56 protein-coding genes (1 of these 56 cut by a window edge) are annotated in these 55273 nt (G+C 63.1%); 35 read left to right on the top strand and 21 right to left on the bottom strand.

The genetic code is table 11. The features are described from left to right. Window positions 1-178: transposase (locus AC57B1_RS29465; RefSeq protein ID WP_496419776.1), on the top strand; the 178-nt coding region annotated here is incomplete at its 5' end. 94 nt (window positions 179-272) lie between these two features. Here the strand turns inward: AC57B1_RS29465 and AC57B1_RS29470 are convergent. Then, window positions 273-815, bottom strand: coding sequence for a hypothetical protein (locus AC57B1_RS29470; RefSeq protein ID WP_496419793.1), 543 nt, complete (start codon window positions 813-815; stop codon window positions 273-275). Between the two features lie 340 nt (window positions 816-1155). On the opposite strand from AC57B1_RS29470, the gene AC57B1_RS29475 reads away from it, so the two are divergent. Further along, window positions 1156-1440: a hypothetical protein gene (locus AC57B1_RS29475; RefSeq protein WP_091805353.1), complete on the top strand. Its 285-nt coding sequence runs from the start codon at window positions 1156-1158 to the stop codon at window positions 1438-1440. Then, entirely contained in the window at window positions 1440-1721 is a 282-nt protein-coding gene (locus AC57B1_RS29480; protein WP_496419448.1) for a DUF6723 family protein, read from the top strand. Before AC57B1_RS29475 ends, AC57B1_RS29480 begins: the two co-directional genes overlap by 1 nt. Before the next feature lie 168 nt (window positions 1722-1889). On the opposite strand, the gene AC57B1_RS29485 is transcribed toward AC57B1_RS29480, so the two are convergent. Next, on the bottom strand, window positions 1890-2096 hold the full coding sequence (locus AC57B1_RS29485) for a hypothetical protein (RefSeq protein ID WP_091805358.1): 207 nt from the start codon (window positions 2094-2096) through the stop codon (window positions 1890-1892). Between the two features lie 366 nt (window positions 2097-2462). Between AC57B1_RS29485 and AC57B1_RS29490 the strand changes: the two genes are divergently transcribed. After that, window positions 2463-3017 carry an NADPH-dependent FMN reductase gene (locus tag AC57B1_RS29490; RefSeq protein ID WP_496419449.1) on the top strand — a complete coding sequence of 185 codons (555 nt, stop codon included), beginning with the start codon at window positions 2463-2465 and terminating at the stop codon, window positions 3015-3017. Between the two features lie 97 nt (window positions 3018-3114). Here AC57B1_RS29490 and AC57B1_RS29495 read toward each other — a convergent pair whose 3' ends face one another. Beyond that, the gene (locus AC57B1_RS29495; protein WP_496419450.1) at window positions 3115-4125 is read right to left on the bottom strand and encodes a hypothetical protein; all 1011 of its coding nucleotides are present in this window, start codon (window positions 4123-4125) and stop codon (window positions 3115-3117) included. Between the two features lie 226 nt (window positions 4126-4351). Then, on the bottom strand, window positions 4352-6643 hold the full coding sequence (locus tag AC57B1_RS29500; protein WP_496419451.1) for a hybrid sensor histidine kinase/response regulator family protein: 2292 nt from the start codon (window positions 6641-6643) through the stop codon (window positions 4352-4354). A 709-nt stretch (window positions 6644-7352) separates the two neighbouring features. Here AC57B1_RS29500 and AC57B1_RS29505 point away from each other — a divergent pair. The 7 genes from AC57B1_RS29505 (at window position 7353) to AC57B1_RS29535 (ending at window position 14416) form a co-directional block, all read left to right on the top strand. After that, window positions 7353-7721: a response regulator gene (locus AC57B1_RS29505; RefSeq protein WP_408187339.1), complete on the top strand. Its 369-nt coding sequence runs from the start codon at window positions 7353-7355 to the stop codon at window positions 7719-7721. After that, the gene (locus tag AC57B1_RS29510) at window positions 7714-8337 is read left to right on the top strand and encodes a chemotaxis protein CheC (RefSeq protein WP_091805369.1); all 624 of its coding nucleotides are present in this window, start codon (window positions 7714-7716) and stop codon (window positions 8335-8337) included. Before AC57B1_RS29505 ends, AC57B1_RS29510 begins: the two co-directional genes overlap by 8 nt. Continuing rightward, complete coding sequence (locus tag AC57B1_RS29515; protein WP_091805372.1) at window positions 8334-9272, top strand: sensor domain-containing diguanylate cyclase; 939 nt, start codon at window positions 8334-8336, stop codon at window positions 9270-9272. The genes AC57B1_RS29510 and AC57B1_RS29515 overlap by 4 nt, the downstream gene beginning before the upstream one ends. 272 nt (window positions 9273-9544) lie before the next feature. Beyond that, complete coding sequence (gene hpnD, locus AC57B1_RS29520; protein ID WP_496419452.1) at window positions 9545-10393, top strand: presqualene diphosphate synthase HpnD; 849 nt, start codon at window positions 9545-9547, stop codon at window positions 10391-10393. 4 nt (window positions 10394-10397) lie between these two features. Further along, window positions 10398-11666, top strand: a complete 1269-nt coding sequence (hpnE, locus tag AC57B1_RS29525) for a hydroxysqualene dehydroxylase HpnE (protein ID WP_408187338.1) — start codon at window positions 10398-10400, stop codon at window positions 11664-11666. Continuing rightward, on the top strand, window positions 11663-13681 hold the full coding sequence (shc, locus tag AC57B1_RS29530) for a squalene--hopene cyclase (RefSeq protein ID WP_496419453.1): 2019 nt from the start codon (window positions 11663-11665) through the stop codon (window positions 13679-13681). Before hpnE ends, shc begins: the two co-directional genes overlap by 4 nt. 3 nt (window positions 13682-13684) lie before the next feature. Next, entirely contained in the window at window positions 13685-14416 is a 732-nt protein-coding gene (locus AC57B1_RS29535; protein ID WP_408352269.1) for a phosphorylase, read from the top strand. A 70-nt stretch (window positions 14417-14486) separates the two neighbouring features. Here AC57B1_RS29535 and AC57B1_RS29540 read toward each other — a convergent pair whose 3' ends face one another. Then, entirely contained in the window at window positions 14487-15503 is a 1017-nt protein-coding gene (locus AC57B1_RS29540; protein ID WP_496419454.1) for an MlaA family lipoprotein, read from the bottom strand. Window positions 15504-15505: 2 nt separating this feature from the next. Further along, window positions 15506-18121 carry a hopanoid transporter HpnN gene (hpnN, locus tag AC57B1_RS29545; RefSeq protein WP_496419455.1) on the bottom strand — a complete coding sequence of 872 codons (2616 nt, stop codon included), beginning with the start codon at window positions 18119-18121 and terminating at the stop codon, window positions 15506-15508. A 212-nt stretch (window positions 18122-18333) separates the two neighbouring features. Here hpnN and AC57B1_RS29550 point away from each other — a divergent pair, with 212 nt between their 5' ends. Next, window positions 18334-18939 (top strand): MlaC/ttg2D family ABC transporter substrate-binding protein, encoded by a 606-nt coding sequence (locus AC57B1_RS29550; RefSeq protein ID WP_408187333.1) that lies wholly within the window; start codon window positions 18334-18336, stop codon window positions 18937-18939. Window positions 18940-19088: 149 nt separating this feature from the next. On the opposite strand, the gene hpnH is transcribed toward AC57B1_RS29550, so the two are convergent. Together hpnH and ispH are read right to left on the bottom strand one after the other, a co-directional pair. Then, window positions 19089-20243 carry an adenosyl-hopene transferase HpnH gene (gene hpnH / locus AC57B1_RS29555; RefSeq protein ID WP_007178622.1) on the bottom strand — a complete coding sequence of 385 codons (1155 nt, stop codon included), beginning with the start codon at window positions 20241-20243 and terminating at the stop codon, window positions 19089-19091. Window positions 20244-20253: 10 nt separating this feature from the next. Next, a complete protein-coding gene (gene ispH, locus AC57B1_RS29560; RefSeq protein ID WP_091805398.1) occupies window positions 20254-21198 on the bottom strand; it encodes a 4-hydroxy-3-methylbut-2-enyl diphosphate reductase in 945 nt (314 codons plus the stop codon). A gap of 341 nt (window positions 21199-21539) precedes the next feature. On the opposite strand from ispH, the gene hpnC reads away from it, so the two are divergent. Continuing rightward, window positions 21540-22406: a squalene synthase HpnC gene (gene hpnC, locus AC57B1_RS29565; RefSeq protein WP_408352263.1), complete on the top strand. Its 867-nt coding sequence runs from the start codon at window positions 21540-21542 to the stop codon at window positions 22404-22406. Further along, a complete protein-coding gene (locus AC57B1_RS29570) occupies window positions 22406-23578 on the top strand; it encodes a glycosyltransferase (RefSeq protein ID WP_496419456.1) in 1173 nt (390 codons plus the stop codon). The genes hpnC and AC57B1_RS29570 overlap by 1 nt, the downstream gene beginning before the upstream one ends. Before the next feature lie 61 nt (window positions 23579-23639). On the opposite strand, the gene AC57B1_RS29575 is transcribed toward AC57B1_RS29570, so the two are convergent. Together AC57B1_RS29575 and hpnA are read right to left on the bottom strand one after the other, a co-directional pair. Beyond that, window positions 23640-24182: a hypothetical protein gene (locus AC57B1_RS29575; RefSeq protein ID WP_091805407.1), complete on the bottom strand. Its 543-nt coding sequence runs from the start codon at window positions 24180-24182 to the stop codon at window positions 23640-23642. A 136-nt stretch (window positions 24183-24318) separates the two neighbouring features. Then, window positions 24319-25329: a hopanoid-associated sugar epimerase gene (gene hpnA / locus AC57B1_RS29580; RefSeq protein ID WP_408352259.1), complete on the bottom strand. Its 1011-nt coding sequence runs from the start codon at window positions 25327-25329 to the stop codon at window positions 24319-24321. Between the two features lie 223 nt (window positions 25330-25552). On the opposite strand from hpnA, the gene AC57B1_RS29585 reads away from it, so the two are divergent. After that, a complete protein-coding gene (locus AC57B1_RS29585) occupies window positions 25553-25846 on the top strand; it encodes an acylphosphatase (RefSeq protein ID WP_007178616.1) in 294 nt (97 codons plus the stop codon). A 147-nt stretch (window positions 25847-25993) separates the two neighbouring features. Here the strand turns inward: AC57B1_RS29585 and egtD are convergent, their stop codons facing one another. Beyond that, complete coding sequence (gene egtD, locus AC57B1_RS29590; RefSeq protein WP_496419457.1) at window positions 25994-26974, bottom strand: L-histidine N(alpha)-methyltransferase; 981 nt, start codon at window positions 26972-26974, stop codon at window positions 25994-25996. Window positions 26975-27574: 600 nt separating this feature from the next. Between egtD and rarD the strand changes: the two genes are divergently transcribed. Continuing rightward, a complete protein-coding gene (gene rarD, locus AC57B1_RS29595) occupies window positions 27575-28471 on the top strand; it encodes an EamA family transporter RarD (RefSeq protein WP_408350882.1) in 897 nt (298 codons plus the stop codon). Between the two features lie 49 nt (window positions 28472-28520). Here the strand turns inward: rarD and AC57B1_RS29600 are convergent, their stop codons facing one another. Next, a complete protein-coding gene (locus AC57B1_RS29600; protein WP_408350879.1) occupies window positions 28521-29060 on the bottom strand; it encodes an Mpo1 family 2-hydroxy fatty acid dioxygenase in 540 nt (179 codons plus the stop codon). Between the two features lie 91 nt (window positions 29061-29151). Here AC57B1_RS29600 and AC57B1_RS29605 point away from each other — a divergent pair, with 91 nt between their 5' ends. Together AC57B1_RS29605 and AC57B1_RS29610 are read left to right on the top strand one after the other, a co-directional pair. Beyond that, complete coding sequence (locus AC57B1_RS29605; protein WP_496419458.1) at window positions 29152-29865, top strand: Crp/Fnr family transcriptional regulator; 714 nt, start codon at window positions 29152-29154, stop codon at window positions 29863-29865. A 254-nt stretch (window positions 29866-30119) separates the two neighbouring features. Further along, window positions 30120-30674: a transglycosylase SLT domain-containing protein gene (locus AC57B1_RS29610; RefSeq protein ID WP_091809037.1), complete on the top strand. Its 555-nt coding sequence runs from the start codon at window positions 30120-30122 to the stop codon at window positions 30672-30674. Between the two features lie 44 nt (window positions 30675-30718). Here the strand turns inward: AC57B1_RS29610 and AC57B1_RS29615 are convergent, their stop codons facing one another. The 3 genes from AC57B1_RS29615 to AC57B1_RS29625 form a co-directional block, all read right to left on the bottom strand. Further along, window positions 30719-31603 (bottom strand): 4-hydroxy-tetrahydrodipicolinate synthase family protein, encoded by an 885-nt coding sequence (locus AC57B1_RS29615; protein ID WP_496419459.1) that lies wholly within the window; start codon window positions 31601-31603, stop codon window positions 30719-30721. 2 nt (window positions 31604-31605) lie between these two features. After that, window positions 31606-31947 (bottom strand): hypothetical protein, encoded by a 342-nt coding sequence (locus AC57B1_RS29620; RefSeq protein ID WP_496419460.1) that lies wholly within the window; start codon window positions 31945-31947, stop codon window positions 31606-31608. Window positions 31948-32206: 259 nt separating this feature from the next. Continuing rightward, complete coding sequence (locus AC57B1_RS29625; RefSeq protein WP_408350867.1) at window positions 32207-32587, bottom strand: hypothetical protein; 381 nt, start codon at window positions 32585-32587, stop codon at window positions 32207-32209. Window positions 32588-32922: 335 nt separating this feature from the next. On the opposite strand from AC57B1_RS29625, the gene AC57B1_RS29630 reads away from it, so the two are divergent. Continuing rightward, complete coding sequence (locus tag AC57B1_RS29630; RefSeq protein WP_496419461.1) at window positions 32923-34662, top strand: class I SAM-dependent methyltransferase; 1740 nt, start codon at window positions 32923-32925, stop codon at window positions 34660-34662. 57 nt (window positions 34663-34719) lie between these two features. Here AC57B1_RS29630 and AC57B1_RS29635 read toward each other — a convergent pair whose 3' ends face one another. From AC57B1_RS29635 to AC57B1_RS29645, 3 genes are all read right to left on the bottom strand, one after another. Further along, complete coding sequence (locus AC57B1_RS29635; protein WP_408294748.1) at window positions 34720-34980, bottom strand: hypothetical protein; 261 nt, start codon at window positions 34978-34980, stop codon at window positions 34720-34722. Continuing rightward, entirely contained in the window at window positions 34973-35722 is a 750-nt protein-coding gene (locus AC57B1_RS29640; RefSeq protein ID WP_091805442.1) for a DNA/RNA non-specific endonuclease, read from the bottom strand. Before AC57B1_RS29640 ends, AC57B1_RS29635 begins: the two co-directional genes overlap by 8 nt. 371 nt (window positions 35723-36093) lie before the next feature. Then, complete coding sequence (locus tag AC57B1_RS29645; protein WP_091805444.1) at window positions 36094-36453, bottom strand: DUF3564 domain-containing protein; 360 nt, start codon at window positions 36451-36453, stop codon at window positions 36094-36096. A gap of 160 nt (window positions 36454-36613) precedes the next feature. On the opposite strand from AC57B1_RS29645, the gene AC57B1_RS29650 reads away from it, so the two are divergent. Then, window positions 36614-37306 (top strand): DUF4410 domain-containing protein, encoded by a 693-nt coding sequence (locus AC57B1_RS29650; RefSeq protein WP_496419462.1) that lies wholly within the window; start codon window positions 36614-36616, stop codon window positions 37304-37306. A gap of 52 nt (window positions 37307-37358) precedes the next feature. On the opposite strand, the gene AC57B1_RS29655 is transcribed toward AC57B1_RS29650, so the two are convergent. Beyond that, complete coding sequence (locus tag AC57B1_RS29655; RefSeq protein WP_496419463.1) at window positions 37359-39062, bottom strand: acid phosphatase; 1704 nt, start codon at window positions 39060-39062, stop codon at window positions 37359-37361. Window positions 39063-39161: 99 nt separating this feature from the next. Next, window positions 39162-39449 (bottom strand): hypothetical protein, encoded by a 288-nt coding sequence (locus AC57B1_RS29660; RefSeq protein ID WP_091805453.1) that lies wholly within the window; start codon window positions 39447-39449, stop codon window positions 39162-39164. A 303-nt stretch (window positions 39450-39752) separates the two neighbouring features. Here AC57B1_RS29660 and AC57B1_RS29665 point away from each other — a divergent pair, with 303 nt between their 5' ends. After that, window positions 39753-40727, top strand: coding sequence for an IclR family transcriptional regulator (locus AC57B1_RS29665; RefSeq protein ID WP_091805457.1), 975 nt, complete (start codon window positions 39753-39755; stop codon window positions 40725-40727). A gap of 79 nt (window positions 40728-40806) precedes the next feature. Here the strand turns inward: AC57B1_RS29665 and AC57B1_RS29670 are convergent, their stop codons facing one another. Then, window positions 40807-41880, bottom strand: a complete 1074-nt coding sequence (locus tag AC57B1_RS29670; protein ID WP_408294760.1) for a porin — start codon at window positions 41878-41880, stop codon at window positions 40807-40809. Between the two features lie 440 nt (window positions 41881-42320). Here AC57B1_RS29670 and AC57B1_RS29675 point away from each other — a divergent pair, with 440 nt between their 5' ends. The 14 genes in view from AC57B1_RS29675 to AC57B1_RS29740 are tightly spaced (at most 50 nt apart) and all read left to right on the top strand, a layout consistent with a single transcriptional unit that may run on beyond the window. Beyond that, window positions 42321-42635, top strand: a complete 315-nt coding sequence (locus AC57B1_RS29675) for a non-heme iron oxygenase ferredoxin subunit (protein ID WP_091805463.1) — start codon at window positions 42321-42323, stop codon at window positions 42633-42635. A 1-nt stretch (window position 42636) separates the two neighbouring features. Continuing rightward, entirely contained in the window at window positions 42637-42948 is a 312-nt protein-coding gene (locus AC57B1_RS29680) for a recombinase-like helix-turn-helix domain-containing protein (RefSeq protein WP_091805466.1), read from the top strand. A 49-nt stretch (window positions 42949-42997) separates the two neighbouring features. Continuing rightward, window positions 42998-44089, top strand: coding sequence for an aromatic ring-hydroxylating dioxygenase subunit alpha (locus AC57B1_RS29685; protein ID WP_496419464.1), 1092 nt, complete (start codon window positions 42998-43000; stop codon window positions 44087-44089). Beyond that, entirely contained in the window at window positions 44082-44849 is a 768-nt protein-coding gene (locus AC57B1_RS29690) for an SDR family oxidoreductase (RefSeq protein ID WP_496419465.1), read from the top strand. The genes AC57B1_RS29685 and AC57B1_RS29690 overlap by 8 nt, the downstream gene beginning before the upstream one ends. A gap of 26 nt (window positions 44850-44875) precedes the next feature. Then, a complete protein-coding gene (locus AC57B1_RS29695) occupies window positions 44876-45403 on the top strand; it encodes a cupin domain-containing protein (RefSeq protein ID WP_091805477.1) in 528 nt (175 codons plus the stop codon). Between the two features lie 50 nt (window positions 45404-45453). Further along, the gene (locus AC57B1_RS29700) at window positions 45454-46353 is read left to right on the top strand and encodes an alpha/beta fold hydrolase (protein WP_496419466.1); all 900 of its coding nucleotides are present in this window, start codon (window positions 45454-45456) and stop codon (window positions 46351-46353) included. Beyond that, entirely contained in the window at window positions 46354-47250 is an 897-nt protein-coding gene (locus AC57B1_RS29705; RefSeq protein WP_408350844.1) for an IclR family transcriptional regulator, read from the top strand. Then, the gene (locus AC57B1_RS29710) at window positions 47250-48047 is read left to right on the top strand and encodes an SDR family oxidoreductase (protein WP_496419467.1); all 798 of its coding nucleotides are present in this window, start codon (window positions 47250-47252) and stop codon (window positions 48045-48047) included. The genes AC57B1_RS29705 and AC57B1_RS29710 overlap by 1 nt, the downstream gene beginning before the upstream one ends. Beyond that, window positions 48040-49698, top strand: coding sequence for a thiamine pyrophosphate-binding protein (locus tag AC57B1_RS29715; RefSeq protein ID WP_496419468.1), 1659 nt, complete (start codon window positions 48040-48042; stop codon window positions 49696-49698). The genes AC57B1_RS29710 and AC57B1_RS29715 overlap by 8 nt, the downstream gene beginning before the upstream one ends. Continuing rightward, window positions 49691-50521 (top strand): aspartate dehydrogenase, encoded by an 831-nt coding sequence (locus AC57B1_RS29720; protein ID WP_408294779.1) that lies wholly within the window; start codon window positions 49691-49693, stop codon window positions 50519-50521. The genes AC57B1_RS29715 and AC57B1_RS29720 overlap by 8 nt, the downstream gene beginning before the upstream one ends. Window positions 50522-50561: 40 nt before the next feature. Then, on the top strand, window positions 50562-52052 hold the full coding sequence (locus AC57B1_RS29725; RefSeq protein WP_408350915.1) for an aldehyde dehydrogenase: 1491 nt from the start codon (window positions 50562-50564) through the stop codon (window positions 52050-52052). A gap of 16 nt (window positions 52053-52068) precedes the next feature. Then, on the top strand, window positions 52069-53031 hold the full coding sequence (locus AC57B1_RS29730) for a VOC family protein (protein ID WP_496419469.1): 963 nt from the start codon (window positions 52069-52071) through the stop codon (window positions 53029-53031). Beyond that, the gene (locus AC57B1_RS29735) at window positions 53028-54293 is read left to right on the top strand and encodes an NAD(P)/FAD-dependent oxidoreductase (RefSeq protein WP_496419470.1); all 1266 of its coding nucleotides are present in this window, start codon (window positions 53028-53030) and stop codon (window positions 54291-54293) included. The genes AC57B1_RS29730 and AC57B1_RS29735 overlap by 4 nt, the downstream gene beginning before the upstream one ends. A 25-nt stretch (window positions 54294-54318) precedes the next feature. After that, a protein-coding gene (locus tag AC57B1_RS29740; RefSeq protein WP_408294785.1) for an MFS transporter crosses the window boundary here: on the top strand, window positions 54319-55273 show its 5' portion. It continues 449 nt past the right edge of the window; the window shows 955 of its 1404 coding nt (coding positions 1-955); its start codon is at window positions 54319-54321; its stop codon lies off the right edge, out of view.

A 55273-nucleotide genomic window follows, 5' to 3' on the forward strand; every position in this document is an offset into this window, starting at 1 on the left:
GGGCTTCGTGCTGCTGCCCCGGCGGTGGGTGGTCGAGCGCAGCTTTGGCTGGCTCAACCGTTTCCGCCGTCTCGCACGTGATTATGAACGGCTGCCCGAAACCCTTGCAGGACTTCATTTCGTGGTCTTCGCAATGCTCATGCTCGTTCACGCAGTGCCAGTACTTCAAAGTGCCTAACACGCTCTAAGCGCACCTTTCCGTGGAACTCACCACGGAATTCTTCCGGATTATTTCATTATTCAAGAAATTGTCTTCCTGTCTTCGCTGTTTGTCAGCGGACGCTGAATCGATATTCTTCACTCCATCGATCGCACTTGATCGCGAACCAAACGCTGAAGAGGAGTCGTACCATGAAACGCATTTTTTCCGTCCTGATCGCTTCCGTTGCCCTGTTTGCTGCCGCTTCCGGCGCAGCGCACGCTGCCGCCCCGGCACAGTGCAACGGACCGGCTTCGTATTGCAACGTGTTTTTCGGCAACTGATCGGTCGAAATCCCGTAGCACGCGAGAAAGGGCGCCCACAGTGGCGCCCTTTGTTCGTCTGGATATCTCTGGACCCATACAGCGTGTAACAGCACCAGCAGCAGCACCAGCAGCAGCACCAGCAGCAGCACCAGCAGCAGCACCAGCACCAGCAGCAGCAGCACCAGCAGCAGCACCAGCAGCAGCACCAGCAGCAGCAGCAGCAGCAGCAGCAGCAGCAGCACCAGCAGCACCAGCAGCACCAGCAGCACCAGCAGCACCAGCAGCACCAGCAGCACCAGCAGCACCAGCAGCACCAGCAGCACCAGCAGCACCAGCAGCAGCACCAGCAAACAATACACGGCACTCCGAAGCAACACTTGGGCCTGGCGCGCAAATGCGTGTAACGCTCACCCTACTAACGTGTTACAGTGGGTCAACAGCTTGCAGTTCTCCTGCGCGTACTGCGCAGTCCCTGTCGCAAACGCCTCGCATCAGAGCGCCCCGATCAAAACGGGGTCCCCTTCCTCCTACATAGCTCTACGGTGTCGTCAACCCGGCCTGACTGAAACGGTCGTTTTTCGCGTGCATCGTCGATCAATATCACGTTTCGTGGATCTGCCGCGATCTGCGGGGCCTTGCGCCCGGCAAAGACGCCCCGTTCGACGAAAGCCCTCACCGGAGACGAGCACCATGAGCAATACGATCAGAAGTTACCGAGGTCTTGAGATTTATCCGCTGGTCTATGCGCATCAGCCTAGCGGTCTCGATGGCGCCCGCCACTACGACTCCGGCTTCGACGCCGCCGTACGAATCTGCCGACGCGGCACCGACGACACGATGACCAGCAGTCGCGTGTTCCGCGTGCCGAGCCGTTCGCCGTTCGGCGCGGCAGGCGACGCGCGTATTGCGTCGGCCAGTTACGCGGAGCAGGTCATCGACGGCATGGTTGCCGGTCAGTCGATTGCCGGCCTCTGATGCGCGCGCCAATGGCAAGTCAGATTTCCAGGCGCGCGCAGCGCGCGATTCTTCCGGCCCTTAATGGCCGCGCGAACTATCAGGTGACGGCGTCGTCGCGCCGTACCTCGAGCGGTACGGTGCCGACGCTGAAAGTGATCCGCTTGAGCGACGAGCGGGTGATTTACCCATTTCAGGGGCACGCTGACATGCCCTTTTTTGACGACGCCGACGCGGCGCAGTTGTTTGCCGAGACTTACGGTTGGCAACTGGTGGATGGCGACATCGCGGTCCCGGAGTAATTGCGTTTCACCCGATCGATCCGTATTAAAACGTCGCGCTGACTACTGCTTTGCAACTGCGCTGACGCGCCATTTCTCTGCGACGGCAATTTGCGGCGCAAAGGGAGCCGGCAAAATCATCGGCCCCGGCGCCACGCGTGGCGCCCGCTGATCAGCGGCTTGAGGCGATTAGATCTTCCCTCCGCCGTCCATTCCGCTACCGCGCCGCCATACTTCCTTGCCGCGTTCGGACAATTCACCGCTGCTGTGAAGGGCGTCCGCTTCCGTACCCTCGACGGCCATCTCGCCGCCCGGCTGTTCCTGTGCCTTCTGCTTGACTTTCTTGCGAGCAGCTACCGCTTCGTCGTGCGACTTTCCTGCGTAATTCAGACTCATGGCTCGACCCTCCAAAGAGTAAATTCGCTCATGTGCCGCGTGCGTTACCGGTCATTTGTGCCGGACATTGCGCGTTTCAGACTCGCGCGACGACCGCAAACAGCCGTTTGCCTCAAAAATTCCTAGACCGAAAGCGCGCTTGATTGACAAGGCAAAAGTACCACTTATCCACAAGGTTATTCAGTGAATCTGTGGATAACTTTTCGTGGACTAGGGTTATCCACCGGCAAAAACGCGGTTGTACCGCCCCCAATAGCCGTGGACAAGCATTTTGGCGTCCGCCGTCGCGGCCCACCCGGCTTTTGCCTATGATGGACAACTCGTACCCTTTGCGCCCACGGGCACCACACCAGAAGGAAGCGAATCATGGCCTATCACATTGCAGTCGTCGTCGGCAGTTTGCGCCGCGAATCGTTCAACCGGCAGTTGGCGCAGGCGGTGGTTTCGCTGGCGCCAGCCGACTTCACCTTCGAATTCATCGACATCGGCTCGTTGCCTCTCTACAGTCAGGACTACGACGCCGACTATCCCGAAGCCGGCAAGCAGTTGAAGCAGCGCGTGGAAGCCGCCAACGGACTGCTATTCGTCACTCCCGAGTACAACCGGTCCATCCCCGGCGTACTGAAGAACGCGCTCGATTGGGGTTCGCGTCCGTGGGGCACCAATTCCTGGGGCAACAAACCGGGCGCGGTAATCGGCACGTCGGTTGGCGCGACGGGCTCCGCGCTGGCGCAACAGCATTTGCGCAATGTGCTGGCGTATCTCGATGTCGCGACCTTGGGCCAACCCGAGGTGTTTATCAAGCATGACCCCGCTGTCATCAACGAAAAAGGCGAGATCCTGAACGACGGCACGCGTAAATTCCTGCAAACTTTCGTCGACCACTACGTTGCGTGGGTCAAGCTGCACGCGGCAGCGTGACGCGATCACGATGCTGACGATCGAAGCGATCGGATCACGCTGAATACGGGGGCAATGCGGTCAGCCCACCGCATTGCCGCTACGCGCGCTGCCACGTTCACACGTGGTGATGCCCCGTCACCCGCTCCCAGCCATGACGCACGGCCATCTTGAAGCGCTCCCATGTGCTGTCCGGCGAGGTCGTTTCCCAATGGCGTCGTGCTTCGGGCTCCACGTCGTCCCACGGCTGGTCGCGAAAACGCGCGTCTCTGCCGATTTCCGCGCCGTAGCGATAGGCGGGCACGTAGTCTTCATAACGGGCGTTTTCGGTCGCGTACTGCTCGTCGTAGTGCGCGCGAAAATCTTCCTCATCCTCCAGATATTCGTTCGGCATCTGGCCGCCTAAACCCGCTGTCGGTTGGCCCGCTTCCGAGACGACTTCAGACGGTTGCATAACCGCGCCGGAACCCGGCATCGACCCAGCGGCGACCGCGCTACGCCCCACGTCGCCGACCAACGGATCCCGTACCGGCTCGTTGACCGGATCGATCAACGGCCGCTCGCCGAGCGGCGGCGGCACGAACGGTTCTGCGTCCGTGCTGCCTGGCGGCACGGTGTACAGGGGATCAGCGGTCGTGGCAGGCCGGTCGGCTATACCCGCGGCTGGGGCCGACACATTCGGTGTACGCGGCGTGCCCGGCGTCATCGCGCCGATGCCGAGTTCATCGAGGACAGAATGCTCGCGCCCGGATTCCGTCTGCGTATCCCAATCCGGCGCGCGTTCGCCGATGTCGGCCGCGCCCAGTCTCGCGAACGTAGTGCGAGCCAGATCCGCATGCGCTTCGCTTGCCGCGTTGACGCATACCAGCACCGCGCCGCGGCGCACAGCCTCGGCGTAGCGCGCGGTCTCCGGTGCGCGTGGACCACTGGCGAAGAGGCTCGACAGAAAGCGCTCGATGTTCGCCAGCATGCCCGAACCAGCGACTTCGTCAGTTGCGGAGCCGACGGAGGGTTCCGGATTCGCCTGCAACTCGATGGTTTCGCGTGCAAAGCCGGTCTGAACAAGCGTGTCGCGGGCGGCTTCCGCTTGAGAATAGGTGTCGAATAAACCAATCACTGTGTGTTGCATGGCTTGTCTCCCGACGTGGTTAGGCGGAACGGACGACGCGCAAACGCACCGCCCTCCCTGCTTCGTTACGCCGCAACGATCATGCCGGGTCCAGGCGACGGAGCCGCGCGCCCTTTGCGGCCTACTCGCACGCGGTCGGCCACGCAAAAAAGCGCGACATCCGCTGCCGCGCTTTTACAACATCAGGTAAAGGTCAAATCTTGCCGATCGCCCGTCAGCGCGAGCCTTACTGCGCCGGATGCGCTGCCGGATCGGCGCCCGTTTGCGTCAGATCGTGCTGGATACCTTGCAGGAGTTTCTCCAGTAAACCGATATCGAAAGGCTTGGAGAGCACCCGCACGTTGACGTGGCGCGCGCGATCGAGCTCCTCCGCATAGCCGGTGACCAGAATAACGGGCAGTTTGGTGTCGAATGCGAGTACCGCCTCGGCCAGATCAATGCCGTTCATGGTGCCCGGCATATGGATGTCGGATAACACCAGATCGAACGGCAGCGGTTCGCCCGTGCGTGCTCGCCGTGCGTGGGCATCGTCGAACAGGCGTAGTGCGGTGTCGGCGTTGAAGACGCACGTGACCTGATGACCCATCATCTGCAGAAGGGCTTCGGTGCCCGCGGCCACTTCCTCGTTGTCCTCGACCAGCAAAATGCGCAGGCCCTGAGGCGTGCCGCTGACCTCCGCGCTGGCTTCAGGCGGCACCTCGGAATCCGGTGCCGCCGTGGCGCGTGGCAGATAGAGCCGCACCGAAGTGCCGGCGCCGACAGCGCTGTCGATCGCGGCGAGGCCGCCGGAACGCTCGCAGAACGCGAAAACCTGCGGTAAGCCGAGGCCCGTGCCCATGCCGTTCGGCTTGGTCGTGAAAAGCGGCTCAAAGGCGCGCGCGAGTACCTCAGGCGCCATCCCCGCCCCGGTGTCTTCGAGCGACAACTGTACGAAGTCGCCGGTGAGCGGAAAGCCATCGGCGGGACGGAAATGGATATTGGTGGCTCGCACCGTGAAGCGTCCGCCGCTCGGCATGGCGTCGCGCGCGTTCACGGCAATGTTGATGAGCGCGAGTTCCAGTTCCGCGACGTCGACGCACATGGGCCAGATTTCGACGCCGATATCGATAACCAGCGACACCTTCGCGCCGAGCGACGCGCGCAGCAACTCGCGACACGCCGGCAGCCAGCGTTCGAGTGACAGGGTCTCGTTACTTAACGGCTGCTTGCGCGCTACGCCGAGCAATTGACGGGTAAGCGACTGACCGCTCTTGAGCGCCCGTTCCATCGCCGACAATTCGCGGTCGAGTCCGGTGGCGCCGCGTCGCCGTGCAATCTGCACGTTGGCCGAGAGGATCATCAGCAGGTTGTTGAAATCGTGCGCGACGCTGCCGACCAGGGTGCCGAGCGCTTCCATCTTGCGCGACTGACGATACGTCGACTCGATCGAGCGGCGCATCGACGCTTCGGCCTGCCAGCGCTCCCACGCTTGCTCCTCGGCGCCAAGCCGGCGCAGCGACAACCAGATCACGCACCATAGAGCGATGGAGGGCGTGAACATCGACAGGATGAGCACGCCGAGGTGCCGATACCACGCGGCCCAGATCGCCGAAGCACGATACCCGCACACCACGTACACGGGATACGAACCAACGTGACGGAACGCCAGAATCAGATTTTCGCCGTCGACGTTCGAGTACATGCGTACGACGCCTGCGCGCCGTCCTTGCGCGAGGGCTTCGGCTAAAGGCGTTTGCGACGCCATGGCGGAAGGTTCGCGCGGCGCGCGTGGATAGTGCGCGAGCATCGCGCCATCCACGCGCACGAGGCTCATGGTCATCGCCGTGCCATTGCCGCTGCCGTTGCCACCGAGCAATTCGCGGTAGAACGCGTCGAAATAGCTAGGCCGCAGCGCGACGGAAACCACGCCGTCGAACGAGCCGTCCGCGCCGGTTCGTTCGACGCCCATGTTGAACACCTGTTCGCCGGCGACATGCCCGGTCATGACCTTTGAGACATGCTCGAGGCTTTTACCGTCGCGAATGCCCTTGAAATCCTCGCGCTCGCCGATCGATACGGCCGGCGACGGAAGATAGCGGCTGCTAACGAGCAAGGCGCCATCGCGCCCGAAAATCGACACGGCGGCCACCTGCGGATAGCCGCCGCCCATCACGCGCAATTTCTCGTGAATAGCCGCTTCGCGGGCGCGAATGCCGTTGTCGTCCAGGCCGCTGGTCAGATCGACGATGCGCGAGTTGAGCGTCTCATTCATGTCGAACACTTTCAGCGCGTGTTCTTCCGCGACGCGCACCGTGCGCAGGGTCATGTCGGTGGCTTCGGCCTCGCGCGTGCGCAGATCGCTGATTGCCATGGCCCCAACATACAGACATGGCAAAACGATTGCCGCGATCAGCAGTGCGATCAGCGTAATGCGTCGCACCTGGAAGTTTTGCTCCGGCACGGCGGGGAATAACGCCCCATCCTGCCGTCCCGGGGGAAGGCGGCTCGCGGATGACGGGTCGAACCGGTCTTGTGTCATGTCGATTGTACGAAGGTCTTTCGGAATGCGGAGGCCGGGAGTCGGCATCATACGAGAAGCATAGACTCAGCGCGGCGGTAGAAGTTACCGCAGCGGATGGGCCGCTTCGGACTCGGTATCCTCCGTATCGAGCCGCAACTCAATCGTCTGATTTTTGAAACAGCGACGAATTAGGAAGCGCAAACGTACACAAAAGGATAAAAACGATCGAATACGGTCGGAATCTATACATATATTTTCTTGAATTGTATTTCATGGGAAAATCTCTTTAATGAAAGTGAAATTGGCGAGTTGCTTTTCCGCGGTTTTACTTCGAGAATCGGCACCATGATAAAAATGCGTCCGCTACGTTCGGACGCATCTGCCGCGGGGCACCCAGCCGCACCATGCGTACCACGCGTGGCGGAAGGCGTTCGCGGAGTCACGCGCGCGGCAAAGACCAGCCCATCCACGCAGGCCGCGCAGATTCATCTACGGGGTAGGCTTCGAACATGCCGGTCATCGCCGTTGTCCACCGTGCGCGTACGCTTTCATGCGTGCCCACCGGTTCTGTCCATTACGCCTCGCCGGGCGCACCACCCGTTCGCCCGCATTCCGCACTTCAGCAAGCCTCAGCGCACTGTGCCGCTGGCCAACAGACGTCACGCTAAAGAACTCACCTCGCTTCGCCGTTAACGCGAAAGAGCTAATTCCGCTTTCCGACCCGCCCATGCCTTTGCCTATTGTGATCGCCGATGATTCGTTGCTTGCCCGCAAAGTGCTCACCAAGGCATTGCCGCCGGATTGGGAGGTCGACGTGTCTTACGCATCGAACGGGCGCGAAGCGCTCGATCTGTATCGCCAAGGCAAAGCGTCGGTGATGTTCCTCGACCTGACCATGCCGGACATGACCGGTTATCAGGTGCTTGAAGCATTGCAGCATGAGGATCTGAACACCTTCGTCATCGTCGTCTCCGCCGATGTTCAACCGGTGGCCCAGCAGCGCGTGCGCGCGCTCGGCGCTGCCGCGTTCATCGCCAAGCCCGTGACGCCCCAGGCGGTACTACCTATCCTCAAGGAGTACGGGTTGTATGTCTGAGCCAGTCCTCACCGAAGATCAGCGCGACGCGCTGCAAGAGGTCGCCAATCTGGCGATGGGCCAAGCCGCGACACGTCTTGCCCGGCTGCTCGATGCGTTTATCGAATTGTCGGTGCCGCGCGTGAAGGTGGTGGCGGTCGGCGAAGCGGCGCAGGCGATGCGGGAGATGACCGGGATCGAGGACACCGTGAGCGCGGTGCGCCAGGGCTTTCGCTCCGACATCAAGGGCGAGGCGTTGGTGATCTGCCGCAGCGACAGCATCGAGCAACTCTGTTCGCTCGTCAGCGATCCGTACTCGCGCTCGGCCTACGAGGCGGTGAGCCAGAAAGAACTGGTGTTCGACGTCGCGAATGTGCTGACCGGCGCATGCGTGTCGTGCATTCTCGACCAGCTCGGCCGCACGCCGGTGTTCTCCGCGCCGGGCCTGCTCGGCGAAGCCATGACGCTCGACGCGGTCTTCCAGCCGGGTGTGCTGCAGTGGGAGGTCGCGTTGCTGGTCGAAGTGAATTTCGCGCTCGAGGACCAGAGCTTTCGCGCCCACCTCGTGATGCTGATGGCCGAAGAATCCATTCGCCACATGAACGGAGCGCTCGACGCGCTGCTGTCGAGCCTATGAATGTGCCCGTGGACTCGTTGAGCGATCTGGTGGTCGAACGTGTCGGGTTCGGCATTTTCGTGCTGGATCGCGACATGAACGTGCTCATGTGGAACCGCTTCATGCAGGACCACAGCGGACTATTGCCGGAACAGGTGGTCGGCAAGTCGCTGTTCACGCATTTTCCGGAATTGCCGCGCGTGTGGTTGGCGCGCAAGATCGAGAGCGTCTTTCAGCTCGGCAGCTTTGCGTTCAGCTCGTGGGAGCAACGCCCTTATCTCTTCAAGTTCGACCACGACCGGCCAATCACCGGGGGCGTCGATTTCATGCAGCAGGACTGCACGTTCATGCCGCTCATGCGCGAGCGCGAAGTGGTGGCCGTGTGCGTGACCATTAGCGACGTGACGCACGTGAGCATCGTGCAGCGCGAACGCGAAGAAGCGGTCGCGAAGCTGCAGGAATATGCCGACCGCGACGGCCTGACGGGGATCGCCAACCGTCGGTTCTTCGAAACGCGCCTGCGCGACGAATACACGCGCTGGCAGCGCTACGGCGGCGATATGTCGGTGCTGCTGTTCGATCTCGACCACTTCAAGAAGATCAACGACCAGTTCGGCCACGGCGTCGGCGACACGGTGTTGCGCGTGATGGCGCAACGCGTCGCCGAGGTAGTGCGCGCGCAGGACACCTTCGGGCGCTTCGGCGGCGAGGAGTTCGCCTTGCTACTGCCGTGCACGCCGCTCGACGACGCGATGCGCGTGGCGGAAAAGATCCGCTGCACGATCGCCGACACGCCGGTCGAAGTGCAGGGCACGAGCGTGCCGGTGACGGCGAGCGTCGGCGGCGCGTCGGCGCGTGCGGGCGTGCCTTCGTACGACGTGCTCATCAACGAAGCCGACGCGGCGCTCTACAGCGCCAAGCGGCAAGGGCGCAATCGGTCGGTTGCCTTCGTCTGACGCCGCACGGCGGCGCTGTTCCGCCTCGCCAGAGGCGCCGCGCGGCCCTAGGGTAGGTCGCCGGGCGCGCCGCCTTGCCGGCTTCAGGCCCGCTTCCGACCCTGTATTCGCTGGCAGCACTGCGGCATCTTACAAAGATTGATATACTTTTCGCCGTTTCCGGCCTCCCAGCCGGGTGTTTCGCGCGTGTCCGCGCGCGCGTGCCGTCTGCCTTGCGGGCCGGCATAAACTTCTTGAACGCCTTTCAGCGGGCGCCTCCAGCGGAGATCGTCTTGGCTGTTTCCAATCTTGTCGTGGACGATACAGAAATCGACGCCGCTGCCGCCACGTCCGGCAGCTCGTTCTACCTCGCCATGCGCATTCTGCCGGCCGCGCAGCGCGACGCGATGTATCAGGTCTACGCTTTCTGCCGCGCTGTCGACGATATCGCCGACAGCGACATGCCGCGCGCCGAGCGCGCCGCCGCGCTCGAGCGCTGGCGTGCCGATATCGACGCGTGCTATGCCGGCGCGCCACGTGCTTCGTTGCGCGCGCTGACGCGGCACATTCATACGTTTCACCTGCAACGCGAAGATTTTCACGCCATGATCGACGGCATGGCGATGGACGCCGCCGCCGACATCTGCGCGCCCGATGAAGCCACGCTCGACCTCTATTGCGACCGCGTCGCGAGTGCGGCGGGCCGTCTATCGGTGAGGATATTCGGGATGGACGAAGAGCCGGGCCGAGTGCTTGCTCACCATCTGGGCCGCGCGCTTCAGCTCACCAACATCCTGCGCGATATCGACGAAGACGCCGGCATCAACCGCTGCTATCTGCCGCACGAATTGCTGGCGCGCGAAGGCATTGCGGTGACAAACCCCACGCAGATCGCCGACGACCCGTCGCTGCCGCGCGTGTGCGCAACGCTCGCCGAGCGGGCCAAGCAACACTTTGCCGCGTCCGACGCGATCATGGACCGCGAGCCGCGCAACCAGGTGCGCGCGCCGCGCATCATGTCGGGCGTGTATCGCGTCCTGCTCGAGCGGACGCTCGAGCGAGGCTTCGACATTCCGCGCACGAAGGTCCGCAAGCCGAAGCTCCGCATGCTGTGGATCGTCGCGCGTTACGCGCTCTTGTGAGCTGATGCAAAAGCTCGTACATGTGGTCGGCGCAGGCCTTGCCGGCCTCGCCGCCGCAGTGCAGCTGCAGCGGCGAGGCGCGCACGTCGTGCTGCATGAAGCGGCTGCCCAGGCGGGCGGCCGTTGCCGGACGTATTACGACTCCAAGCTAGGCGCGACGCTCGACAGCGGCAATCACATGGTCCTGTCGGGCAACGTCGCGACGCTCAACTACACGCGGGCGATCGGCGCCGCCGACGAACTGGCCGGCCCGGCGCAGCCCGAGTTTCCGTTCGTGGATCTGGCCACGCGGGCGCGCTGGACCGTGCGCCTCTCGCCGGGACGCTTGCCGTGGTGGATCTTCGACGCGAACGCGCGCGTGCCGAACACCGGGCCGGGCGACTACCTGGCGCTCGTACCGCTGCTGTTCGCCAAGCCCGGGCGCAGCGTCGCGCAGACCATGCGTTGCAGCGGCCCGTTGTGGGATCGCCTGCTGCGCCCGCTGTTTCACGCCATGCTGAACGTCGAGCCACGCGAAGCGTCGGCGGAACTGACCGGCGCCATGGTGCGGCAGACCGTGATGGCCGGCGGCCTTGCGTGCCGGCCGCTGGTCGCGCGCAACGGTCTTGGCAGCGCGTTCGTGGATCCGGCGTTGCGGCTGCTGCAGCATGGCGGCGCGGCAATCCGGCTGGGCTCGCGTCTGGAAGAAGTGGTTTTCGCCGCCGACAACCGCCGCGTACAAGCGCTGAAATTCGCCGGCGAAAGCATTGCGCTCGAAGCGAAGCACGCGGTGATTCTCGCGGTGCCGCCGGAGACCGCACGCGCGCTCGTACCCGGTTTGCGCGCGCCGACGCGCTTTGCGGCGAGCGTCAACGTGCATTTCGCGATCGATCCGCCGTTTGGTTTGCCGCTGGTCACCGGGCTGCTCAGCGGCACGGCCGAATGGCTGTTCGCTTTCGACGGCCGCCTGTCGGTGACCGTCAACGGCGCCGAGCAGCTGCTCGATACGCCGCATGAAGCACTCGCGGCCACCGTCTGGGCTGAAGTGGCTCAGGCGGCCAATTTGCCTGCCGCACCGATGCCGGCCTGGCAAGTGGTCGTGGAAAAACGCGCGACATTCGCCGCGCTGCCGGATCAGGAAACGCTGCGGCCCGGCACGCGCACTCGCTGGAACAACCTGATGCTCGCGGGCGACTGGACGGCCACCGGCCTGCCCGCGACGATTGAAGGCGCGATCCGCTCCGGCCAGAAGGCCGCGGATACGTTGCTGAATGAACCGATGGAACGCCGATGACCGATTTATCCCAAACCCAGCCGCTGGACGCCGTCCTGTCCGAAGTCGCCGACGCGCCCGCGCCGGCCGTTGCGGGCGAAGCGTCCGCCGCCTCGCTCGACGCCGCCATCTCGCGCGCAACGGACGCGATTCTCGCCGCGCAAAAGCCGGACGGCCACTGGGTCTACGAACTCGAAGCCGACGCGACGATTCCCGCCGAATACGTGCTGTTGGTCCACTATCTCGGCGAAACGCCGAACGTGGAGCTGGAGCAGAAGATCGCACGCTATCTGCGCCGCATCCAGTTGGCCGACGGCGGTTGGCCGCTCTTTACCGACGGCGCGCTCGACATCAGCGCGAGCGTCAAGGCGTACTTCGCACTGAAGATGATCGGCGACCCGGCGGATGCCGAGCACATGGTCCGCGCACGCGAGGCGATTCTCGCCCATGGCGGCGCCGAAGCCGTGAACGTCTTCACGCGGATTCTGCTTGCGCTGTTCGGCGTGGTGTCGTGGCGCGCCGTGCCGATGATGCCCGTGGAGATCATGCTGCTGCCCGTGTGGTTCCCGTTCCATCTGTCGAAGGTGTCGTACTGGGCGCGTACCGTGATCGTGCCGCTGCTCGTGCTCAACGCGAAGCGGCCGGTCGCGCGCAACCCGCGCCGCGTGCGCATCGACGAGCTGTTCCGCGGCGCGCCGGTCAACACCGGCCCGCGCGATCGGGCGCCGCATCAGCATGCCGGCTGGTTCCGGTTCTTCAGCGGCGTGGACGTGCTGCTGCGCGCGGTCGACGGCCTGTTCCCGAAAGCCACGCGCGAGCGCGCGGTGCGCCAGGCGGTGGCCTTCGTCGATGAACGCCTGAACGGCGAAGACGGGCTCGGCGCGATTTTCCCGGCCATGGCGAACTCGGTGATGATGTACGACGTGCTCGGTTATCCGGCCGATCACCCGAATCGCGCGATCGCTCGCCAATCGATCGACAAGCTGCTCGTCATCAAGGATGACGAAGCATATTGTCAGCCGTGTCTGTCGCCGGTATGGGACACCTCGCTCGCGGCGCACGCGCTGCTCGAAACCGGCGAGGCGCATGCCGAGCAGGCCGCCGAGCGCGGGCTCGCGTGGCTGCGTCCGCTGCAGATTCTCGACGTGCGCGGCGACTGGATTTCGCGTCGCCCGAATGTGCGGCCGGGCGGTTGGGCATTCCAGTACAACAACGACTACTACCCGGACGTCGACGACACGGCGGTGGTCGTCATGGCGATGCATCGCTCGGCGGGGATCACGCAATCCGGCGTCGATCGCGAAGCCATCGCGCGGGCGCGCGAATGGGTGGTCGGCATGCAGAGCAGCGACGGCGGCTGGGGTGCGTTCGAGCCGGAAAACACGCAGTACTACCTGAACAACATTCCGTTCTCCGATCACGGCGCCTTGCTCGATCCGCCCACCGCGGACGTCTCCGGCCGCTGTCTGTCGATGCTCGCTCAACTCGGCGAATTGCCGCAAAGCAGCGAGCCGGCGCAGCGCGCGTTCGCCTACATGTTGAAGGAGCAGGAATCGGATGGCAGCTGGTATGGCCGCTGGGGCTTGAACTACATCTACGGCACGTGGACCGCGCTGTGCTCGCTGAACGCAGCCGGCATGCCGCACGACGACCCGCGAATGAAGCGCGCCGCGCAATGGCTCCTGTCGATCCAGAACGAAGACGGCGGCTGGGGCGAGGGCGGTGAGAGCTACAAGCTCGACTACCACGGCTACGAGCGCGCGCCGAGCACGGCTTCGCAAACCGCGTGGGCTCTCATGGGCTTGATGGCGGCAGGCGAGGTCAATCACGAAGCGGTGGCGCGCGGCGTCGCGTATTTGCAGCGAGAACAGCGCGAGCATGGCTTGTGGGACGAAACGCGTTTCACCGCGACCGGTTTTCCGCGCGTCTTTTATCTGCGTTACCACGGCTACCGTAAGTTCTTCCCGTTGTGGGCGCTGGCGCGCTTCCGTCATCTGAAGCGCAACGGTCTCACGCGCGTCGCGGTCGGGATGTAACGGATGCCACTTTCGACCACTCCGTCAGCGGATGGCCGCCGCAGTCCTTTGCCGGTGATCGTGGTGACGGGCATGGCCTTCGAGGCGCGAATCGCTCGCGGCGAAGGCGTGGAAGTCGTCTATGCGGCGCGCGCCGATCTGCTGGAGCGTGCGTTGAGTGCGGCGGTCGCGCGCGGCTGTTCGGGCATTGTGAGTTTCGGTACGGCGGGCGGTTTGGCGCCGGATCTGGAGCCGGGCGCACTGATCGTCGCGGATGCTGTCGAGGGGCCGTTTGGGCGGCTCCAGACCGATCGTCCATGGGCGGACAGGCTCGCGGCCGCGCTGGCGGCCGGTCCGCGCGCGGCGCGTGTGCGCCGCGGCCTCATGGCGGCCGTCACCGCGCCTTTGGTGAGCGCGGGCGACAAGGACGTGCTGCATCGCACGAACGGCGCGCTGGCGGTGGATATGGAGTCGCATATTGCCGGCGCGAAAGCTGCCGCGCATGGTGTGCCGTTCGCCGTTTGCCGGGCGGTTGTCGATCCGGCGTGGCGCACGCTGCCATCCGCGGCCACTGCTGGCCTGCGCGATGACGGCAGCACCGCGCTCGCGCCGATTCTGCGGGAGTTGCTGCGACAGCCGTCGCAGCTCGGCGCACTGATCCAGGTTGCCATCGACGCGCGGGCGGCGCGCATTTCCCTGGTCGAGGCACGGCGCGCGATGAGCGAGGCCGGGGCGCTGCGGATGGCGATCGCCTGAAAGAGCCCCGTCAATTGGGTGCCGCGCGAGTGTCAGTCTAAATCGCGGCACCGTTCCGAACTTCCAGTCTCTATTGCGTCACCGGTGCCGACGCCGGCTGCGTGCTGCCGGCCGGCGGCGCGGCGGGCAGCGTCGGCGCGGCCGGGTCTGAAGCGCCGGTGGGTGCGGCGGAAGGTGCGCTCGGCGTGGAGCCTGCTGCGCCGCTCGCAGGCGTGTCGCCCGGATCGGAGTAGTTGGGCACGCCCGCCGGGGCGCCGGTAGCGGCGCCTGAGGCTGCGTTCGGCGCTTCCGCCGCGTCGCCCGGATCGGCGTAATTCGGCAGGGCACCTGCCGCCGGCGCGCCGGCTGCGGGCACCGACGAAGCGCCGGAATCCCCCTGATCGTCATAGTTCGGCAGCGGCGCGCCGTTGTCGCTCGTGCCACGCAGACGCGAACGGCGTTGCTGCGTATAGGCGTCGCGCACGAACGAGTACTTGTCCAGCGCGGCCTGTTGCAGCAGGTCCGACGCGCCCAGCAGGTCGGAACGCACGCTCACGAACTGCAGCAAGTACAGCGGATTGCGCACCGCCGGCTCCATGTAGTTCAGCGGGTTGAACTTCACGTCGACGATCAGCCCCATGCTGTCACGCACCGAGCTCGGGCCGAACAGCGGCAGGACCAGATACGGGCCCGACGGAATACCCCAGTGACCGAGCGTCAGCCCGAAATCCTGATGGTGCTTGGGCAGGCCGGCAGGCGTCGCCCAATCGAGCAGGCCACCCAGACCGAAGGTCGAGTTGAACGCGAAACGGACGATGTCCTCGGTCGCGTCGGTGATCTTCAACTGCAACAGCGCGTTCGCCGCGTTGGTCAGATCGCCCAGATTCGAGAAGAAGTTGCTCACCGCCGTGCGCAACGGCTGCGGCGTCACCTTCTGATACCCCTTCGCCACCGGAACGGCGACGTAGCGGTCCAAGCCATCGTTGAAACTGAATACCGCGCGGTTCACCGGTTCGAACGGGTCGCCGGGTTTGCGGTCGGGGCCGGTGGCGCAGCCTGAAATCAAACCGGTGGCGACGAGTGCCAGCGCGGCGTTACGCAGCTTCATGCTTATATTCCTTTTTGCTTCGCGCGACGTGCGCGCGGCTTACCCATCAGCACGGGTTGAAAAACCACTGCGCCGATTAACGTGCAGAACAACGAGAGCGCCAACAGGCGCCCCATGCTCGATGTACCCGGATGGTGCGACAGCCACAGGCTGCCGAATGCCGTTGCCGTGGTCGCCGCGCTGAATAGCACGGCGTGCGTCAGGCTCGACTGCAGGAGACTGGTTTGACCATGGCGCCACGCCATCACGAAGTAAATCTTGAATGCCACGCCGACCCCGAGCATCAGCGGCAGCGCGATGATATTCGCGAAGTTCAGCGGCATGCCGAATACCACGCACAGTTCGAGCGTCACGAGCGCAGAGACCAGCAGCGGCACCAGCGTGCGCAACATGTCGCTGACGCGCCGCAGTGCGATCCACAGCAGGATCGCAATCGACACGAGCGCGTACGCGGCGGCCTGCAGGAACGCCTTGATGATGGTGTCGGCCGAATGGAGGATCGAAATCGGCCCGCCGATCGCGCCTGGCTCCGCCTTCTTCACCGCATGGGCGAAGCGGGCGAGCATGGCGTCGTCGTTCGGATCGGTGCCGGGCTTCACCTTCGGTGAGATGTCGACGAGCGCGCGGCCGTCCTTGGATACCCAGCCTGCGGAGATTTCCTTGGGCAGGTTCTCGCGCGTGATTTCAGTTGGCTGCAGCAAGTTGGCCAATTGGCTCAGCGCGATGCGCAGCGTACCGGACATCGCGGTTTCGGCGCGGTCGCGCGTGGCGGCATCGGCGGCGGCCAGCTTCTGTAGTGTGGCCGATAGATGCTTGGCTTCGGCGGCGCCTGGGCCTGGGTGATCGTCGGCGGCGAGCGAGAGCTGGTTCGACGCGCGCTTGAGCGCGGCGACGCGCACCGCGTCCGTTGCCTGCTGCGCGGGCTGCTGCTGCAGCGCGGGCAACAGTTGCTGCGCGGCGCTCGCAATCAGCATCAGCTTCTGCTGCTGGTCGGCGGGAACGAAGGTGTCGAGCGTGTTGACGCGACCCACTTCCGGCAACGCGCGCAGACGCGTGGCCATGCGGTCGGCGTCGGCGAGCGAGGGCGCCAGCACATGCACGTTGTTGACCGCGGCTTCAGGAGAATCCTTCAGCGACAACAGCGTCGCCATCGACTCCGTGTGCGGATCCTTCAGATGAAGCGGATTGAAGTCGAAGCGCAAATGCGTGAGCAACGGTGTGGCGCCGATCACGACGATCAGCGTGCCGATCAGCACAGGCTTGCGATGGCGATCGAGGAAATCGTCGACGGGCGCGAGCTGCTTGAAGCCCGGCGAAGCGGCTTCACCCGGCGGATTGAAGAGCTTCAGCAGGGCCGGCAGCAGCGTCATGTTGGTGAAGTACGCGACGAACATGCCGACGCCCGCGATTTCGCCCAACTCGGACACGCCGCGGTAAGCCGTCGGCAGGAACGAGAAGAAGCTCAGCGCAACGGCCACCGCCGCGAGCGTGAGCGGCACGCCAATGCTGTGGGACGTATGCATGAGGGCGGCGGACAGGCGGTCGTCGCGATTGCGCTCCTCGCGATACTTGACGCCGAACTGCACACCGAAATCGACGCCGAGCCCGACGAACAGCACCATGAAGGCGACCGAAATCATATTGAGCGCGCCGACCATCAGCAGGCCGAGCGCCGCGGTAATGGCGAGCCCGACGAACAGCGTGATGAACACGGCAATGATCATGCGGCCCGAGCGCAGCGCCAGCCACAAAATGATCAGCACGACGATAAAGGTGCCGATGCCGTTGAGCACCGCGCCGTCCTGGACCGAAGCGAATTCTTCGTCAGCGAGCGGCTGTTCGCCGGTCAGACGAACCGTAGCGCCGTAGCGCGCGTCGAGGTGCAGCGCGGCGGCGGTGTCGCGGATCGACTTCGACGCCGTTGCGCCCGGCTCCAGCGCGTCGTAGTTCACGACCGGTTGCACCACCACGAAGGCGCGCGCCGGATCGGTGGCCGCGCTCTTGTCGACCAGCGCGCGCCACGAGAAGGCGGCCGGCTGGCCGGCCAGCACACGGTCGAGCGTGGTCGCGCTTTGCGTCAGCAGATGGCTCATGTCGCCGAGCTTTACCTGACCGATCTGAAGCGGCAGCAACAGGCTCGTGGTGAGCGTGCCGGCGAGGCCGGTCAGGCTCGGATCGTGCGCGAGGGCGTTGACCAGCGGGCGCGACTGGACGAGTTGCGAGGTGGTCGACATCACCTCGTCGGTTGACGGAAACAGCAGGCCGTTATGTTCGAAGAAAGCGCCGCCGGCCGGCTGCGAAACCGCCACGAACTCCTTGGAATCGGCCTTGAGCGCGGCGGTCAGAGCCTGCGCGGCGGCGTCGGCGAATTCCGGCGCGCGCGCTTCCACGACCACCAGCACGGTTTCGCCGCGATCGGGAAAGGCCTTGTCCATGGCGTGGTCGAGCGCCGACCATTCCTTGTCGGTCTCGATGAGACGGCTGATGTCCGTGTTGATCTTGAAGTTATGAGCAACGTAGAAGCCGCTCAAAACGGCGAGCACGAACGACACCGCGACGATCCGCAGTGGATGACGCACTGAATAGGCGACGAGACGGACAATAGATGACTTCAGCATGTAGGCGAACTTGGCCTTATCACGGGTGTTGTTTTTGACGAAAGTGCACAAGTATACAGAGCCGGAGCGATCAGGCTCGTGTTCGCTAGCAAGTACGGCTCCCGGCGGGTGCTTTGGGGCGGGAACGCAATGTCGGTATACTGGTCTATCCTGCTTACGCCGCGTGCTCGCGAGCCCGGCGGCGCTTTCTTCTTTCAGGTTCTGTCGAGCGTATGAAACGTTATCTGTCTGCTTTTCTGGCCGCGGCCGTTGTCTCCACCGCGGCCTATGCGCAAAGCGCACCCGATGCGGTAGTAAAAAGTGCCGTCGAGGGCACGGTGGCCGCAATGAAGGCTGACCCGCAAGCGCGCGGCGGCGACATGGGGAAGATCACCCAGCTCGTTCAGTCGCGCTTCCTGCCGGCCACCGACTTTCAACGCACCACGCGCATCGCGGTGGGCAAGGCGTGGAGCACCGCAACGCCCGAACAGCAAAAGCAACTCTACGAGCAGTTTACGCTGCTGCTCACGCGCACTTATGCTGCGTCGCTCTCGCAACTGCGTGATCAGGACGTGAAGTTCAATTTCTTGCCGATCACCGTGCCGGCGGGAGCCAAAGACGTCGTTGTGCAATCGCACGTGCTCAGCAATGGCGGCGACGACGCGATCGACTATCGCATGACCAAAGATCCCGCTGGCTGGAAGGTCTACGACATCAACATGATGGGCGCCTGGCTGATCCAGGTGTATCAGACGCAATTCGCCGATCAGATTGCCAAAGGCGGCATAGACGGGCTGATCAAGTTTCTGACCGCGCACAACGCGCGCAGCGCGGGGTAACGATTGACTGCCTCGTGAGGCATGACGCACGAGGTAAGAGGCACAAGGCAAGTGGTACGGGCGTAAAAAAAGCGCGGTGGCTATCAAACCACCGCGCTTTTTTTTGAATTCGCGATCACAGGTGGCGCGAAACTGCCGCCACCGGCCGCTTAGTGTGCTGCTGTAGCCGTCTGCACTTTCTTGCCCTTGCCGGACACCTTGATCTCTTCCAGCTTGATCTCGACATGGCGGGAGAAGACATACTCGGCCGGACGTTGCTTATCCAGAGGAATGTCCTTCGTGAAAGCGCCCGACGTCTTCGGTCCGCGCAGGCTGACCTTCAGCGCCTTCAGCGGATGCGCCACCGTATCCATCACGGCGGTCGCTTCGAAACCGCAGTGAACCATGCAGTCAGCGCACTTCTCGTAGTTGCCCGTGCCGTACTTTTCCCACTGCGTGGTTTCCATCAGTTCCTTGAAGGTCTTTACGTAACCTTCGCCGACCAGATAGCACGGCTTTTGCCAGCCGAACACGGTACGTGCCGGGTTGCCCCACGGCGTGCACTCGTACGTCTGATTGCCGGCCAGGAAGTCGAGGAACATGCCCGACTGGCTGAACGACCAGTTCTTGCCATTGTTGCCGCGCTTGAAAATCTCGCGGAACAGTTGCTTGGTCTTGTCGCGGTTCAGGAAGTGCTGCTGATCCGGCGCGCGCTCATACGCGTAACCCGGCGAGACGGTGATACCGTCCACGCCCATCGGGCCCAGCGTGTCGAAGAATGCGGCAACCCGTTCCGGCACGGCGTCGTTGAACAACGTGCAGTTGATGTTCACGCGGAAACCGCGGCGCTTTGCTTCCTTGATGGCGGCGACAGCCTTGTCGTACACGCCTTCCTGCGACACCGAGTGATCGTGCGCCTGCTGATCGCCGTCGAGGTGAACCGACCACACGAAGTACGGATTCGGCTCGTAGTCGTCCATCTTCTTTTCCATCAGCAGCGCGTTCGTGCACAGGTACACGAACTTCTTGCGCGCGATGATGCCCTTCACGATCTGCGGCATTTCCTTGTGCAACAGCGGTTCGCCGCCTGCGATCGACACCACCGGTGCGCCGCACTCGTCGACGGCGCCGAGGCATTCTTCCAGCGACAGACGCTGATTCAGGATGGGATCCGGATAGTCGATCTTGCCGCAGCCATTGCAGGCGAGGTTGCAGCGGAACAGGGGCTCCAGCATCAGGGCGAGCGGATAGCGTTTATTGCCGGAGAGATGCTGACGCATGATGTATGCGCCGACCCGGACTTTCTGTAGCAGCGGAATAGACAAAAGGTCCTCCTTAAACTTCGCGTGCGGCGAGTGGTTGCATCAGTTTCGATGGCAACTTGAATTCGACTTTCTCTTCACGGCCCGCCATCGTCGTGACATCGACAGGCCCCAATGCGCTCAGCGCATCGATTACGTTCTTCACCATCTCTTCCGGCGCCGAAGCACCGGCCGTGATGCCGACGGTCTGCACGTTCGCAAACCATTCCGGCTTCACTTCCGAACCGTCGGCGACGAGATAACTCGCCACGCCGCTTTCGCTGCCGATCTCGCGCAGCCGGTTCGAGTTCGAACTATTGGTTGCGCCCACCACCAGCAGCACCTCCACCTCTTTGCTCAACTCGCGCACCGCCGCCTGGCGGTTTTGGGTGGCATAGCAGATGTCGCGCGTATCGGGACCGACGATGTCGGAGAAACGGTTCATCAAGGCGTCGATGATGCCACGCGTATCGTCCACCGACAGCGTGGTTTGCGTGACATACGCGAGCGGCGTATCGAGCGGCAGGTCCAGCGTTTCGACCTCGGCCTCACTCTGCACCAGCAGCACTTTGCCCGGAATCTGGCCGATCGTGCCTTCCACTTCCGGATGACCGGCGTGGCCGATCAGAATCAGCGTGCGGCCGGCGCCGACATATTGGCGACCCTGCACATGCACTTTGGTGACCAGCGGGCAGGTTGCGTCGAGCACGTCGAGACCGCGCGCTTCGGCGTCACGCTCGACGGTTTGGGCAACGCCGTGGGCGCTGAAAATCGCCACGGCGCCTTGCGGCACTTCGTCGAGCTCTTCGACGAAGCGCGCGCCTTTCTGGCGAAGATTGTCGACCACGTGACGATTGTGAACGATCTCGTGGCGGACATACACGGGTGCGCCGTGTTGTTGTAACGCGCGATCGACGATCTCGATTGCACGTACAACGCCCGCACAAAAGCCGCGGGGTTGAGCAAGGATGACTCGCATAAGTTGGCGAACTCCGACTGACGCGGGTTCGAAGAAGTCGGTAAATCTGACTTTATCGCCGCGATCATCTAATTTAGTTGACGTCTTGAGCCCGGCGCTTGCCGGTACAGCAAAACCAAACGCGCATTCTAACGCTATCAGGCCGGCTTTGCTTTGGCGGCGCCCGGCCGGTGTTGGGCGGCCGCCGCAGCGGCGGACCCACGGTTGAAGCCGCAAGCCGGCACGTGCCAGTGCGAATGCGGCAATCATTACACGCTGCAGCGGTTTAACGGAACCCTTAAACTACGTAGTCCTGCGGCGCCCCGGCGCCCACATTACAAAAGGGTTTCGAGGCTCGCTGGATGGACGTCGATCAATACGAAGATATTCCGGTCGCGAGCGTGTTGCTGCCAAAAGCGCTGCGCACGCCTATCGGAATCATCTATCAGGTGGTCCGCACGGCGGGCGACATTGCCGACGAAGGCGACTGGAGCGCGGCCGAACGGCACGCCCGTCTCGCCGACTTCCGCGCCGGTCTCGACGCGGTCGCACAGCGGCGCGCGGCGCCGGTTCATCCACTGCTGTTCGGCAAGCTGGCCGGTGTTGTGGCGCAGTATAAACTACCGCTCGCGCCGTTCTACGATCTGCTCCACGCGTGCGCTCAGGACATCGACACCAACCGGTACGCCGACCGGGCCGCGCTGCTGGATTATTGCCGCCACTCGGCGAACCCGCTCGGGCATCTGATGTTGCATCTGATCGGCGCGGCCACGCCGGAAAATCTCGCCGACGCCGACGCGATCTGCACGGCGTCGCAATTGATCAGTTTCTGGCTCGACGTCTCCGCCGACTGGAAAAAGGACCGCGTGTATCTGCCGCTGGCGGACCTGCGGCGCTTCAACGTGAGCGAGGCGCACATCGCCAACGGGGTTGCCGATCAGGACTGGCGGGCGCTCATGGCACACGAAGTGTGTTTCGTCCGGGACATGCTGGTGCGCGGCGCGCCGCTCGCGTTGCGCATTCCCGGGCGTCTGGGAATCGAGTTATGCGGGGCCGTTCATGGCGGGCTGCGCTTTCTCGACAAAATCGAGACGGCGGGCTACGACGTGTTTCGCGAGCCGCCGGTGCTCAATACATTTGACTGGTGCGTTGTCGCGGCCCGCACTGTCGTGATGTGGCTGTCGCGGCGTGTCGGTGTGGCAGCGCGTTCAATCGAGGGTAATGTTTAATGGCGGTGGTTCTGTTTCTTCTTTCGTGTCTTTCCCTGCTGATCTGGTGTGTGTTGCTGTTCGCGCGCGGCGGTTTCTGGCGCGCGCGTCCCGCCGCGCCGCTCACCATCGCGCCGCGCGCTTCGTGGCCGGCGGTCGCCGCCGTGGTGCCGGCCCGCAATGAAGTCGACGTGATCGCCGAAGCGGTCACCACCCTGCTTCAGCAGGACTATCCGGGCGAATTCCACGTGATCGTCGTGGACGACCACAGCACCGACGGCACCGCCGACGCCGCTCGCGCGGCCGCGTTGCAGTTGCAGTGCCCGGATCGCCTGACCGTGCTGAGCGCGAAGCCGCTACCGTCGGGCTGGTCCGGCAAGGTGTGGGCGCAGTCGCAAGGCATCGAGGCGGTGCGCACGCTCGGCTTGCCCGCGGACTTTCTTTTGCTTACCGACGCCGATATCGGCCATCCCGCCGACGCGGTCGCGCAACTCGTCGCGCGTGCTGACGCGGAACAGCGCGACCTCGTCTCGCTGATGGTGCGCCTGCGCTGCGATTCGTTCTGGGAAAAGGCGCTGATTCCCGCTTTCGTCTTCTTCTTTGCTAAGCTGTACCCGTTCTCGTGGGTCAACAACCCGCGCAATCGTACGGCTGCGGCCGCGGGCGGCTGCATGCTGGTGCGCCGGAGCGCGTTGGAAGAAGCGGGCGGCATCGAGTCGATCCGCGCCGAGCTGATCGACGACTGCAGCCTCGCGGCGCGCATCAAGCATCGCGGCACGGGGCGTCATCCGATCCGGCTGGACGTGGCGGCGCGCAGCGTGTCGCTGCGTCCGTACGACAACTGGCGTGAGATCTGGAACATGATCGCGCGCACGGCCTTCACTCAACTGCATTACTCGCCGTTGCTGCTGGCAGGCACGCTGGTCGGCATGACGATCATTTACCTGGTGCCGCCGGTAGCCGCACTGGTCCTCGGCCCGACGGGCTGGCCCGCGTGGCTCGCATGGGCGGCCATGTGCTGCGCTTATGCGCCGATGCTCAGCTACTATCGCCGCTCGCCGCTGTGGGCGCCGTTTTTGCCGCTGGTCGCGTTGTTCTATGTCGGCGCGACGTTCGCGTCGGCGATGCGCTACTGGCGTGGCAAGGGTGGGCAGTGGAAGGCGCGTGTTCAGGCGCCGGTGCAGGAGCGCTGAAACAGCGGTCAGACACAGGTGGAATGCAAAAGCGGCGCTCTCGGGCGCCGCTTTTTTTGCATCAGCCTTTGGTGAGCATCATGTAGAGCTGGATCACCATGTCCGGCGAAAACGTGAACGGAACCCAGCCGTGCCCGGTATGGCGCATGACCAGCAGACGGTCGCCGTTCGACTGCTTCTGCACTGCCATGACCGGATTCTTCGTGGACACGAAGCGCCAGCCTGGCGGAATACCCGGCGGCGGTTCAGGCGTCATTGAAGCACGCGCGTTCGACAACTCCTCGATCAGTTGGCCGATCTGCTCCGCGCGCAGCGCGACCGTCTGGCCGCCGATCGTCATGGTGATCTCGTTCTGCGCGGGGCGATTGATTTCGAGCGTGGGCTGAACCTGCGGGGCCGGCGCCTTGTCTTCGACTACGGCCGCCTCAGTGTCGGCCGCAACCGCTTCAGCCCTGGATTCGGACGCGACCTGCTCCACCGGCGCCTGCGGCGCAGTGGTGTCTGCGGGTGTCTCGGGGATGTTTTCGGCCTGCGGGGCCACGACAGCCTGAATGAGCTGATCGACGCCCACTTCCAGCGCGCCGAGCTGTTCGTGAAGATTCATGCGAGGTTTCTCTGGTAAGACCCACGATTTTACCTGCTGCGCGTAGGCTTTTACCTTTCGCTAACACAGTGACGTTGTAACAAAATGCTTGCGGCCGCGCCGGATCCTCCGGTGCGGGCCGCGTGTTCGGGCAGTCTCAGGCCTTCAGATAGCCGGCTTGCCGGAACCAGTCGAGGGCATCGCTCAGACCCTCGCGATAGGGCCGGGCATGGTAGCCGAGTTCGCGCTCCGCTTTCGCCGATGTGAAATACATCTTGTTCTTCGACATTTTCAAGCCGTCGACGGTCACGAACGGTTCGCGTTTCGTGATCTTGGCGACTGCCTCAGCGCCCATGGCCAGCGGATAAAGCGGCCAGCGCGGCAGGCTGAGCGTCGGTGCTTTGCGGCCGGTCAGCGCCGCGATATCCGCGAGCATCTGTTGAAGGGGCAGATTTTCGCCGCCGAGAATATAGCGCTCGCCGATCTTGCCGCGTTCAAGCGCAAGGAAATGGCCGGCCGCGACATCGTCCACGTGGACGAGGTTAAGTCCTGTGTCGACGAACGCGGGAATCTTGCCGAGCGCCGCTTCCACGATGATGCGTCCGGTCGGCGTCGGTTTGACGTCGCGCGGACCGATCGGCGTGGACGGATTGACGATCACCGCGGGCAAACCGTCTTCGGCGATCATTCGTTCCACCGCGCGTTCGGCGAGCACCTTGCTGCGCTTGTAGACGCCGATAGCCTGGTCGGCTTTGAGCGGCGAGGTTTCATCGGCGGACTGGCCGGAACTGGTCACTTTCAGCGTCGCCACACTGCTCGTGTAGACAATCCGCTCGACGCCTTCCTTCAGCGCCGCGCGCATGGTCGCCTCGGTGCCTTCCAGGTTCGAGCGCTCGATCTCGCTCGGGTCCGGCGCCCATAGGCGATAGTCGGCGGCCACATGCAGCAGATAGCGCACGCCGCGCAGTGCGTTGCGCATCGACGCTTCGTCGCGCATGTCGCCCACCACGATTTCCGCGTCCAGCGACTCGACGTTCTGACGCGGACTGGTCGCGCGCACCAGCACGCGCACCTTGAAACCTTTCTGTTGCGCGATGCGCGCCACCGACGAGCCAACGAAGCCGGAGGCGCCGGTCACGAGCACGAGATCGCGATTCTGTTCGGTCATTCTGTTTCCATTTCCTGCGTGACAGTCGACGGATTGTACGTGGCGCGCGTGTTGCATGTCGCGCGAACGGCCTCAAACGGGTCGGCGGGACGCGCGCATTGCCGAGCAAGCTCGCCGCGACGCGACTAGAATGCCGGCTTGAAAGAACGTGTGCATCGGATCGGAGTCAGTGCTTTGCATGGCAGCTGAAGCGCTCACTCCGGTTGACAGAGGAGAAGACGGCATGGCCCCGGATCTGGATCAGCGGATCGAAACTTACTATGTACGCGTACGCGGCACCGTGCAGGGCGTCGGCTTTCGCCACGCGACCGTGCGGCAGGCCCACGCGCTTGGAATCAAAGGATGGGTGGCGAATCTCGACGACGGTTCCGTCGAAGCCATGTTGCAGGGCTCGGCCAACCAGGTCGACCGCATGTTGTCGTGGCTGCGTCACGGGCCGCCGGCGGCGCGCGTGACCGAAGTGAGCGGCGAAGAACGCTCCACCGAAAAGCGCTACGAGCGTTTCGAACAGCACTGAGCGGCGTTCCACGCAAAGCAAAAGGCGTCGCGCCATCATGCCGATGGCGCGACGCCTTGCCGTTTTTGCGCGGCTACTCAAGCCGCTCCGAGTCATTCGGCGGCGCCGCCACGGTCACCGCACGTTCGAGGCACGCTCACCCCACGTTCAACGCGCCACGAGCAGGCTCTCCGCAAAGCCCCATTCTTCTTCGACCCATTGATGGCTGCAGACGAAGCCGGCGTCGTCTGCAATCGCGGGCATTTCTCCCGCGCGATATTTGTGGCTGCTCTCGGTCCAGATCGTTTCGCCCGCTTTGAGCGATACCGTCAATTGCGCCGCGCCCACGTGCGCGGTGATATCGCGCTTCGCGCGCAGGTGCATTTCGATGCTGCGCGCGTCCGGGTTGAAGCGCGCGACGTGCTCGAATGCGTCGAGCGGAAAGTCACCGTCGAGTTCGCGATTGATCCGCGCCAGCAGGTTCAGATTGAACGATGCGGTCACACCGATCGAGTCGTCGTAGGCGGCGATCAATACGGGCGTCGGCTTGATCAGATCTGTACCGAGCAGCAACGCATCGCCGGGCGCGAGCATGTTGCGGATGTCGCGCAGGAAACGCGTCGCCGCGAGTCTGCCGAAATTACCGATCGTACTGCCAAGAAACAGTACGAGTAACCGTTCGTCCGCCGCGCGTTGCTTGCTCACTTCGGCGAGACCTGCCAGATAGTCCCGTTCATAGCCGACGATCGAAATACGCTCAATGTCGCCGAGTTCGCGCCTGCACAACTGCAATGCACTGCGCGAAATTTCAATCGGGCAGTAAGAAGTGGGGCGCTTTTTACACAGCGCTTCCAGAATGCGCCGTGTTTTACGGCCGCTTCCGCTGCCGAGTTCGGCGACGGTCACGTCGTGCGGCAAATGCGCAACGATGTCGGCCGCGTGCTTCGCGAGCAGACGTTCTTCGGCGCGGGTTACGCCGTATTCCGGCAACACGGTAATCACTTCGAACAGTGCGGAGCCCACTTCGTCGTACAGATATTTCGACGGCAACTCTTTCTGAGGCGTATGGGTGAGGCCTGCGCGAACGTCGGCGGCGAAGGCGGAGCGTAGGTCGGGTGATGCGTCGTGCGATAGGGCTGGCTGCGTCATGCTGTCTCCAGTAGTCACATTCGATGAATCACATGCGATGAGGGATGCTGTTGCCGGGGGCGGCGGCACGCGTGGTGAGACGCGAGTTCAGGCGTGCCGTGGAGGGGAAGGGCGGGCATGGTCCGTGAGACTGCCACTGCCGGCCCGGCTCATGGCTGCTGCGTATGCTGTCCCCGAAAGGACCTTCTGCGAGGCATTGCCAACGACGCTGCAACAACGTCGCAAGACTTCGTAGCAAGTTTCGCGCTTGAGCCGCTTTGCGCGGGATCGCGAGCGATGTTGCCGGTGAAAAAGCCCGGCTGTTCCAGCCGCGCGTGAAGTTATGTTCTAGTGCACCGACGCGCAATGCGCACGGAATAATTGCAGCCTGCCGACAGAAGCTGGCGGACCCGTGTACGGATACCCGTCTAGAATGCCGGCTTGCGTCGTATTAAAAGATAAAAAACGCAGTGCCTGTTTCGCGCTGCCCGCTTGTGAGACTTCAGTTCCAATGACAACGATAAACGCCGCGCGGCCGCATGCTGCGCTGCAATCCCAGCTATTCGCGCACACACGTTTATCTGCGGCGAGCGCCGAAGCGCCCACACGATGGAGCGCACGATGAACCAGTATGACCCAAAGCGCGGTATCGCGTTGTCGGTCTGCGCGTCAACCATGTTCGCATTACTCTCCGCTTACGCAACACTGCTCGCGCCGCTGAGCGGCCTCGATATTTTTGCGTGGCGTATTGTATGGACCGTGCCCGGCGCGCTATTGCTGGTCGCTTTGCGCAAGCGCCTACCGATTCTGCGGCAGCTTCTTTACCGCATGGTGACGGAGCCGGCACTCGGCGTGGCGATGATCGTGAGCGCGGCGTTGCTCGGCGCGCAATTGTGGGTGTTTCTATGGGCGCCGCTGCATGGCCGGATGCTCGAAGTGTCGCTCGGCTATTTCCTGTTGCCGCTGGTGATGGTGCTTGTTGGGCGCTTTCATTATCACGAGCGGCTGGACGGCTTGCAGTGGCTGGCGGTGGTGTGTGCAGCGGTTGGCGTCGGCCATGAACTGTGGGTGACGGGCGCCTTCTCGTGGCCGACCTTGCTGGTCGCGATAGGCTATCCGCCGTATTTCGTGTTGCGCCGCAAAATCAATCAGGACTCGCTTGCCATGTTCACCGTGGAGATGGCGCTGCTGTTGCCCGTGGCGGTCGTTCAGGTGTTGAGCAGCGCTTCGCTGACGTTGATCTCCGGAAGTCTCGCGATGTGGTCTCTCTTGTTGCCCGGTCTCGGCGCGCTGAGCACCATTGCGCTGGCTTCGTATCTGAAGGCGAGCCGCCTGTTGCCGGTCGCGTTGTTCGGCATTCTCGGCTATGTCGAACCGGTGCTGCTCGTGCTGGTCTCGATCACGTTGCTTGGCGAAACGCTCAGCGCCGCACAGTTGGCCACCTACGTTCCTATCTGGGTCGCGGTTGCGTTGACGGCATTGCATAGCGTGCGCCTCGTTCGCTTCGCGCCTGGCTGAGCCGGACGATCCGCATTGAACATGGGGTCGACGAACGAGGAGGCGCGCGCTAATGATGTGCCGCCGTACGGTCCGCATTGATGCGCGTCGGGCCGACTTGCGCCTCGATCGCTTCGCGTAGCGCGGGCCGCCAGCCGAAGCCGAACAACGCTTCCGCGAGAACGAACAGCGGTCCGATCAGCAGCCCGATCACATCGTCGACAAAGGCCGGCTTGCGATGCTCGTACGCGACATGGCCGATGAACTGAAACACCCAACCGACCAGAAAAAGCCCGACGCCGATCACGAGCCACGTCAGCGTGGATTGCGCCGCGCTCCACCGACCAAACGCGACGCACAGTGCGGACACGAGCGCCATCAGCAGGCCGAGCGGCACGTCGAGCACGAGGTAGTAGAGCGTTGCCGCGATGAACAATACCCATGCCGGCGATAACGTCAGCGGCAGCGCGCCGATCGCAAAAGCGGGCCGGCTCAACAACACTGCCAACGCAAGCACGATCATCGGAATGCCGATGAAATGCGTGGCGATGTTGCGCCGGTCACGATGGTAGGCCGCGTACTGCGTCAGCTGTTGTGTCAGCGTTCTCATGGATCCCGCTCCGTGGTTAAAGTCAGCATAATCGCGGGCAGCGGAATTTGAAACCATCGGGTAGCCGACAATCGGGCACGGAAGCCGTTCTATGACTGCGATTTTTCCATCGAATGAGCTGGTCGCGCTGCTCGAGCGCAGCGCGTGGTTTCGCTCGGCGCCGGCTCCCATGCGTGCGCAGTTGGTCGACGTAGGGCGTGTCGAGCACCTCGCCGGCGGTCAGCGGCTCTTTACTCGCGGCGATTCCGACGACGGCCTCTATTGCGTGCTCGATGGCCTCGTGAGAATTGGTGCGGCGAGTTCGGCGGGCAAGGAGGCCTTGCTTGCCGTTATCGAACCGGTGAACTGGTTTGGCGAGATCGCGTTGTTCGACAATCGGCCGCGAACCCACGATGCGTATGCCGAGCGCGATTCCGCGCTGTTTCATGTGCCACGCGCCGCGCTCGCCGCGCTGCTCGAACGCTCGCCCGCTTATTGGCATGTGTTCGGCTTGCTGTTGACACAAAAGCTGCGGCTTGCCTTCGACGCGATAGAAGAGGCCGCGTTGCTGCCCGCGGCGCAGCGCGTGGCGCGCCGTTTGTTATTGATGGCTGGCGGCTTCGGCGAACCCGGCGCATTGCGGCGCGTGCTCAAAGTCCCGCAAGAAGATCTCGCGATGATGCTGGCGCTGTCCCGGCAAACCATCAACCAGGTATTGAAGCAATTCGAAATGCAAGGCGCGCTGAAGCTCGGTTATGCGGAAATCGAAATTACCGACGTGCAGAAGCTGGGTGTTCTGGCGGAGCTGAATTTGCCTGCGGATTGACGGCTGAGCGTTTGTTCTCGCCTGCTCGCGCCCTGCGCGATAGACGACACGCCGACCAAGCGCCGACCAAGCGCCGACGCATTTTTATAAGCATTTTACGGCGCGCGCCTATTTCTATTGCGATTCGCTATATCCAGCCCGGTAAGGTCGAGGCATCCGGGTCAGGAAGCGAAAATATGCATGGGGTTAGCGCTCTGCAAGGTGTGTCACGACAACGAAAGGCCGACCGTTACGCGGTACGCGGCTTGACGAGCATGCTTGCAGCGATCGTCTTCACGTTGGCTAATGCCGCGCATGCCGCCGGCGCCGATACTGCTGCCGATGCGCAGCCGACTGCATCCGCTGCTCCGATCCTCGCGAGCGATGCCACGCTGGAAGCCAGCTTGCCGACTCTGGGCGATATCACCGCCATGTTGCGCGCACAGTTTCGTGTGGCGCCGACAGAGTCGTTGAAGATTGCCCGCGCAGTGCTCGCCGAAGCGGACCGCCACGCCATTTCCCCCATCCTGCTGCTTGCCGTGATGGCGGTCGAGTCGAGCTTCGATCGTTATGCGGTCAGCGTCGCGGGCGCGCGAGGACTCATGCAAATCCTGCCTGCGGCTCACCCGCAATTGATTGCAGGCGCGGCCGATCTATCCGATCCGGCCATCAACGTGCGGATCGGTTCGACCATCCTGCGCCGCTACCTTGACGAAAGCGGCGGTGATCTCGATGCCGCCTTGCTGCGCTACAGCGGCGGAGGCCGCGGCTATGCGCGGCGCGTGGTATTGCGTATGCAGCGTTTCGACGCAAGCCTGCGCCGCGAATGAACGACTCATTCGCGGCGCGGTGGAGAGATCGAACTGCGAACCGGCTAGTTCACCACGCCGGCAAATTCGGCGCGCAGATCCTGTAGCCGGTCGCGCGCGGTGCTCAGACGCTCGACAAGTTGCGCCGATGCACGCGAGATCGGCATGCGTGTTTCGTCGCTGAGCGAATGGTCGAAGGCGAGCATCGCTTTGATGGCGGACGGATTGGGCGCGGCGAACAGGAGCCGTAAGACCGGCAGCAAACTCGCGAACAGATTGCGCGCGTCCACGTCGCGCTCGGCCCGCAGCAGATCCTGAAACGCGACCAGCAGGTCGGCGCAGACATGCGCGCTCGCCAGAATGCCACCTGTTCCGCCGTGATGCAGACAGTCGTCCAAGGCTTCGTCGGTGCCGCACAGGACGTTGATCGGCAGCGTGCTCAATCTGCTGAAATGCTCTTCCACGCACTCCTTGATCGCGACGATGTTGCCGCACTCGATGAGTCGCGCGACGGTATCCGGCGCGATCGTCACGCCGGTCCGGTGCGGCACGTTGTACAGCACGATCGGGCGCTCGGTCGCGCCCGCGGCCTGCTCGAAGTGCCACTGCACGCCCGCTTGATCCGGGCACACGTAGGACGGCGCGGAGACCAGATAGCCCGCGCAATCCCAGCGCTCGTAGCGCTGAATATCGTGCAGGACGTCGCGCGTATTCGAGCCGCCGACGCCGATTAGCATCGGCAAACGGGAGCGGACTACTTCGCTTAAGGCCTGCAATACCGTCAGACGCTCGGCGTCCTGTAACAACGCGGCTTCGCCGGTGGTGCTCAACGCGACAATGCCGGCGATCCCGGTGCGCAAGTAGTAGTCTGCGAGGCGCTGCAATGCGTCGATATCGACTTCGCCGTTACGCAGCGGCGTGACGATGGGCAACCAGATACCTGAGAACATGATCAGCGCACCTTTGCGGCCGCGCTGCGGCGTTTCAAAGGTCCGATCATCGCGGCGGGAAGCGTCGAGATCAGCGTGTGCAGTGTGAAGTCGAGGTCGTCGAAGGCGATGTCGAGTTGTACGCGGATTTCCTCGCGCATTGCCTCAGTGGCGACGACGTAGACACCGAGCGGAGAATGAAGCAGGACGCGAAGTTGGGTGCCGGGCAGTTCGCCTGAACGGTGAGGCAGGGTCACCTGGAAGCGAACGCGAGCCGCGGGAAAGGGAATGACGTTGTTGCGTTGAACGCGTGCCTCGTCGAAGGGCTGCGCGGCGAAGCTATGAATTGTTTGCGTGAGAGCCATGTCATGCGGCGTTCGTCGACGCCATGGTTGATCAAGACAGTTCGAGATTAGACTTCCGCAGGTAAACGCAGTGCAAAAATTGAGGCGTCCGCTGAAAAAATCATGCGGGCGCTATGCCGGTTCGCTCGCCGTGCGAGCACTCGCAGCTCGAACGCGCATAAAAAAAGGCGAGTCATATGACTCGCCCTCCCTGAACGGCACAGTTCGGCTTCGATTACCTGCACATGCCTGGCCGGTGCGTGCCGAAACCGATCACGTGTTATTGCGTTTTTGTCGTGTCGGTTTTAGCGCCGTCGGCTTTTGCCGGGGCATTGCTGGCCTCTTTCGTGCTCTCCGTTTTAGTCTTCGCTGCGCTCGTGTCTGCTGCGGCTTTCTTGGTGGTCTTGTGGGCTTTCGCCGTGTGATGCGCGGAGGTCTTCTTCACATGCGCTTTGGGCGTGGCTTTGGCCGGCGCTTTCGTTGCCGCTGCGCCTTCATCTGTCGCGCCGGTTTGCACGGCGGTGCTCGCCTTCAGATTCGCCTGGCCGGCGGGTTGCGTTTGCGCGGGCTGCGCAGTTTGCGTGCTGGACGGTGCGGCCGTTTGAGCGAAAGCGGTCGACACGAGCAGAGCGGAAGCGAGAGCGGCGAAAAGCGTCTTCATGGTTTAACTCCTGGTTTAACCGGTTGATTCTTGTGTCGCGGCTGAAATGTTTCAGCGCTGCCGGTTTAACGTTGACGGGAGGACAGGAGTTGACGACGTTGTAGTGACAAAACGTAACCGCTGAAACATATTGGGGATCCCGAAGCAGTTACGGCCGTCCGGCTCGCACCTTGGCGGCAAGTTGGAAACGGGCGTGTTAGCACCCAGAGCCCTACCTGTATTGTGATATAGGAGTTTTTGCCAGCGGAATATCATCTGCTCTCCATGTCACAATCGGGCGGGCTGGCTATCGCTAGAGTGGCGTGATTTCTCATCTAACTCGTGCGAAACACCAGATGAACCAGTCACTCAAACTCGCGCTGCGGCGCGCGCGGGATCCGGCATTTCTGCATGGCTACTTCTCCGGCGTCGGCTTGAACATGGGCGGCGGGCGCGATTCTGATTTCGACTACGCAGGTCTTTTTCCCGGCATCGAACAACTAATCGCCTTGAACGTGAATGAGCGTGACGTTATCCATATGGACGACGCGCCGGCCGATGTATTTGATTTTGTTCATTCGGAGTGCCTTGGGCGTTTCGCCAATCCTCGGCAGGTACTCGCCAGGTGGCTCGAACTCATCAAGCCCGGCGGTTATCTGATTTTGACGTTGCCAGCCGATCCTCGCGTCGAAGAGAGAATATCGCCGACCCTGACGGATGTCGATCACGAACGCATCTTCACCCTGGATCGGCCTGACGCGGCGATCGCGGGTTCCGTGAATGTGCTCGAGCTGGTGAACGATGCTTCGGCCGTTTCATCGTGCGAACGCATTTTGCTGCTCCGCGAATTCGACGAGAATCGGCAAGAGGAGTCGGCCGACAGACAGCATCAAGCGGCCGCGTACGCGATAGAAATCGTGCTGCGCAAGCGCGATGTGCCTCGACTCTTCGACCTGGTCACTGCCATGCCGGGTGCGCAAACCGATTCAGCCATGCTCGACCTTTGCCACGCAACGCTAAGGCTGTATCCGTATCGATTCCAGACCTACTTCCACATCAACTTCGAACTGGTACGTCGAGGCTTTTGCGATCGACTGGAGGACCTGTGGGACGAAAGCGTCCGACGGCTCCCGAACGAACGCTTGCCTCGGCTCTTCAATGCGCTGATGCTGATTGCTCTGGGCAAACTTACCGAGGGTTTTCGTCGACGTGAGGCGCTGTTCGACGGCGCGGATTGGCGAGGCCGGACCACCGTGGCGCCGCCGGCTTACGCAAACTGGTGTGGCGAGTCGCTCGAAGGCAAATCGATCGTTATCTGGAGCGAATTCGGTCTGGGCGACGAGATTTTCTTTTTTCGGTTTGCGCGGATTTTTCGCGAGCGCCACGGGGCGGCGCGGGTGACGGTGGTGTGTCAGGCGCCGCTTGTCGAATTGTTCAGGGCTTCAGGCGAGGCCGCGGTGATCTGCTCCGTCGAAGATGCGCCACAACTGCCGCTTCATGACTATTGGGTCTATCCGCATGCGATTCCGGTGTGGGCGTCTCTTCACGTCGATCATTTGCCGGACGTGGTGCCGTATCTGCGGATGGGGGGCGAGCACACACCGATGGTCTTGCCGGGCAACCCGCGGGCGTTCAAAGTCGGCGTGATCTTCAAAGGTGCGCCGACGCACGAGAACGATGCTGCCAGATCGCTGCCGTCGCTCAGCTGTCTAGATCCACTCTTCGCGCTCGACGACGTGGAGTTCTACATCATGCAGAAAGGACAAGGCGAAGACGAAGCCGCCGACTACGCCGTGCGCTTGCGCAACGTGCATGATCTCGGACCTCGTCTTCGTTCATTTGGCGATACGGCAAAAATGATGGACGCGTTGGACCTGATCATTAGCGTGGACACATCGGCGGCCAATCTGGCGGGCGCGATGGGTCGGCCGCTGTGGCTAATGTTGCCCATGCTGGGCGACTGGAGATGGCACCTCGAACGGGAAGACAGTCCGTGGTTTCCCTCTGCCCGCCTGTTTCGGGAAAAAGGCAGAGGGTGGCCTGAGGTCGTGGAGCGAATTCGCCTGGCTTTGATCGAACTGCGGAACACACGATGATGGCCGCCCGCTCGCACGAAGAAAACGCATCACGCCGCACGCCGGCGCTTTACGTGACTAATTGAACGGGTTTTGCACGACGCCGGGTTTCGCATCCGGCTCGTCCTTGACCTTCGCGGGCAAATTGCTCTGTGCCTGCAAGCTGGTCACGATCGCATCCACCGCGTCTTTCAGTGCCAACGCCGCCTTCAATCCGCGCTGATCCTGCGTCAACTCCAGCGTGCCGTTCAGCACGATGCGCGTCGTGCCGTTGCTCACCGTTAGCGCATCGCCCTGAATGTTGAGCACGTCGTCGTCGTTCGAATAGGGTTTAAACACCTTTCAGTCCTCCCGGTCGTTGATCTTTCAGGCTTTCCGGAATGCCCGGAAAACGGATGCCCGATGCCGCTTCGAGTTCGTGAATCGTCTTGATGTCGTAACGGTTGGTGGAGACATTGTCCACCACTACGGCGAACGCCATTTGCCGCGAAGGCACATAGACCACCTTGAACAACTGCGTCGGCACGAACACGCGCGTCGGTCCGATGGTCTGCAACTGCTGGCCGTTGAAGATCGGGCCGGTGACGACATAGGTGTCGTCGTACTGCACGGCGATCTTGCGCACCGAGGTTTCAATGCGCGCCCACAAACGCTGATTGTTCTCGCGATTTTGCGGCACGATGTTGGCGAGCGAGAACGATTGTGCCATCGCCTCCTGATTCCAGCGATTGCCGGCCGGGCTCATGTGGCCACGATCGAATCCGCTGCGCTTATAGTCCGCCAGCGTGGCGCCTTCGCCATCCGGCAAGCGCGCGTCTTCGAAAAACTTGTTGGTGCGCACCATGTCTTTGGCGGCTTCGATATGGTCGCGCGTGAGATGCTCGGCGGACCACAACGGACCGTGCGTGATGCCCGAATGCAAAACCGCGAAATCGCTGTAGCAAAGCATGCGCGTTTTCGGGGCCATCTTCTGATTGCTCAGAACAGGCCATTGCGCATTCGGCGTGAATTGGGTGCAGGAGGGCGCTGCGCTGGCATGAGCGGCAACAGCGAACAGCAGACAGGCAAACCACTTCTTCATGTGTCAGTCAGTCGAGGGATGGGGGCGCAAGTATAGCGTTGCGAACCCGTCTCGCGCGACGTGAAATGGACGAACGGCGCAGAGAAGGACAACGCATTCACGCGCTCCGCGCCGCAATGAAAACGATGCCGGCATGAGGCGCGCACGAAGCGCCTCCACTGCGCGCCGCACAAAAAAAATGGGCCGCTTTGCAGCGACCCTAATGCGTGGATTTCCAACTCTACGCACGCAAACTTAAGACGGCCTTAAATCTGCTCGAGACGAAAGTTGCAAAAAGAGTCGGCGTGCGAACGCACGTGCGAATTCCTCCGTGCGCAAGCAAAATGCCGCGCACGCGGAAAGTTCGACCGATAAAAAATGAGTGCTGGAGCCTAATTGCCGAACACGCTGTTCTCGGCGCGGACCGTCTGACGGTCCACCGCTTGCAGACGCCAGAAACCGCTGGTCGGCGCGCGCGTGGGCAGTGCGGTCCATGCCGCGGCGCCTTGCGCGGCGCTCACGCGTTGCTTGCGGTCCACGTGCAAGCCGCGCAGCGTACACAGCGGCGCATCCGTGCTGGGCGCACAGAGAGTCGTCACGCCGTTGTCGTCGCGTAGCTCGCCCCACGGGGGGAGATCGATCCCTTGATGTGCTTCTCTCGACCACCGGTGTTCTTCGGTATCGAGCCATAGCACAGCGTAGTCGTGGTTAACGGTGGGATCGGAACCGTTGATGAGGATGGTCAGTCGCATGGCGGGTTCCGTACAAAGTGCGAAGTTGTGCTTTATCAGTCTACGCCGCAACGAGTGTTATGCAAGGCAAAACGTATGACGATCGGGCACGAAAAAACGGACGTGTAATGGGGACGGTTGTACGATAGCCGCGTCGTGTTGAATCTCGCGGAGGCGCGCCATGCCGCATCGATTTCTGCAATGCATGTTGATGGCGGGATGCCTGAGCGCGACGGCCGCCGTCAGCGCCGCGGCGGAAAGCGCGCCGTTCGCCGCGCCGGCGCCGATTGTCTATGTGGCCGACTTCGAGCTGGATGTCGCGAACGTAACGCCGGACAGCGGACCGGGCCAACGCGTGCGTCGGCTGCGCGGCTTGCTGCCGAGCGGACCGGGGCCGATGGGACAGGACACGAATCCGCAGGACCACGCCAAACACATTGTGGACGAAATGGCGGACGCGCTAACGGACGATCTGAAAAAGGCTGGCGTCGACGCACGTCGTAGTGCTCCGGGTCAGCCTTTGCCGACTGTTGGTTGGCAGGTGCGCGGCGTGTTTCTGAGCGTCGACGACGGCAATCGCCTCAGGCGTGCGATGGTGGGTTTGGGCGCCGGCCAGAACGACATCCAGGTGGCGGTGTCGTGCGACAGCCTCAGCGCGGCTGACTTGCCGCCGCTCTATCAGGCCGTCGACGAAGCCGACAGCAAAGGCATGCCGGGCGCGGCCATCAAACTGAATCCCTATGTGATCGCCGCCAAGTTTGTGATGGCGAGCGGCGACGAGAAAAAAACGATCAGGAAGACGGCTCAGCAGATTTCAGATGCTGTGACCGCCAAACTGCATGGCGCCGCGCAGCCGCAGTCGCAATCGCAGTGATTCGCTCTGAAACGCCTGCGGCGCGGCCCCAGGCGTTATCACTCCCCAACGTTCAAGCCAGATCCAGCGTACCCGTCAGATCCCCTAACGGCGCGAGTCCGTTGCTCGCGAATGCCCGATCGCGCGCCGCCACGCCGTCGAGCGGCGCGAGGCCATGCACGCGGCTGATCAGTCGAAGAATCGAATTGGTGTCGTACACCGTGTGGTCGACGTAACCCTTCTTCGCCAGCGGCGATATCACCAATGCGGGAATCCGCGAGCCCGGACCCCAGCGGTCGCCCTTCGGCGGCGAGACCGGATCCCACCAGCCGCCGTTCTCGTCGACGGTGACGACCACGACCGTATTGGCCCACTGCGGGCCGCGCCGAATATGCTCGATCACCGTCGCGATGTGACGGTCGCCCGATTGGACGTCTGCGTAGCCGGCGTGCATGTTCAGGTCGCCTTGCGGCTTGTAGAACGTGACGGCGGGCAATCGCCCCGCGTCGATATCCGCGATCAGACGGTTGGTCGACGCGTCATTGCCGAGACCGCCGTCGCGCAGATACCGGCGGCGCGCCGCCGTGCCCGGCGCGTAATTCGCGAAGTAGTTGAACGGCTGATGGTGATACTGGAAGTCGGGCACCGCGCCGGTATCCTGATGCTCCAGCGCGTACTGCCATGCACCGCTGTACCACGCCCAGTCGACACCTTTGTCCGTCAGCCGGTCGCCGATCGTCGCGTAATGCTGCGGCGGCAGCACGCGCGGATTCGACTGATCCGCGAAGGCCGGGTTGCCGCCTTCCGCCGGCCGAACGTTGCTCGGCTGATACGGCGGCGCCATGGTATTGACGGCGTAGCCGTCGGCGGTGAACGCGCCGTCGTTGACGAACTTCGGCGGGCCGTCGAGTGCGGAAGCGGGCGAGTCCTCCGCCTGCTTCAGCCGCGTGCCGGTCGGATCACTGCCTTCGACCACCGACACCATCTTGCTGGCCGGGCTGTTCTGAATGTCGGGATAGAACGGCGCCTGCGCCGAGATCAGAAAGATGTGGTTCAGCCACGAGCCGCCGAAGGCCGCCATAAAGAAGTTGTCGCACAGCGTGTACTGCTGCGCGAGGTTCCACAGACGCAGCGTGTCGGCCGAATTGCGGTAGTGCCCCATCACCAGACCGCCGGAATCGCCCCACGCAGCGAACTGGTTGTTGCGGCCGGCGTTGATTTGCATCTGATTCTGATAGAAGCGATGCACCAGGTCGCGCGTGATCACGCCGGTGGGCAGCGGCGCCCCGTGCGCGTCTGCGATATGGAACGGGCGGTTGTGCAGGTCGACGATATCCTTCTGGCCGATCATGTAGCGCTTGCCGTCCACTTCCTGCGCTTGTGGCACGAGGCCGCCCCAGATCGCCGGCAAGCGCGGTAGCGGCGTCTTGCCATCGCGGTCGAGTTGCAGATAGCGCTCGGCGCTCACCGCATCGAGAGGATGCTGGACGCCGGGGAAATTGCCGTACAGGTTCGCGAAGCTGCGGTTCTCCGCATAAATCACCACGATGTGCTTGACCTGATCGTGCAGCGCGGCGTCGAGGCGCAGGTCGGCGGCGCTGCGCGGTGCGCCGTTGCTCCACATGCTCTGGTCGGTTTTGCAGCCCGTAAGCGCCAGTCCGAGACCGACCGCCGCGAGGCCGGTCAGGACGCGGCGGCGGTCTGGGTCGTCGGGTGCGTCGGGGGTGTTGTCGGCGTTGCCGGCGTGCGGCGGCAGGGTGGAGTCGTGATCAGTCATCGCTGGGTTTCGAAGTGGCTGTGACGGGCGCTCAAGCTCCGCGCGGCGCCGCATGCGCGCGGCGTCGTTTGCAGATTCGAAGCGGGCGGAACAGGCAGGCTAAGGGAGCCGGCGCTTTACACGCCAGCTGTTATGCGTTGCGTCCACGGCAAGCAGAAGCCAATGCCGGACGTCGACGGGATGACGCTTTTGCGTGGCATAGCGGTCCACCAGCAATTCGAGTTCGTCGAGCGTTCGCCGATGGCAGGTGGCGTTGGCGCCGGAACCGTCGGCGAATTCGACGACGGCCGCCGCCGCCCGGGCCTGCTCGGGCAAGTGCGCGATGCGCACGGCGCAGCCCGGATAAAGGTGCGAGTCGGCAACCTGAATCTGAATGGAATCGGACATGGGTGCGGCCTCCGAACGCTTGAGCGGAGCGAATGCGCGGCAGTGAGGCTTCGCGCAGTGGACCGGTTCAAAGCATAGCACCGCGTTAAATCGTGGCGGTGCGGCAAAAGGCATGGTTAACCACGATTTTCGGGCGCGATCCCGAGTACGAGCTCGCGCATCACGAGCGCTTTGCGAGCGTCGACGATCGAACGGCTCGCGGCGAGGCCGTCACGCAAGAAATAATGAAGGCAGTGAAGGCGCGCGGCGGCACGCGCTATCATGCTGATCTGACCTTGATGAACAGTAGAAACGGCAGCCAAGATGGCAAAAGAAGAGCAGACAGGAGCGGGACGCAAGCACGCAAAGGCACGCGGCACGGCAGCCTCGATTTCGCACGACGACGTGTCGTCGCCGGCCCGGTTGGACGCCGCCGAATCCCCGGATGCCACCGACGAAGACAGCGCCGGCGGATCGACATATCTCGTGCCTGGCCTCGAACGCGGCCTGCGCATTCTTGCGGAATTCAGCGCGCGTGAGCCGGTACTCGGCGCACCGGAATTGTCCAAGCGTATCGGCATTCCGCGCACCACCACGTTCCGCCTATTGCAGACGCTCGAAGCGCTCGGCTTTCTGGAGCGCGTCAACGGTGACCGCTATTTCCGCCTGAGCGTTGCGGTATTGCGTCTCGGCTTCGAATATCTGAGTTCGCTCGAATTGACCGATGTCGGCACGCCGATTCTCGAACGCCTGCGCGACGCCACGGGTCTGAGCACGCATCTGCTGATCCGCGATCAGCGCGACGTGGTGTTCGTCGCCAAGGCACAAACCCATGCGCCCATGTTCAGTTCGGTGAAGGTCCATGTCGGCACGCGTTTGCCCGCTCATGCGACGGTGCACGGTCAGGTGTTGATGGGCGATCTGAGCTTCGAGGAGTTGCGCCAGTTGTACCCCGAGCCGGAGCTCGAGCGTTTCACCGAGCGCACACCGGCCACCGTGGAAGAACTGTATGGGAGAGTGCGCGAAAGCGCGGCGCTCGGTTATGCGTTGAGCGAAGCGTCGTTCGAGCGCGGTATTTCAGTGGTGAGCGCGCCGGTGCGCGACCAGAGCGGCAAGATCGTGGCCGCGCTGACCGTCACCATTCCGCGTTCGGATATCGGCGAAGCCGAAGAGCGCGAGCCGCTCATCATTGCGGTTTGCCAGGCGGCGCTCGAACTCTCCGAGCGGCTCAGCTATCGGCCGCGTCCGGATGATCCGACCGCGGCTCAGGCGCGCCGCAAGCCGGTGGCGGCGAGCTGATTGCGTTTGCGCATTCACTTCGCCATGAGTCCGGCTGCGTTCGCAGCCGGACTGCCTGCCTCACAGCCTCATCCAGCCATCAGAACGAGTGGTGAATGCCGGTCAGAATGATCGTCTGATTCCGGCCACTCGACACACCCGCCGTAAAGAACGCCGCATCCGTGTTGGAGCCCGCGCGTTCGTACAGCGCATTCACGTACAGCTGCGTCGACTTGGACAGCGCGTAGATATCGCCGATTTCGAATTGCGTCCAGCGGTGGCCCGCCAACGTCGTCGTCGCAGCCCCGCCGGCTACCGTGTTGAACGGCGTGAACTGATAGTTCGCGCCGACATCGTAGCTCTGATACGTGTCCGAATGCCCCGCCGATTCCAGCTTCACGCGCGTGTACAGACCGTGCACCAGCAGTTTGCCGAACTGGTATGACGCGCCCGCACCCATGTTTTCCACTTTGTCTGCGGTGTAATTGGCTGCGGCCACACCCTGGAAGTTGGTGATGCCCGTCGTGACGATCGACGGCGTGCGATTGTGCTCGTTCGCATACGTCGCGCCGGCCTTGAACGGACCGTTCGCATAGCTAAGCGCAAAGCTCAGTGTCTTGCCGGTCGAGAAGTTGGTCGTGTTGCCAAGACCCATCATTGCGCCGACCTGGAAGCCGTTGAAACTCGCCGAGCGGAATTTCACCGAATTGTCGAACGGCACCACGCCCGTGTCGGCCAGTTCGTCGATATTGCCTGGGTGGAACGCGTACCAGCTCGCAGCCAGATAAGCGGTGCTCAGCGGACCCAGCACGTCGAAGCTGAACGGCGTCTGATGACCGAGCGTCACCGTGCCGACCGTGTCGGAGCTCAAACCGACAAACGCCTGCCGATTGAACAGCACGCCGGATTTCGCGAACGCGCCGGTGTTCGTATAAAAGCCGTTTTCCAACTGGAAGACCGTCTTCAGCCCGCCGCCCAGATCTTCCACACCCTTCAGGCCCCAGCGGTCAGGCTGCATGTTGCCTTGTTCTTCCATCCATTTCGAATGGCCGCCTACATTGCTGACATACGCAATACCGGCATCCAGGCTGCCGTATAGCGTCACGCTGCTTTGCGCCCATGCGCCTGTCGTTGCGCAGATTGCCGTCAAGCCGGCCGCAATGATGTGCTTCACCGTTGGTTCTCCTGATCACGCGACGAAAGCTCTCGCCCGATTCGTCGCCCCTGATCCTTGCATTGGGGTTGAATGCAGTTCTGGGTTTATGCGCCAAAACTGTTACGCTTTATGTTCCACCTATGGGCGTCTGTATCGCCTATGGAAAAGTATAGTGAGTCTAGAAGTGGTCAAAATAAATTTTCGGACCCCGTACAAACCCGCATGCGGGCTGTGGGTCTCGTCTGAAAATATGGCTCGAACCTAAGCTCGCAAAGGCTCGCCGAGCGCCCGAGGCACTCGCGCCGGCTCGCGCAATATTGTGTTGCGCACGCCACACTCGGTGTTTTCCCCTACCAGTCCAGATTTTTATTTTTTCTCTTCGAAGCCGCTCCTATAATTATCCATACACGAACTGATGTTCCTTAGGTGGAACATGAGGCTTCAGGAGAAGGTGAGAAATGACTGAACAATGGCGCTGCGCCGGCCATGCCGGCGACCTGTCCGACGACGCTCCGCTCGAGTTCAAGCTCGACGGCACGGAAATCGGCATCTACAAGGTGGGCGATGCGCTGTACGCGCTGGAAAACGTCTGCCCCCATGCGTACGCGTTGCTGACGCAGGGCTTTATCGACGGCGACACCGTCGAGTGCCCGCTGCACGAAGCCGTGTTCCATATCCCGACCGGCAAATGCTTGAAAGAGCCCGGTGGCCGCGACCTGAAGATGTACTCGGTACGTCTCGCCGGCGAAGAAATCCAGATCAAGGTGGAATGACATGCGAGAGCAAATCGTGAACTTCAATCCGTTCCTGAAGCCGTGGCTGGCGCCGCAGCCGAACAACGTCGCAGGCAAGGGCGTGATCGAGAAGCCGGGCGAGAGCGAAAACTTCATCTGGCAAACGCGCAAGGCCGAGCCGACGCAGTACGAAAACGACTTTGGCGACGCGCTCGAAAAAGTTTTCGAAGCCGGCGCGATGGAGTTGCAGGAAGTGGTCGACGGCTTGAACCGCGTCGGCTTCCGCACGCCGGAAGGCAATACGTGGGACGCCGACCGCCTCGCCGCCGAATTCCGCCTGCTCGCCGAATAAGCGCGCTTTCCCGAACACGATTTATCGCATCCGTACCCGGAGTCTCTTCATGACGTCCCCCAATCCAACGCAAGGCGCGGCCGACCCGATCCAGTCGTATCTGAACAAAGGCCTGCGTAACTACTGGTATCCCGTTGCGCCGAGCTGGCAAGTCGGCGACGCGCCGGTCGGCATCACGCGCCTGGGCGACCAGATCGTCTTGTGGCGCGACAAGGAAGGCAAAGTCCGCGCGCTCGAAGACCGCTGCCCGCACCGCGGCGCGCGTCTGTCGCTCGGCTGGAACCTCGGTGGCAGCGTCGCGTGCTGGTATCACGGCATTGAAGTCGACGGCGGCGGCACGGTCACCAAAGTGCCGGCGGTGTCGAACTGCCCGCTGGAAGGCCAGAAGTGTGTGAAGTCGTATCCGGTCGAAGAGCATGCCGGTGCGATCTTTCTGTGGTTCGGCGATGAAGCGCATAAGGAACCCGCGCCGCTCGTGTTGCCGGAAGAACTGGTCGGCGAGGAATACGCAAGCTTCCTGTGCATGTCGCATTGGAAGTGCAATTACCAGTACGCGATCGACAACGTGATGGACCCGATGCACGGCGCGTATCTGCACGCGACCTCGCACTCGATGGCCGAAGGCGACAAGCAGGCCGACATGCGTGTGCGCAAGACCGAAACCGGACTGATGTTCGAAAAGGTCGGCCAGCGCGACGTGAACTTCGACTGGGTGGAACTCGGCGAAACCGGCACGCTGTGGATGCGCCTCGCGATTCCGTACAAGAAGAAGTTCGGCCCGGGCGGCAGCTTCGGGATTATCGGCTTCGCCGTGCCCGTCGACGAAGACAACTGCCAGGTCTACTTCTGGCGCACTCGCAAGGTGCAAGGCTGGCAGCGCGACGCATGGCGTTTCATGTATCGCAACCGTCTGGAAGGTCTGCATTGGGCCGTGCTCGAGCAAGACCGCTACGTGCTGGAAAGCATGGCACCGAATGCGCGCGATCACGAGTTTCTGTATCAGCACGATGTCGGCATGACGCGTGTGCGCCGCATGTTGCGTCAACGCGCCCAGCAGCATTTCGCCGATCTGGACGCGCATCGCGCGCAAGCGGCAAGCGCTGCGCCGGCCTCGGCAGAAGCGGGTCACAGCCATGCATAACGACGCGTCTGCAGCGCTCAACGGCCGGCGCGTCCTCGTGACGGGCGGCGCGCGTGGTCTCGGCGCGGCGTTCGTCCGCTCGTTGGTGCAAGCCGGCGCGAGCGTGGTGTTCGGTGACGTCTTGCATGAAGAGGGCCGCGCGCTCGCGGCGTCGCTCGCCGGGCAAGGTCATGCGGTTACCTATGTGCCGCTCGATCTCGCCGATCCCGCGAGCATCAAGGAATTCGCCGAGCAAGGCGCGGCGCAACTCGGCGGTATCGACGCACTGATCAACAACGCCGCCATCACCAACTCCGGCGGCAAGTTCGCCGACGAGTTGTCTGTCGAGACGTGGGACGCCGTGATGAACGTCAACGTGCGCGGCACCTGGTTGATGAGCACGGCAGCGCTGCCTTATCTGCGTGACTCGGGCCGCGGCAGCATCGTCAATATTGCCTCGGACACGGCGTTGTGGGGCGCGCCGAAGCTGCTCGCCTATGTCGCCAGCAAGGGCGCGGTGATTTCGATGACCCGCTCGCTCGCGCGCGAATTCGGCTCACACCAGGTCACGGTCAACGCAATTGCGCCGGGCCTGACCGAAGTCGAAGCCACCGCGTACGTGCCCGCCGAGCGTCACCAGTATTACCTGCAAGGCCGCGCGCTCACGCGCGCACAAGTGCCCGACGACGTCACCGGGCCGGTGCTGTTCCTGTTGTCCGATGCCGCGCGCTTCGTGACCGGCCAATTGCTGCCGGTCAATGGCGGCTTCGTGATGAATTGATCTAGTCGAATCGAAAGGAGAAAGAGATGGCGGACGCCGATATCGAACGCAAATCGTGGGAACAACCCGCGGACGCGAGCTTTGCCCAATGGCTGGACAGCCGCGTCGCGCGCCTGGAAACGCGTCGCTATGACTGGGACGCACTGAAGTTCCAGGCCGACTACGACCCGAAGTATCGCCGCGCGCAAATGCGCTATGTCGGCACGGGCGGCACGGGTGTCGCGAAAGACATGAATACGGTGCCCGCCGGCGGCTTCACATTCTCGACCATGGTGATCCCGGCCGGCAACATCGGCCCGAGCCATATTCATATGGATGTCGAAGAAATTTTCTTCGTGCTGCGCGGCAAGATGAAGGTGATCTGCGAGAAAGACGGTCAAACGTGGGAAGCCGTGCTGGGCGAACGCGATCTGATTTCGGTGCCGCCGGGCGTGTATCGCACGGAAATCAACATTGGTGAAGAAGACGCGTTGATGTGCGTGATGCTCGGTTCGCCGAAGCCGATTACGCCGACGTATCCGCCGGATTCGCCGCTGGCCAAGCTCAAGCGCTAATCGAGCGCCAAGCCGCCGCCTCAAGTTCGACAACACCCCCGAAGGAAATCATGTCCGCAGTCCCGTCCCCTGCCGCTGATAGCGCCGCTCAGCACGCTACGCTCGAAGCGCGCCTTGCGCGCTTCCCGGCGCAGCAGATCTGGCTGGCGTCGCAACGCGCGGTGAGCTATCGCGAAGTGGATAGCGCCGACAGCAGCGCGCTGCCGCTCGTGCTGCTGCACGGTATCGGTTCGGGCGCGGCGTCGTGGGTGCAGCAGTTCGAAGTTCTCGGCGGCACGCGTCGCGTGCTGGCGTGGGACGCGCCGGGTTATGGCGCTTCCACGCCGGTTGCGGCCGAATCGCCAGCAGCGGCGGATTACGCGAGCGTGCTGAACGATTGGCTCGACGCGCTCGGCATCGAACGTTGCGTGCTGCTCGGCCATTCGCTCGGCGCGATTATCGCCGGGGCGTTTGCCGTGACGCATCCGCAGCGCGTGGCCGGCTTGCTGCTGTTGTCGCCAGCCGGTGGTTATGGCGCGGCATCCGCGGATGTCCGCAACACGAAGCGCGACCAGCGTCTCGCCATGCTGAACGAACTTGGCCCGCAAGGTCTCGCCGAACAACGCAGCACCAATATGTTGTCTGCTCACGCAAGCGACGAAGCTCGCGCATGGGTGCGCTGGAACATGTCGCGCGTCATTCCGCACGGCTACGCGCAGGCCACGCATCTGCTTGCCAACGCCGATCTCGCGAGTGATCTCGCGCGCCATAAAGGCCGCATCAACGTGGCCGTGGGCGCCGACGACACCATTACGACGCCCGAAGCCTGCGAGCGCATCGCGCTGGCCGCGGGCACCAAGTTGCAGGTCGTGCCTCGCGCGGGGCACGCCGGCTATATCGAAGCACCTGCCGCGTACACCGCGATCATCGACACGTTCTGTCGCACGAGCGACGGACAACGGAGCCAATGAATGACGCCCGACACCATTAGCGCCGAGCGCGACGCGGACGAAGACCGCAACGACACCGGCAACGAGACGACTGGCGACACCGCCTACCGTGTGCCGGGTCTCGAACGCGGTTTGAAGATTCTCACGGAATTCTCGCCGCGCGAGCCGGTTCTCGGCGCACCGGAACTCTCCAAGCGCCTGAAGATTCCTCGCACGACGGTGTTCCGTCTGCTGCAAACGCTCGAATCGCTCGGCTTTCTCGAGCGTGCCGACAAGGACCGCAACTATCGCCTCGGCGTCGCGGTGCTGCGGCTCGGTTTCGAATATCTGAGCTCGCTCGAACTGACCGACCTCGGCTTGCCGATCATCGAAGCGCTGCGTACTGAAACGGGGCTCACCAGCCATATCGTGATCCGCGATGGACGCGACGTGGTGTTCGTCGCCAAGGCGCAAAGCCACACGCCGATTTTCAGCTCGGTGAAGGTCAACGTGGGAACGCGTCTGCCGGCTTATGCGACGACGCACGGACAGGTGCTGATGGGCGACATGACGCTCGACGAGTTGAAGAAGCTCTATCCCGAGCCGGAACTCGAGCGCTTCACGAAGCAGACGCCCGCCACCATCGACGATCTGTATGAGCGGATTCGCGACGACGCACAGCGCGGTTTCGCGATCAGCGAGTCGTCGTTCGAGCGCGGCATTTCGGTAGTGAGCGCGCCCGTGCGCAATGACACGGGGCGCATTGTCGCCGTCATCACGACGACGATTCCGCGCCACGAGATCGACGCGTCGCTGCTCGACAGCGGCCTGATCGACAAGGTCCGCCGCGCGGCCGACGAACTTTCGCAGCGGCTCAATTATCGGCCGAAGGGTGGCCCGAAATCGGGCAGCAATTACATGAAGGCATTGGGGCTCTGATGATCCAAATCGACTTGACCGGACAGGTGGCGGTGGTGACGGGCGGTTCGTCCGGCATCGGCCTCGCGACTGCCGAACTGTTTCTGCGGGCGGGCGCGTCGGTCGCGATCTGCGGCCGCGACAGCGAGCGTCTCGCACAGGCGCAAGCCGCCCTGAAGACAAAAATTCCGCAGGCGCAATTGCTCGCGCAAACCTGCAACGTGCTCGACGCCGAGGAAGTCAACGCGTTCGCGCAAGCGGTGCAGGCACGCTTCGGCCGTACCGACATGCTGGTGAACAACGCCGGCCAGGGCCGCGTGTCGACGTTCGCCGACACCACGGACGACGCCTGGCGCGAGGAACTCGACCTGAAGTATTTCAGCGTGATTCGCCCCACCCGCGCGTTCCTGCCGATGTTGCGCGATGCGGCGAACCCTTCCGTGGTCTGCGTGAATTCGCTGCTCGCGCTGCAACCCGAGCCGCACATGGTGGCCACTTCTTCAGCGCGCGCCGGCGTGCAGAACCTGCTGAAGTCGCTCGCGGTGGAACTCGCGCCGCAGCGCATCCGCGTCAATTCGATTCTGATCGGCATTGTCGAATCGGGTCAATGGCGCCGCCGTTACGCGAAAGAAGCACAGCCGGGCCAGAGCTGGGAAGACTGGACGGCGGAACTGGCGCGCAAGAAAAACATTCCGCTAGGCCGCTTCGGTCGCCCCGAAGAAGCCGCTCAAGCACTCTTTTATCTGGCTACGACGCTGTCGTCCTATACGACGGGCAGTCATATCGATGTTTCTGGAGGCGTTGCACGACATGTCTAACAAAACCACCGTTGGCGAACTGATCGCCGCCTTTCTCGAGCAATGCGGCGTTCAAACCGCATTCGGCGTGATCTCGATCCACAACATGCCGATCCTCGACGCGATTCATAACCGCGGCAAGATTCGCTACGTCGGCGCGCGCGGCGAAGCCGGCGCGGTGAACATGGCCGATGGCCTGGCGCGCGTCTCCGGCGGCCTCGGCGTCGCGTTCACGAGCACGGGCACTGCGGCGGGCAACGCCGCGGGCGCGATGGTCGAAGCATTGACCGCGGGCACCGCGCTGCTGCACGTCACCGGTCAGATCGAAACCGAATACCTCGATCAGGACCTCGCGTATATCCACGAAGCGCCGGATCAACTGTCGATGCTGTCGTCGATCTCAAAGGCCGCGTTTCGCGTGCGTTCGGTCGAAACCGCGCTGCCGACGATCCGCGAAGCCGTGCGCGTCGCGCAGACTGCGCCGAGCGGTCCGGTGAGCGTCGAAATCCCCATCGACATTCAGGCTGCCGAAGTCGAATGGCCCGCCGACCTGGCCGCGCCGCACATCACTACGCTCACGCATTGCAAGCAACGCGTTGCGCAGCTGGCCGACTCGCTGGCCACGGCAAAACGCCCGCTGTTGTGGCTGGGTGGCGGCACGCGTCACGCGACAAAGGCGGTCGAGCGTCTGGTGAAGCTGGGCTTCGGCGTGGTGACCAGCGTGCAAGGCCGCGGCGTGCTGCCGGAAGATCATCCGGCGACGCTCGGCGCGTTCAACGTGCATGCGTCGGTGGAGAGCTTCTACAAGACGTGTGATGCACTGGTGGTGGTCGGTTCGCGTCTGCGTGGCAATGAAACGCTGAAGTACAAACTCGCGCTGCCGCAACCACTGTATCGCATCGACGCCGACGCGCTCGCCGATAACCGCGGCTATCGCAACGAGATGTTCATTCACGGCGATGCATCGGCTGTGCTCGAAGAACTCGCAGCGCTGCTCGAAGGACGCATCAAGGTCGATCCGGCATTCGCGCAAGACCTCGCCGCCGCGCGCGAAAGCGCCGTCGCGGACGTGGGCAAGGGTCTCGGCCCGTACAAGCGTCTGGTCGACGCGCTGCAAGCCGCAGTGGGCCGCGACTACAACTGGGTGCGCGACGTCACGATCTCGAACAGCACGTGGGGCAACCGCATGCTGAAGATTTTCTCGCCGCGTGCTGGCGTTCATGCGCTCGGCGGCGGCATCGGCCAGGGCATGCAGATGGGCATCGGCGCGGCGCTTGCGGGCAGCGCGGCGAAGACCGTGTGCCTCGTCGGCGACGGCGGCTTGATGGTCAACGTCGGCGAACTGGCAACGGCCGTGCAGGAAAACGCCAACGTGATGATCGTGCTGATGAACGACCAGTGCTACGGCGTGATCCGCAACATTCAGGACGCGCAATACGGCGGCCGCCGCTGCTACGTCGATCTGCATCAACCGGATTTCGCGCAGTTCTGCGAGAGCCTGAAACTCACGCACTACCGCATCAAGTCGCTCGACCAGGCCGACGCGATCATTCGCGAAGGCATGGCGAAGACCGGTCCCGTGCTGGTCGAAGTGGACATGCTGTCGGTCGGCTCGTTCGCCACTGCGTTCGCGGGCCCGCCGGTCAAGGAACAGGAGCCGGAACATGCGTGACGCGGACTACGCGGGGCATCACGCCCCCGTCGACGTCGCGATGATCGGCTTCGGCGCGATCGGCCAGGCGGTGTATCGCTCGGTCGCCGCCGATCCGACGGTGCGCGTGTCGCACGTGATCGTGCCGGAGCGCCATATGGCTTCGGTGCGTGAAGTAGTAGGCGACTCGGTGGATGTCGTGACCTCCGTGTCCGCTTTGAGCAGCCAGCCGCATTTCGCGCTGGAATGCGCGGGCCATAGCGCGCTGGTCGATCACGTCGTGCCGTTGCTGAAAGCGGGCACGGACTGCGCGGTCGCGTCGATTGGCGCGCTCTCCGACATGATGCTGCTCGACGCACTGTCCGCCGCCGCCGATGAAGGCGACGCCACGCTGACGCTGCTCTCTGGCGCGATCGGCGGCGTGGATGCGCTGGCCGCGGCCAAGCTCGGCGGTCTCGACGAAGTGCTGTACACCGGCCGCAAGCCGCCCACGGGTTGGCTCGGCACGCCGGCGGAACAGGTCTGCGATCTGAATACGCTGAACGAGGAGAAGGTGATCTTCGAAGGCAGCGCGCGCGAAGCGGCGCGCCTCTATCCGAAGAACGCCAACGTGGCCGCGACGATCGCGCTGGCCGGCCTCGGTCTGGACCACACCACGGTTCGACTGATCGCCGACCCGAACGTGACGCGCAACGTGCATCGCGTCGTGGCGCGGGGCGCGTTCGGCGAGATGTCGCTGGAAATGTGCGGCAAGCCGCTGCCGGACAACCCCAAGACGTCTGCATTGACCGCCTACAGCGCGATGCGAGCGCTGCGCAACCGCGCGGCCCGCTGTGTGATTTAAGCCATCAGTTGAATAGCTGAAGCAAACCGGAATGACCGACATGACTCACTTCGATACCAGCCTCGTGCCCACCGGCGATATTTTCATCGGCGGCGAATGGCGGCAAGGGCGTGGCAACCCGTATAAAAGCCTGTATCCGGCGGATCAGTCGGTCAACATGGAAATCTCGACGGCCAATGCCGACGACGCCCGCGACGCCGTGGAAGCCGCGGATATCGCATGGCGCCGTGCGGACTGGTCGGGTTTGAAGCCGCATCAACGCGCGCTGATTCTGTACCGCATTGCCGATCTGATCATGGCGCGCCACGAGGCGCTCGCACAACTGCAACGTCGAGACAACGGCAAGCCGATCGGCGAAACGCGTGTGCTCGTGGCGAGCGCCGCGAATACCTTTCGTTATTTCGCGGCCTGCCTCGAAACGCTCGACGAAGAAGTGACGCCATCGCGCGGCGACTACCTGACCATGAGCATCTATGAGCCGATCGGCGTGATCGCGGCGATTACGCCGTGGAACTCGCCGATCGCATCCGACGCGCAGAAGCTCGCGCCGGCACTCGCGGGCGGCAATGCAGTCGTGTTGAAGCCTGCCGAAGTGACGCCTTTGGTTTCCTTGGCATTGGCGCGCATCTGCGAAGAGGCTGGTGTGCCGAAGGGTGTTCTGAGCGTTGTACCTGGGAAAGGCTCGGTGATCGGCGACGTGCTGGTGCGCCATCCGCTGGTGAAGAAAGTGTCGTTCACGGGCGGCACTGAAGTGGGGCGTGGTATCGCGCGCATCGCGGCGGACAAGCTGATGCCGGTGTCTTTGGAGCTTGGCGGCAAGTCGCCGACCATCGTGTTCGACGACGCCGATCTCGATCACGCGGTCAACGGCGTGCTGTACGGCATTTTCAGTTCGTCCGGCGAAGCGTGCATCGCGGGTTCGCGCCTGTTCGTGCAGCGCTCGATTTACGACGCGTTCATGAAGCGTCTCGCCGAAGGCGCACGCAAGTTGCGCGTCGGCGACCCGTCGCGTGGCGACACGCAGATGGGCCCGCTGATTACGGCGGCGCACCGCGAAACCGTCGAGCGTTACGTCGCGCTGGGTCTGGAAGAGGGCGGCCGCTTGCTGTGCGGTGGCGAGCGCCCGGTCGGCGATGGCCGCGAAGCCGGCACGTATTTCCAGCCGACGATTCTCGAAGGACTCACCAACAACGCCCGCATCTGCCAGGAAGAAATCTTCGGCCCGGTGCTGGTGGCCATGCCGTTCGACGACGAAGCCTCGCTGCTGAAAGAAGCCAACAACAGCGTGTTTGGCCTCGCCGCCGGCATCTGGACGCGCGACTACAAGCGCGCCTACCGGATTGCCCGCGCACTCGAAGCCGGCACCATCTGGATCAACACCTACAAGCTGTTCTCGATCTCGACGCCGTTCAGTGGCTGGAAAGAGAGCGGCATGGGACGCGAGAAAGGCCGGCTCGGCATCCGCGAATACATGCAACAGAAAAGCCTCTACTGGGGCTTGAACGACGCGCCGCTGGCGTGGGCGAACTAATACGCAAGAGGCACGTATGACGATTCTCGGCATTGAACAGATTATTTATGGCGTGACGGATCTCGCCACCTGCGGCCGCTTTTTCGCGGACTGGGGTTTGAAGGAAGTCGCACACGACGAAACCCAGGCGCGCTTCGAAACGCTGAACGGCTGCACGGTTCTTGTCGTGAATGCGAACGATGCGTCGCTGCCGCCCGCGTTCGAAGAAGGCCCGACGCTGCGCGAAGTGACCTGGGGTGTGGCGACCAAAGCCGAACTCGACGCACTGCGTGGACGCTTTGCCGGCCAGCCGGGCCATTTCGAGACCGACGACGCCGTCGGCTGCATCGACCCGAACGGCATGGCGATTCGCGTTGAAGTGACGCGCAAGCGCGCGCTCGACGTGCACGGTTCGCCATCGAATGTGTGGGGCCAGACGTTGCGCGTCGATCAGCCGTCGCCGATCTACGAGCGCGCGGAACCTGTCGAAGTGGGCCACGTGGTGTTCTTCACGAACAAACTCGCCGAACAGGAAAAGTTCTATCAGGAACTGCTCGGTTTCGAAATGTCGGACCGTTATCCGGGCCGTGGCGCGTTCATGCGGTGCGCGCCGCACGGCGGCCACCACGACATTTTCCTGCTGGCGTTGCCCAACGGTAAGCGCGGCCTGAATCACGTCGCGTTCACTGTGCGCGATATCCACGAAGTGTTCGGCGGCGGCATGCATATCAGCCGCTGCGGCTGGGATACGCAACTCGGTCCGGGGCGTCATCCGGTGTCGTCGGCTTATTTCTGGTACTTCCAGAATCCGGCCGGTGGCCTGATCGAGTACTACGCGGACGAAGACCAGCTCACGCCCGAATGGCAGCCGCGCGATTTCGAACCGGGTCCGACAGTGTTCGCCGAATGGGCGATCGACGGTGGCATCGACGGCAATACGCGGCGCCAGAAAAACGCGAAGGCGCCCGAGGGCAAGTTCATGACGGAGCAGAAAAAATGACGGACGCTGCTGCTGCAAAGGCGCAAGCCGCCCATGCCGGACTCGAAGCGCCGCGCACGATCGTGGTGATCGGCGGCGGCCAGGCGGCCGGCTGGGTTGTGAAGACCTTGCGCAAGGAAGGCTTCGATGGCCGAGTCGTGATGATCGCCGACGAAGTCCATCTGCCATACGAACGCCCGCCGCTCTCGAAAGCGGTGCTGGCGGGCGAAGCGGATATCGACACCGTGCGGCTCGTCAAGCCCGACGATTTCGACGCGCTGAACGTCGAAGCATGGCAACCGGATTGCGCGACTTCGATCGATCGTGAACAGCGCATCGTGCGCACGCAGTCCGGACGCGAAGTGCAGTACGACCGTCTGGTGATCGCGACGGGCGGCGCGGCGCGCAAGTTGCCGGACTCGTTGGTCAAGACCTCGCACGTTGCCTATCTGCGCACGCTCGACGAAGCCGTCGCATTGGGCGAACGCTTGCGTGCCAGCAAACGTGTGCTGGTGGTGGGCGGCGGCTGGATTGGCCTCGAAGTCGCCGCCACCGCGCGCAAGCTCGGCGTCGACGCGACGGTGGTGGAAGGCGCGTCGCGTCTGTGCGCGCGTTCGTTGCCGCCGATGGTGTCCGACTTCCTGCTCGACCTGCATCGCTCGAACGGCGTGGACGTGCGTTTGAACGCCTCGCTCGTGTCGCTCGAAGATCATCCGAACGACGGTAACCGCATTCGCGCCACGTTCGCGGACGGCTCGACACTCGACGCCGATTTCGCGGTGGCCGGCATCGGTCTCACGCCGCACACGGCGCTGGCCGAAGCGGCGGGCGTGAAGGTGGAAGACGGCATCGTGGTCGATCATTTCGGCGCGACCGACGACCCGCGCATTTTCGCGTGTGGCGACGTCGCCAATCATCCCAGCGCATGGCTCAAACGCCGCGTGCGGCTCGAATCGTGGGCCAACGCGCAAAACCAGGCGATTGCCGCCGCTAAAGCATTGCTCGGCACCTTCGAACCGTATGCGGACATTCCGTGGTTCTGGTCCGATCAGTACGACGTCAATCTGCAGATTCTCGGCGACATTCCGGGCAACGCGCAGCTCGCCGTGCGCGGCGATTTGCCCGGCAAACGCGCCACGCTGTTCCATCTGGAAGACTGCGCGATTCGCGGCGTGATCGCTATCAATACGCCGCGCGAACTGAAACTGTCGCGCAAATGGATGAACCAAGGCCGGACCATCGACCTTGCCATCCTGACCGACGCCTCAACGGCACTTGCCTAACCACATCTACGGACGGCACAACGGCATGAGAACCATCGACAACACCATGGGGGACCGCAGCAGCGCCGGTGTCTCAGGCCCTGTGACCCGGGGCTCGATCATCGCGCGTCTGGAGCGGTTGCCCAAGAATGCAATGCAGGTGCGCGCGCGTATCCTGATCGGTCTCGCGACGTTCTTCGACGGCTTCGACGTGATCGCCATCGCGGCCACGCTGCCGATCCTGATCGCGAAGTGGCATCTGACGCCGTGGGAAATCGGCTTCCTGATCGGCTCCGGTTCGGTCGGGCAACTGATCGGCGCATTCGTTTTTCCGTGGTACGCGGAGCGCAGCGGCCGCGTGAAAGCGATCGCGTTGAGTTCGGGGATCATCGGCATTACGAGTATTGCTTGCGGTTTTGCGCCGACGTTCGCGGCGTTCGTCGTGCTGCGCGTGATTCAGGGGCTCGGGCTCGGCGGGGAATTGCCGGTGGCCGCGACTTACATCAACGAGATCAGCCGTGCGCATGGCCGTGGCCGTTTTGTGCTGCTGTATGAAATCGTTTTCCCGGTCGGCCTGCTCGCCTCGAATGCGTTGGGCGCGTGGATCGTGCCGCGTTTCGGTTGGCAAGCCATGTACTTTATTGGCGGCATGCCGTTGATTCTGTTCTTCGTGCTGCGCAAGCTCGTGCCGGAATCGCCGCGCTGGCTCGCCGAACGTGAGCGCATGGCCGATGCGGATGCGGCGGTGCATGTGTTCGAACGTGCGGTCAAAGGTCCGCTTCCGCCGGTCACGCACTCGGCTGAATTCGAAGCGATGGCCAATCGGCACCCGAAGCGCCGCATGGGCGACCTGTTCGGTCCCGCGTATCTAAAACGCACGCTGGCGGTGGCGATGTTGTGGATCACCTGCGGCTTCATTCAATACGGTCTTTCGACGTGGCTGCCGACGATCTACCGCACGATTTATCACGCGCCGCTGCAACTCGCGCTGAATCTGGCGG

It is taken from the genome of Paraburkholderia sp. BGA-UO-ETr-F21 (assembly GCF_059567925.1).

Excerpts from the sequence above, each read along its gene's own strand:
- AC57B1_RS29475 (WP_091805353.1), top strand. The coding sequence starts at position 1,156 with ATGAGCAATACGATCAGAAGTTACCGAGGTCTTGAGATTTATCCGCTG.
- AC57B1_RS29480 (WP_496419448.1), top strand. The coding sequence starts at position 1,440 with ATGCGCGCGCCAATGGCAAGTCAGATTTCCAGGCGCGCGCAGCGCGCG.
- AC57B1_RS29485 (WP_091805358.1), bottom strand. The coding sequence starts at position 2,096 with ATGAGTCTGAATTACGCAGGAAAGTCGCACGACGAAGCGGTAGCTGCT.
- AC57B1_RS29490 (WP_496419449.1), top strand. The coding sequence starts at position 2,463 with ATGGCCTATCACATTGCAGTCGTCGTCGGCAGTTTGCGCCGCGAATCG.
- AC57B1_RS29495 (WP_496419450.1), bottom strand. The coding sequence starts at position 4,125 with ATGCAACACACAGTGATTGGTTTATTCGACACCTATTCTCAAGCGGAA.
- AC57B1_RS29500 (WP_496419451.1), bottom strand. The coding sequence starts at position 6,643 with ATGACACAAGACCGGTTCGACCCGTCATCCGCGAGCCGCCTTCCCCCG.
- AC57B1_RS29505 (WP_408187339.1), top strand. The coding sequence starts at position 7,353 with ATGCCTTTGCCTATTGTGATCGCCGATGATTCGTTGCTTGCCCGCAAA.
- AC57B1_RS29510 (WP_091805369.1), top strand. The coding sequence starts at position 7,714 with ATGTCTGAGCCAGTCCTCACCGAAGATCAGCGCGACGCGCTGCAAGAG.
- AC57B1_RS29515 (WP_091805372.1), top strand. The coding sequence starts at position 8,334 with ATGAATGTGCCCGTGGACTCGTTGAGCGATCTGGTGGTCGAACGTGTC.
- hpnE (WP_408187338.1), top strand. The coding sequence starts at position 10,398 with ATGCAAAAGCTCGTACATGTGGTCGGCGCAGGCCTTGCCGGCCTCGCC.
- shc (WP_496419453.1), top strand. The coding sequence starts at position 11,663 with ATGACCGATTTATCCCAAACCCAGCCGCTGGACGCCGTCCTGTCCGAA.
- AC57B1_RS29535 (WP_408352269.1), top strand. The coding sequence starts at position 13,685 with ATGCCACTTTCGACCACTCCGTCAGCGGATGGCCGCCGCAGTCCTTTG.
- AC57B1_RS29540 (WP_496419454.1), bottom strand. The coding sequence starts at position 15,503 with ATGAAGCTGCGTAACGCCGCGCTGGCACTCGTCGCCACCGGTTTGATT.
- hpnN (WP_496419455.1), bottom strand. The coding sequence starts at position 18,121 with ATGCTGAAGTCATCTATTGTCCGTCTCGTCGCCTATTCAGTGCGTCAT.
- AC57B1_RS29550 (WP_408187333.1), top strand. The coding sequence starts at position 18,334 with ATGAAACGTTATCTGTCTGCTTTTCTGGCCGCGGCCGTTGTCTCCACC.
- ispH (WP_091805398.1), bottom strand. The coding sequence starts at position 21,198 with ATGCGAGTCATCCTTGCTCAACCCCGCGGCTTTTGTGCGGGCGTTGTA.
- hpnC (WP_408352263.1), top strand. The coding sequence starts at position 21,540 with ATGGACGTCGATCAATACGAAGATATTCCGGTCGCGAGCGTGTTGCTG.
- AC57B1_RS29570 (WP_496419456.1), top strand. The coding sequence starts at position 22,406 with ATGGCGGTGGTTCTGTTTCTTCTTTCGTGTCTTTCCCTGCTGATCTGG.
- AC57B1_RS29575 (WP_091805407.1), bottom strand. The coding sequence starts at position 24,182 with ATGAATCTTCACGAACAGCTCGGCGCGCTGGAAGTGGGCGTCGATCAG.
- hpnA (WP_408352259.1), bottom strand. The coding sequence starts at position 25,329 with ATGACCGAACAGAATCGCGATCTCGTGCTCGTGACCGGCGCCTCCGGC.
- AC57B1_RS29585 (WP_007178616.1), top strand. The coding sequence starts at position 25,553 with ATGGCCCCGGATCTGGATCAGCGGATCGAAACTTACTATGTACGCGTA.
- egtD (WP_496419457.1), bottom strand. The coding sequence starts at position 26,974 with ATGACGCAGCCAGCCCTATCGCACGACGCATCACCCGACCTACGCTCC.
- rarD (WP_408350882.1), top strand. The coding sequence starts at position 27,575 with ATGAACCAGTATGACCCAAAGCGCGGTATCGCGTTGTCGGTCTGCGCG.
- AC57B1_RS29600 (WP_408350879.1), bottom strand. The coding sequence starts at position 29,060 with ATGAGAACGCTGACACAACAGCTGACGCAGTACGCGGCCTACCATCGT.
- AC57B1_RS29605 (WP_496419458.1), top strand. The coding sequence starts at position 29,152 with ATGACTGCGATTTTTCCATCGAATGAGCTGGTCGCGCTGCTCGAGCGC.
- AC57B1_RS29610 (WP_091809037.1), top strand. The coding sequence starts at position 30,120 with ATGCTTGCAGCGATCGTCTTCACGTTGGCTAATGCCGCGCATGCCGCC.
- AC57B1_RS29615 (WP_496419459.1), bottom strand. The coding sequence starts at position 31,603 with ATGTTCTCAGGTATCTGGTTGCCCATCGTCACGCCGCTGCGTAACGGC.
- AC57B1_RS29620 (WP_496419460.1), bottom strand. The coding sequence starts at position 31,947 with ATGGCTCTCACGCAAACAATTCATAGCTTCGCCGCGCAGCCCTTCGAC.
- AC57B1_RS29625 (WP_408350867.1), bottom strand. The coding sequence starts at position 32,587 with ATGAAGACGCTTTTCGCCGCTCTCGCTTCCGCTCTGCTCGTGTCGACC.
- AC57B1_RS29630 (WP_496419461.1), top strand. The coding sequence starts at position 32,923 with ATGAACCAGTCACTCAAACTCGCGCTGCGGCGCGCGCGGGATCCGGCA.
- AC57B1_RS29640 (WP_091805442.1), bottom strand. The coding sequence starts at position 35,722 with ATGAAGAAGTGGTTTGCCTGTCTGCTGTTCGCTGTTGCCGCTCATGCC.
- AC57B1_RS29645 (WP_091805444.1), bottom strand. The coding sequence starts at position 36,453 with ATGCGACTGACCATCCTCATCAACGGTTCCGATCCCACCGTTAACCAC.
- AC57B1_RS29650 (WP_496419462.1), top strand. The coding sequence starts at position 36,614 with ATGCCGCATCGATTTCTGCAATGCATGTTGATGGCGGGATGCCTGAGC.
- AC57B1_RS29655 (WP_496419463.1), bottom strand. The coding sequence starts at position 39,062 with ATGACTGATCACGACTCCACCCTGCCGCCGCACGCCGGCAACGCCGAC.
- AC57B1_RS29660 (WP_091805453.1), bottom strand. The coding sequence starts at position 39,449 with ATGTCCGATTCCATTCAGATTCAGGTTGCCGACTCGCACCTTTATCCG.
- AC57B1_RS29665 (WP_091805457.1), top strand. The coding sequence starts at position 39,753 with ATGGCAAAAGAAGAGCAGACAGGAGCGGGACGCAAGCACGCAAAGGCA.
- AC57B1_RS29675 (WP_091805463.1), top strand. The coding sequence starts at position 42,321 with ATGACTGAACAATGGCGCTGCGCCGGCCATGCCGGCGACCTGTCCGAC.
- AC57B1_RS29680 (WP_091805466.1), top strand. The coding sequence starts at position 42,637 with ATGCGAGAGCAAATCGTGAACTTCAATCCGTTCCTGAAGCCGTGGCTG.
- AC57B1_RS29685 (WP_496419464.1), top strand. The coding sequence starts at position 42,998 with ATGACGTCCCCCAATCCAACGCAAGGCGCGGCCGACCCGATCCAGTCG.
- AC57B1_RS29690 (WP_496419465.1), top strand. The coding sequence starts at position 44,082 with ATGCATAACGACGCGTCTGCAGCGCTCAACGGCCGGCGCGTCCTCGTG.
- AC57B1_RS29695 (WP_091805477.1), top strand. The coding sequence starts at position 44,876 with ATGGCGGACGCCGATATCGAACGCAAATCGTGGGAACAACCCGCGGAC.
- AC57B1_RS29700 (WP_496419466.1), top strand. The coding sequence starts at position 45,454 with ATGTCCGCAGTCCCGTCCCCTGCCGCTGATAGCGCCGCTCAGCACGCT.
- AC57B1_RS29705 (WP_408350844.1), top strand. The coding sequence starts at position 46,354 with ATGACGCCCGACACCATTAGCGCCGAGCGCGACGCGGACGAAGACCGC.
- AC57B1_RS29710 (WP_496419467.1), top strand. The coding sequence starts at position 47,250 with ATGATCCAAATCGACTTGACCGGACAGGTGGCGGTGGTGACGGGCGGT.
- AC57B1_RS29715 (WP_496419468.1), top strand. The coding sequence starts at position 48,040 with ATGTCTAACAAAACCACCGTTGGCGAACTGATCGCCGCCTTTCTCGAG.
- AC57B1_RS29720 (WP_408294779.1), top strand. The coding sequence starts at position 49,691 with ATGCGTGACGCGGACTACGCGGGGCATCACGCCCCCGTCGACGTCGCG.
- AC57B1_RS29725 (WP_408350915.1), top strand. The coding sequence starts at position 50,562 with ATGACTCACTTCGATACCAGCCTCGTGCCCACCGGCGATATTTTCATC.
- AC57B1_RS29730 (WP_496419469.1), top strand. The coding sequence starts at position 52,069 with ATGACGATTCTCGGCATTGAACAGATTATTTATGGCGTGACGGATCTC.
- AC57B1_RS29735 (WP_496419470.1), top strand. The coding sequence starts at position 53,028 with ATGACGGACGCTGCTGCTGCAAAGGCGCAAGCCGCCCATGCCGGACTC.